Source organism: Bradyrhizobium nitroreducens (assembly GCF_002776695.1).
Taxonomy (GTDB): domain Bacteria; phylum Pseudomonadota; class Alphaproteobacteria; order Rhizobiales; family Xanthobacteraceae; genus Bradyrhizobium; species Bradyrhizobium nitroreducens.
This window is the reverse complement of sequence record NZ_LFJC01000003.1, coordinates 1,433,154-1,484,673: the sequence shown is the minus strand read 5'-3', so window position 1 is coordinate 1,484,673 and position 51,520 is coordinate 1,433,154. Positions and strand designations below refer to the sequence as shown.

The following is a 51,520-nucleotide window of genomic DNA, read 5'->3' as shown; positions in this document are numbered from 1 at the left end:
TTAGTTCGATCGAGCGCTTCTGCGCTTACAGTTTGCCCGCCAAGGCCTAAAATGCCACGAACTTTTGGTTCAGGACACTAGATCAGCTTCCGCTGCGCCAAATTCTTCATCAGCGCGCCGATGCCGAAGGTCCAGGGCTCGCACTCGTCGCTGGTGCGCATGCGGTTGACGAGCTTGCCGAGTTGCGGCGCTGCGATCGTGACGATGTCGTCGCGCTTGTGGGTGAAGCCCTGCCCTGGAGCATCGCGATCCTTGACGGGTGCGAACATGGTGCCGAGGAAGAGGACAAAACCGTCGGGGTATTGATGGATCTTGCCGATGGTCTGCGCGACGAGATCGGTCGGATCGCGGCTGATCTTGCTGATCGAGGAATGGCCGTCGAGGACAAAGCCGTCGGTGCCCTTTACGTTCAGGCTGATGTCCAGCCTGCGCGCATCGTCGAGCGTGAAGGTGTCGTCGAACAGACGCAGCAACGGGCCGATCGCGCAGGACGCGTTGTTGTCCTTGGCCTTCGACAGCAGCAGCGCCGAGCGGCCCTCGAAGTCGCGCAGATTCACGTCGTTGCCGAGCGCGCCGCCGACGATCCTGCCGCGGCTGGAGACGAACAGCACCAGCTCCGGCTCCGGGTTGTTCCAGGTCGATTTCGGATGCAGGCCCGCATCCATGCCGGTGCCGACCGACGACATGGTCGGCGCCTTGGTGAAGACCTCGGCATCGGGGCCGATGCCGACTTCGAGATACTGACTCCAGGCGTTCTGGTCGATCAGCACCTGCTTCAGATGCATGGCCTGGTCCGAGCCCGGCTTGAGCTTTGACAGATCGTCGCCGATCAGCCGCGTCACTTCTTTCCGGATCGCTTCGGCGGAGGCCGGATTGCCTTTGGCGCGCTCCTCGATCACGCGCTCCAGCATCGAGATCGCAAAGGTGACGCCGGCGGCCTTCAGGGTCTGGAGATCGACCGGTGCAAGCAGCCACGGCTTCTTGGGGTCGCGTCCGTCGGGAGCGGTGTTGGCCACGATCGCTTCGAGATCGCCGATGCGCTCGCCCGCGGTCGCGGCCAGCGCCTTGGCCGGATTGTCTTCCTCGCACAGCGCGCTGACGGTCGGAAACTGCGCCGTGACGTCAAACACGCCATCACCGCGCACGGCGACCACGGCCGGACCATTGACCTGCGGCAGCCAGACGCGTCCGACCAGGGTCCCCTTCGTTCCATCCTCGGGGAGAAGGTCCTTCACCGTCAAAGTCGTCATGGTCGCGTCCTCGCTGCTTTTGAGGACCGGCCGCGTTCATAGGCGACCGATCCCATTGGCGAAGACCAATAAACGTCTGGCGGGGGAAGTCCAGAGCGGCAGGATGCCCCGCTGCTATGCCCCTGCCCGCGCCTTTCGCGCCGCGATCTGCTGCAGCGCCCAACGCGCATTCTTGCGCACATCGGGATCAGGATCATCGGCAATGACGGCCAGGAACGCCTCGCCATCGGGATGGGCGATCTCGCCGAGTGCCGCAGCGGCCTCCTTCCGCAGGTTCGCCTGATCATGATTGACACAATTGCCGATCGGGCGCACCGCGCGCTCGATCTTCATCCGGCCGAGGCTTCGGATCGCCTTCAGTCGCACCTGCCAGAACTCGTCCGCGAGACACGTGACCAGTGGGTCGGCGGCCAGCGAACCATTGACGTTGAGTCCGAGCGTTTCCGCCGCCATCTCGCGGACCATCCAGTCGGCATCCTTCAATGCTCGCGTGATCGTTTCGGCCGCCGGCTTCAGCTGCGAGAAGGCCAGCGCGCTAACGGCGGCGCGGCGGACGTGCGCGTCGGGGTCGTTGATCAGCGCAGTCAGCGCGGGGATGGATTCCTCCAGCTTGAGGAAGCCGATCACGCCGATCGCCTGCACGCGCACGGCGGCGTCCGAGTCCTGCAGCGCTTCCAGCGCGGGCTTCAGCGTATCCTTGCAACGCAGCTCCTTCAGTGCCCGCAGCGCGCCCATGCGAACGAAAGCGTGGGCATGCCTCACCAGCGGCAGGATGATCTCAGCGCAGGCGGGATCCTTGAACTCGGCCATGCTGTCGGCCGCCGCCGCTGCGACGATCCTCTCGGGATCGACCAGCAGCTTCACCAGCGCGCTCGCGGCCTCCGGCCCGTCGAACTCGCCGAGCGCCATCGCGACTTGCTGGCGCACGCCGGCATCGGGATCGGCGACCATATTGGCGAGGTGCGCGACAGCGGCCGGGTCGCCGGAATGACCGAGCGCAATGATGGCGACGCGGCGCTCCGCAGGATCGGCGGCCTGAAGACGCTCGTCGGCGTCGTCGAGATCGTCGTAGGATTCGAACGGGCTCGACATGCTCACCTCAACAGATAGGGAATGTTGACGGTGACGGCGCCGGTCGGGCAATCGGCTTCGCAGGGCATGCAGTACCAGCACTCGTCATAGGCCATGTAGGCCTTGTTGGTCATGTCGCTGATGCGCAGGACGTCGAGCGGACAGACGTCGACGCAGACGGTGCAGCCCTTGTCGGCGATGCATTTGGCGTCGTCGACCACCACCGGAACCGACGTCTGGTATGAAGCGAGAGGCATTTGCTGTCTCCTGTTGTTCTGTTGCGGTGGATCAGGCGGTGGCGCGGATGCGCTGCTTGTCGTAGAGGTCCTTCTCGTCGTCGGCGATCGGCACGACGTAAGGCTCGACGGCGCGCTTCTCGCTGGTCATCTTGCCGTTCTGCTTCGACAGCAGCGTGTGGCAGAACCAGTTCTCGTTGTCCTTCTCCGGGAAGTCGGTACGCCAGTGATAGAGACCCCAACGGCTCTCCTCGCGATAGAGCGAGGCGTGCGCGGCCATGTCGGCGCAATCCATGATCGACTGCACTTCGAGGGCGCGGAGCAGCTCGTGCGCGTTGCGTGCGATCATGCGCTCCTGCATGTCCTCGCGCGCTTCGGCGAGACGACGCATGCCGAGCTCGTATTTGCGCGTGACCTTCGGCGGCTGCAGATAGTCGTTGACCAGGCGCCGGGTCTTGTACTCGATCTGGTTCGGCGGAATGCCGTCCTCGCGCTTGGTCGGCGCCATCACGCGGTCGCGCTCCATCGCGACATCGGCGGCGTCGAACTTCGCAAAATCATGGCTGTCGGCGAACTCCATCGCGTCGATGCCGGCGACCGCGCCGTTGGTGAAGGCGCCGAGCATGTAATTGTGCGGCACGCTCGCCATGTCGCCGGCAGCGTAGAGGCCGGGCACGGTGGTACGGGCGTTGTCGTCGACGAACACGCCGGAGGCGCTGTGGCCGGAGCAGAAGCCGATCTCGGAAATGTGCATCTCGATGGACTCGCTGCGGTAGTCGACGCCGCGACCCTGCTGGAACAGGCCGCGCGTCGGACGCTCGACCTTGTGCAGCGTGGACTCGATCTCCGAGATGGTGTCGGGGTGGAGGTGCTTGAGCTGAAGGAATACAGGGCCCTTGCCCGACAGCAACTCGTTGTAGAACTCCAGCATCATCTGGCCGGACCAGTAGTCGCATTCGATGAAGCGCGAGCCCTCGTTGTTGGCGGTGTAGGCGCCGAAGGGACCGGCGACATAGGCACAGGCCGGGCCGTTGTAGTCCTTGATCAACGGGTTGATCTGGAAGCATTCGAGGTTCGCGAGCGCGGCACCGGCGTGATAGGCCATGGCGTAGCCGTCGCCGGAATTGGCGGCGTTCTCGTAGGTGCCGAACATGTAGCCGGAGGTCGGCAGGCCGAGGCGACCGGCGGCACCCATGCAGAGGATCACGGCCTTGGCCTTGATCACCAGCATCTCGGCCGTGCGGGTGTTGACCGACACTGCCCCGGCGATACGGCCGTCGGCGGACTTCAAGAGCCGCGTCGCCATGTAGCGGTTCGAGATCAGGATGCGGGCACGGCGGAGCTGGCGATAGAGCGCCTTCTTCACGGTTTCGCCATTCGGCATCGGCAGCACGTACGTGCCGATGTGGTGCACCTTCTTGACGGCGTAGTCGCCGTTCTCGTTCTTCAGGAAGCGGATGCCGAAGCTGTCGAGCTCCTCGATGATGCCAAAGCAATTCTGCGCATATTTATAGACCGCCTTCTGGTCGACGATGCCGTCGTTGGCGATGGTGATTTCCTTGGTGTACTGCTCCGGCGTCGCATAGCCGGGGATGACGGCGTTGTTCAAGCCGTCCATGCCCATCGAAATCGCGCCGGAGCGCTTGACGTTGGCCTTTTCGAGCAGGACGACGTTGGCCTTCGGGTTCTTCAGCTTCGCTTTCAGCGCCGCCATCGGGCCGGCCGTGCCGCCGCCGATCACCAGCACATCGCAGGAAACCTCCGAAAGTCCGTCGACGATCTGATCTAGTGACATCACTTGCTCCTGGTTCGCCGATCTTCGGCGCCTTTGCATCAGACTTGTTCAGGGGGCGCCGCGGCGATAGCAATTAGTTGTCGCCGGACAGCGATTTGCGCCTCAGCGCTCGACAAAGGCCTTTTCGATGACGAAATGGCCAGGCTGGCTATGGTTGCCCTCGACAAAGCCGCGTGCAGAGAACATGGCGGGGAGTTCCTCGAGCATTGCCGGGCTGCCGCACAGCATGATGCGGTCGTTCCTGACATCGAGGCCGGGTTGCCCGATGTCGTCGAACAGCTGGTTCGAAGCGATCAGGTCGGTGATGCGGCCCCGGTTCCGGAACGGCTCGCGAGTGACGGTCGGGTAGTAGACCAGCTTGTCGCGGATCAGCGGGCCGAAGAACTCGTGATCGCGCAGGCCCTCGACGACGTGCTCACCATAGGCCAGTTCCGAAACCTGGCGGCAGCCGTGAGCCAGCACGATGGTCTCGTAATTCTCGTAGACGTCAGGGTCCTTGATCAGGCTGGCGAATGGAGCAAGGCCCGTCCCGGTCGAGAGCAGCAGCAGGCGTTTTCCCGGAATGAGGTTACCGGTGATCAGCGTGCCCGTGGCCTTGCGGCCGACCAGGATGATGTCGCCCTCCCTGATCTTCTGCAGGCGCGAGGTCAGCGGACCGTCCTGCACCTTGATCGAGAAGAACTCGAGCGCCTCCTCGTGATTGGCGCTGGCCATGCTGTAGGCTCGCATCAACGGTTTACCCTCGACCTCCAGCCCGATCATGGCAAACTGGCCGTTCTGGAAACGAAAGCCGGGATCGCGCGTCGCGGTGAAGCTGAACAGGGATTCGGTCCAGTGCCGGACCGACAAAACCGTTTCCTTCTGAAATGCGCTCATCATCTCTCCTTGTCGATGCGGCCAAGGTCACGGAGAGCGCGGACTCCGGCAATTCGGAAGTGAGATTCCCGGTCGATTAGTTTCACATTTCGCGGACGGTGATCGAAGGCGAGGCACGCGGTCAGGCCCGCGCCGGCAATTAGTTGCTATTCGCGCAAGCCTGCGCCGACATAGAGAGAAGTCGGAGGTTCCGCATGACCATGACTCTGGTGGCCCCGACCGTGTCCGAGTACGAAGCGAGCGATGATCTCGCGACGTTGCTCGTCCGCACCGCGCAGGACGACGCGCTGAGCGTGCCCGCCGAAAAACTTCGCCTCTCCTGCAAATGTGCTCACTGCACCCGCGCCCGCTTCGACGGCCGCTTCCCGGAGACATTTCCGGGGATTGCGATCACCGAGATCGGCGATCTCGGCTACGGGCTGAACATCGCGTTCTCGGACGGGCATAACAGGGGGATCTATCCGAAGACCTATTTGCTGAGTTTGGCGGGGCGCTAAGGCCCGACCGTTGTCCTTGCTCCACTGCCATTCCCCGCGAAGGCGGGGAATCCAGTACGCTGCGGCCTCTCCGTAACCCATTGCTGCCCCTGGAATACTGGATCGCCCGCCTTCGCGGGCGATGACAACGGAGTAAATCTGGCACGGACATTGCTCCTCTTTAGAACGGTTTGAACGTTCCGGAGGCAGATGATGTTGCAGGCGGCGAATGTGGTTCGCGGGGCCGTTCCCGCGGCAGTCCGGCCTGCGGGCAGCTCCTCGCTGCTGCTCACCGAGAACCAGCAATGGATCGGCGGTCCGCCACCGCTGATGGACAAGCTCTCGCCGCGCGAGCGGGAGTTGGTGCTGAAGCAGGGCCGGCGAAAGGTGCTCAATCGCGGCCAGACGCTGTTCAGCCAGGGCGGCAAGCATGACGGCATCTGGTTGATCGAGAGCGGGCGCATCCGGGTGTTCTACACCTCGCCGCTCGGGCGCGAGATCACGCTCGCCTATTGGCATGTCGGTAATTTCGTCGGCGGTCCCGAAGTGTTCGAAGGCACCGTGCATCAATGGTCCGGCGTCGCATCCAGCAATTGCAGCGTGGTGCACCTGCCCGGCAAGGAGCTGCGGTCCCTTGCCGCGGAGATCCCGAACCTTGCGATCGGCCTCATCGAAGGCCTCACCTTCAAGGGCAAATGCTATTCGGCGCTGGCGCAGATGCTGGGAACGCGCTCGATCACCCAGCGCCTTGCGCACCTGTTGCTGCATCTCGTCGAACTCTACGGCGTCGACGACGCCGACGGCACCGTGATCGCCGCGGCTTTCACCCATGCCGATATCGCCCACATGGTCGGCGCCACCAGACAATGGGTCACGATCAGCCTCAAGCGCATGCAGGAGAAGGGAATCGTTTTGACCAAGCGCTCGCAGATCGTGGTCTGCCGCACCGACGTGCTGGAGGAGATGCGCGGCCACGGATCCGATTAGAGGAATTTGCGGCCAAGGCCGATGCACAGGCAAGCGGCTTTATAGTGCAGGACTGCTCAAGGAGTATGCAATCACCTTTTCCCGGCAACTAATCGACTGCCGTCGTCATTCCGGATTTGCCGTGTCCCCTCCCTCACCCAATCATGGCGACCACAGCACATCCAACCGAATGAGGATGAGAATGGTCCGCCATCTTCCCACGCTCTCGATCGCGATGTCGGTGACGTCGCTGGCGCTCCTCGTCACGCAGCCGGCCACCGCGGAAACCGTCACGCTCGGCATCGGAACGCAGGACACCACGACCAACACGGTGACCGCCGGCGTCGTGATCCGACAGCTTCATCTCCTGGAGAAGTATCTGCCGAAGGACGGCAAATACGCGAACATCAAGTTCGAGCTGGAGTGGCAGAACTTCACCTCCGGTCCGCCCGTCACCAATGCGATGATGGCGAACAAGCTGCAGATCGGCATGATGGGCGACTATCCGCTGATCGTGAACGGCTTCACCTTCGAGAGCAATCCGGAGAGCAAGAGCCGGCTGATGGGCATCGCCGCCTACAGCCTCTCCGGCTCGGGCAACGGCCTCGTCGTCCACAAGGATTCGTCCTATTACGACCTCGCCGATCTCAAGGGTAAGCTCGTCAGCGTGCCCTTCGGCTCCGCCGCGCACGGCATGGTGCTGAAGGCGATGCAGGATCGCGGCTATGCGTCGGATTTTTTCCAGCTGGTCAGCCAGAGCCCAGAGGTCGGCTCGACCAATCTCCAGGAGAAGAAGATCGACGCGCACGCCGACTTCGTCCCCTTCGCCGAGCTGCTGCCGTTCCGCGGCTTCGCGCGAAAGATCTTCGACGGCGTCGAGACCAATCTGCCGACCTTCCACGGCATCGTCGTCCGCACCGATTTCGCAGAGAAATATCCGGAGGTCGTCGTCGCCTATTTCAAGGCACTGATCGCCGCCAACCAGTGGCTGCGCGACGACCCCAAGCTTGCCGCGGAAAAGATCCAGGAATGGACCGGCATCAACAAGGAAGTCGTCTACATCTTCCTGGGGCCCAGCGGCAACATGACGACTGACCCGACAGTCAAGCCGGCGCTGATCGATGCGGCCACGACCGACGTCAAGGTGCTGCAAAATCTCGGCCGCATGAAGGAATTCGATCCGAAGAAATGGGTCGACGACAGCTACATCCGCAAGGCCTACGCCGAGATGAAGCTCGACTACGACGCGCAGCTCGCGAGCACCAAGAACTACGAGATCTCGGGCGAGGACGCCTTCTGCAAGAAGCCGATCGCAGATCCCCGCAAGGCCGGCGAGGTCTGGGTCGATGATGCCGGCATCATGCCTTTCTCGTCCGCGGCTTGCACCCTCGGCGCCTATGCCGACTACAAGGCCAAGGGCAAGAAGATCAACGTCGCTTATGTCTTCGACACCACGCGCGGCATCAAGCTGTTCGCCGACCAGGCCTTCTTCGCGGTCGGCAATGGCGACGTCGCGCCGTTCCTGCTGAAGAAGGACGCCGAAGCCTATGCCGCCAAGATCAGCGGCAAGGTGCTCGGCTTCGACGACGCGGTGAAGGCCGCCGTCGGCGGAGGCAAGACGTGAGCAGTCCCGCCCTCGCAAGACATCCCGAGGACAGCATGCCGGCAACAGCACTTGCAGAGGCGGGCTCCGCGCCCGCCGTCGTCACCCCGCCCACGGCGCCGCCTTCCTTCGGCACGCTCGCGCTGCGCTGGTATCGACTCAACCGGGCCGGCCTGCGCGCGACCGCGATCGGCGTGATCTCGCTGCTCGCCTTCCTGCTGGTCTGGCACCTGCTCACCACCTATCGCGTGGTGTTCTTGGTCCGCTTCACCAACGTGCCCTCGCCGCTCGCGGTCTATGCCAGCTTCAGCAAGGCGATCCACGATCCCAAATTCCTGATGCACATCCTCTTGAGCTGCCGGCGCATCTTCATCGGCTTCTCGCTCGCCGCTATTGTCGGCGTGCCGCTCGGCCTGATCATGGGCCGCTTCAAGCTGGTGCACGAGATCATCTTCCCGGTCGCGGAAGTGCTGCGGCCGATCCCGGCGATCGCCTGGGTGCCGATGGCGATCATGTTGTGGCCGACCAACGAGCAGAGCATCGTCTTCATCACCTTTCTGGGCTCGTTCTTCCCGATCCTGGTCAACACGCTGCACGGAATGTCGCTGGTCGATCCCGTGCTGGTGCGGGCGGCGCAATGTCTCGGCGCGCGCGAGCGCTCGATCTTCCGCGAGGTGTACTTCCCGGCCTCGCTGCCGCACATCTTCACCGGGCTCACGGTCGGCATGGGCGTCGCATGGGTGTCGCTGATCGCTGCCGAGATGATCTCGGGCCAGTACGGCATCGGCTACTTCACCTGGGAGGCCTATTCGCTGGTCCAATATGCCGACATCGCGCTCGGCATGATCGCGATCGGCGTGCTCGGGCTCGGATCGAGCGTCCTGATCAGGGGCGCGGGACGTTTGGTGATGCCGTGGAGCGCAAAATGAGTGAGGTCTCGGTCAACACGCCGAAAGGCCATGTCGAGGTCAAGAACTTCTCCCTCGCCTACGAGACCATCGAGGGCGCGGTGCAGGCCGTCACCGACACCCAGATCCATGTGAAGCCCGGCGAGTTCGTCTCGATCGTGGGCCCGTCCGGCTGCGGAAAGTCGACGCTGCTCAATGCGGTCGCCGGCTTTCTCAAGCCCACGACCGGCATCGTCACCGTCGACGGCGAACGTGTGAATGGTCCCAGCGCCGAACGCGGCATGGTGTTCCAGCAATATTCGCTGTTTCCCTGGAAGACGGTGCGCGAGAACGTCGAGTTCGGCCTGAAGATGCGCGGCATGCCGCGCTCCCAGCGCGAGCGTGCCGCGCGCACGCTGCTCGGGCTCGCAGGTCTGGAGGCCTTCGAAAAGCACTATCCGGAAAGGCTCTCCGGCGGCATGAAGCAGCGCGTCGGCATCGTCCGCGCGCTCGCCACGGGGCCGAAGGTGCTGCTGCTGGACGAGCCGTTCGGCGCGCTGGACGCGCAGACGCGCGTCATCATGCAGCAGATCCTCACCAACATGTGGCAGCGGCTGAAGATCTCGGTGCTGTTCGTCACCCACGACATCGACGAGGCGATCTTCCTCTCCGACCGCGTCTATTGCATGACCGCGCGTCCCGGCTCGATCAAGGCTGAGATCCCAATCCCGCTGGAGCGGCCGCGGCAGCAGTCGATGATGATGTCGTCGGAATTCCTGGCACTCCGCCGCGGGCTGATGTCCCTGATCCGCGAGGAGAGTTTGAAAGCGATGGGCGGCGAGATCAGCGACATGGGCCTGCAGGGTCTGAACATAGAGCTGCACGGCCATTCGCTGGCGGATGTGATCTAGAGCTTCGGTTCTGATTGAATCAGAACCGAAGCTCTAGATTCTTGTTTTGACGCGTTTTCTTCACGCGAACCGGTGTCCACTTCGCTCGAAAACGCTCTAGCCGCTCGCTTGACGGCACTGTCCCTGTGTCAGCGCCGCACGATCGAGCCGGCGCGGCCGATCAGGCGGGCGAGCTGGCGGAAGCGGCTGCCGACGCGATCGGCGACGAGGTCGCCGAGCCGGTGCTCGAACACCAGCATCAGCTTGCGGCCCTGGCTGCGGAAATGCGTGGCCGTCAAAACGCCCGGGCGTGCCGCCGAGATCAGATGCGCGACGCGGAACGCAGCGCCCAAGAGGCGCGCGCGTTCGAGCTGCGCCGGCGTCAGCAGCTCCTGCATGGTGGTCGGCGGCTGGTTTTCCTCGCTCAGCCCCGCATAGCGATAGAACACCGACAGGCCGACGAAGGCGCGCTCGGTGTGGGTAATCGCACCGAAATTGCCGTTGACGACGAGGCTCAGCGTCTGCTCGCCGCGGTGATCGGGATGCACGCGCCAACCGATGTCGGACAGCAGGCAGGCAGTGTGACGCAGCCGGCGGTCCTCCTCGGTCTCGCGAAGCTTGACCACGCGGGCCAGTCGGTCGGTCCAGGCGATCAGCTCGCGGGCGTGCTTGGCCGAACGCGACAGCAGCTGGTTGAGCTCCTCGGCGGCGCAGATCAATCCGTCCTTGTTGCGCTCGGTCTCCGACAGCTTCTCGTGCAGCAGGCCCTCGCGCACGCCGAAGGTCGAGAACACGATGGTCTTCGGCTTCGCCACGCGGATGATGTGCTCGAGCACGAGCGCCGCATAGGTGAGGAGGGGGCGGCGCGCGTCCGCAACGCTCTCGATGTCGGCGAGCATGTTGGCGGCCGCAAGGCGCCTCAGCCTGCGGGAAAAGTCGAGCGCTTCGGCCGCGGACAGCGAATAGCCGTGCATCACCTGGAGCGGATAACCGCTCTGGATGATGTGGATGCGGGCGAGCGCGCGCCAGGTGCCGCCGACCGCGTAGAAGGTGCGGCCGCTACCCGCCTTGAGCTGCGGCACCTCGTCGAGCTCCTCGCGCACGATGCGGTCGGCGCGCTTGAGCGATTTGTGCGCGAGATCCTGCAGCGCGAGGCCGCCGAGCGGCAGCGTCACGCCGCTGCGCACGCTGTTCCTGCGCACGTCGATCAATTCGAGCGAGCCGCCGCCGAGGTCGCCGACGATACCGTCGGGGTGGTGGATGCCGGAGATCACGCCGAGCGCCGACAGCCGCGCTTCGCGCGGGCCCGAGAGGATCTCGATCTTCACGGCGCAGATGCGCTCGGCCTTGGCGATGAAATCGGGGCCGTTGGAGGCATCACGGCAGGCCGCGGTCGCGATCGCGAACACGCGCCCGACCTGCATCACCCGGCACAATGCGCGAAAGCGCTTGAGCGAGGTCAGCGCCTTGTCGACGGCATCGGGCGCGAGCAGGCCCGTGCTCTGCACCTCGCGTCCGAGGCCGCACAGCGTCTTCTCGTTGAAGATCGGAATGAGGCTCCGCGTCAGTCCCTCGTAGACGACGAGACGGACGGAGTTGGAACCGATGTCGATGACCGCGACGCTCGAGCCGCGCTTGCGCGGCCGCTTCACGTCGGAAATCCCCGATCAGGATTGATGGCGTTCGTTCCGGCGCGTGAGACGACGCGGCGAGGATTCCTTGAGCGACTTTCCACGGCCAGACAGACTCGGATTTGTCATGAAGTAGTTGTGCACGTTGAAAGGCTCCTCGCCCTTCGCGGCCTTCATACGCGTTGAGGACCCGTCCGGCAACAATTGCCAGCTCTGCTCATTGTCCTTCAGGTTCGCGACCATGATCTGCTCGAGAACCTGCTGATGCACCGTGGGATTTTGCAGCGGACACAGCACCTCGACGCGGCGGTCGAGGTTGCGCGGCATCATGTCGGCGGAGGAGATATACACAGCCGCCTTGGCGCTCGGCAGGCCTTGGCCCATGCCGAAGCAGTAGATTCGGCCATGTTCCAGGAAGCGCCCGATGATCGACTTGACGCGGATGTTCTCGGACAGGCCGGGAATGCCGGGGCGCAGGCAGCAGATACCGCGCACCACGAGCTCGACCTGCACGCCGGCCTGGGAGGCCTCGTAGAGCGCGTCGATGATGTCGGGGTCGACAAGCGCATTCATCTTCATCCAGACCGCGCCGTGCCGGCCGTGCCGCGCATGCGCGGTCTCGCCCTGGATGTGCTCGATGATGCGCTTGCGCAGGGTCAGCGGCGACACCGCCATCTTTTCCAGATCACTCGGCGCCGCGTAGCCGGTGATGAAATTGAACACCCGCGCGGCGTCGCGGCCGATGGTCGGATCGGAGGTGAAGTAGGAGAGGTCGGTGTAGATGCGCGCGGTGACCGGGTGATAGTTGCCGGTGCCGGTATGAACATAGGTGGTGAGGCTGCCACCCTCGCGGCGCACCACCATCGAGAGCTTGGCGTGCGTTTTCAACTCGAGAAAGCCGTAGACGACCTGCACGCCGGCGCGTTCGAGATCGCGCGCCCAGCGGATGTTGGCCTCCTCGTCGAACCGCGCCTTCAGCTCGATCAGCGCCGTGACGGATTTTCCGGCCTCGGCCGCCTCGGCGAGCGTGCGCACGATCGGCGAGTTGTTGGAGGTGCGGTAGAGCGTCTGCTTGATCGCGACGACATCAGGGTCGCGTGCGGCCTGCTGCAGGAACTGCACCACGACGTCGAAGGATTCGTAGGGGTGATGGACGACGAGGTCCTTCTGCCGGATCGCGGCGAAGATGTCGCCGCCGTGCTCGCGGACGCGTTCGGGATGGCGCGGCACATAAGGGGTGAATTCGAGGTCGGGCCGGTCGAGGCGGGTGAGCTGCGAGAGCTCGTTCATCGCCTGCACGCCATCGACCAGGAAGACCTCGTCATCGGCGGCCGAGAGCGCGTGCTGCACGAAGCTGCGCAGCTGCTCCGGCATCTTGGCGTCGATCTCGAGCCGGATCACCGACCCGCGGCGGCGGCGCTTGAGCGCCGTCTCGAACAGGCGGACGAGGTCTTCCGCCTCTTCCTCGATTTCGAGCTCGGAGTCGCGGATGATCCTGAAGGCGCCCTGGCCGTGCAGATTGTAGCCGGGGAACAGGCGATTGATGAACAGGGAGGTCGCCTGTTCCAGCGAGATCAGCCGAACGATCTTGCCGTCGGCGGGCAGTCGGATGAAGCGGTCGATCTTGCCGGGCATGCGGATCAGCGCGTTCATCTGCCTGCCGTCGGCGGCCCGCGTGAGCTGGAGCGCGATGGTGAAGCCGAGGCTCGGGATGAACGGGAAGGGGTGGGCCGGGTCGATCGCCAGCGGCGTCAGCAGCGGGAACACGTTGTTGAGGAAGTAGTCCTCGATCCAGGTCCGCTCCGCCTTGGTGACGTCCTTGCCGTCGACCAGCACGATGCCGACATCGGCCAGCGCGCCGCGCAGGTCGCGCCAGATCGCCTGCTGGTCCGAGGCGAGCTGCGAGACGGTGCGGTTGATCAGCGCCAGCTGTTCGGACGGTGTCAGGCCATCGGGGGCGCGCTCGGCAATGCCCTCGCGCACCTGGGCCTTGATGCCGGCGACGCGGACCATGAAGAACTCATCGAGGTTATTCGCCGAAATCGACAGGAATCGTACCCGCTCCAGCACGGGATGGTTGGGATTGACCGCTTCCTCCAGGACGCGGCGGTTGAAATGCAGCCAGGAGAGTTCCCGATTAATGAAGCGCTCGGGGCTCGACGCGATCGCCGGCACACCCTCAGCTTCCGGGGCTTTTTCTTTAGTTTCAATAGCTTGCGCAGAGTCCATCAGAAGTCGGTCCATCCTGTCTCGCCTTACGCTTGCGACCTACGCGCAAAACCCGCGGGAGCATGTGTTAGAGCGATGACGTTTCGATGACATTGATGTTCCGCCGCTTCGCTGCGTCAAGCCGGCTTCGCGCCGACCTGGGGGGCGGTCGGAGCGGATCAGGCGTCCCGGAGCAGCTCGGCGGCCAGCGCCCGGGTGACGGGGCGGCCGAGCCGCAGGGCCTCGGTGTCGAGCAGCTCCACGGCGTGGCGGGCGGCGGCCGAGGACCGCTCCAGGCGGGTGGCGAGGTAGCTGACCACGCTCTCGTCCACGGCGAGCTGGCGGTCGGCGCAGAATTTGACGATCAGGCCGCGGAACAGCTGGTCGTCGGGGGGCAGCAGCGCGACCACCGGCACGGCGCGCAGGCGCGAGCGGAGGTCACGGAGCTCGATCTCCAGCGCGGCCGGCACCTCGCGTCCGGTGAAGAGCACGTAGGCGCCGTCCTCGCGGGCGAGGTTCATCAGGTGGAAGAGGGCACGCTCGTCAAAATACCTTGCCCTGATATCCTCGACCACCAGCGCGCCGGTAGCGAGCGCCCCCGGAACGCCGGCGGCGGTCAGGACGTTGGCCGCGGTCGAGCGGGCGCCTGATATCTCGGCCCAGATCGCGGCGAGGTGGCTCTTGCCGCTGCCTTCCGGTCCGGCCAGCCACATGATCCGGTTCGGCCATTCCGGCCAGCTGTCGATCAGGGCGAGACCGGCCGCGTTGGCGGGGCCCTCGAGGAAATTGTCCCGGCTGAGGCTTTCCGCATGCGGAAGCGCAAACGCCAATTGTCGGGGATGGACGCGGCCTGCCACGCTCGTCTTGCTCCATGCCGGCGCGCCGGCCCGTTTGAAGAGAATTCGACTTGATCGAGGGAGAGTTGGCCTTTTGCGGGGCCGCGCTCCCTCTCATTTGGCCTCGATCGTACTCATGTGCCGCAGCCACTCGACGAGATAGAGCGACACCGAGGAGAGCGTGAAGACCGTGACGAGGCCCATCAGGATGATATCATAAGGGGCCGGCTTGAAGCCGAAGGCAAGCGCCGCCAGCACCAGGGCCGCGAACGCCACTTGTGCCACCGTGTTGAGCTTGGACACTTTCGACGGCTTCATCTCGACGGGCCGGTCGAACAGCCAGGACACGATCACGGCGGCGACGATCATGAGGTCGCGCGAGACCACCAGGATCACGATCCAGCGCGGGATCGCGCCCCAGATGCCCAGCGCCATGTAGATCGAGACCAGCAGGGCCTTGTCCGCGAGGGGGTCGAGCAGGGCGCCGAGCTCGCTCGTCATGTTGAAGCGCTTGGCCAGGAAGCCGTCCACGGCATCGCTGATACCGGCGATCAGGAAGACGGCGAACGCGACCTCCATTTGGCTCGACACGATGGCCCAGACGATGATCGGGACCAGCATGATGCGGCCCAGGGTAATGATGTTCGGAATACTCACGAAAGCGCTTCCCGGCACCCGGTCTGACCTCGAATCCGGCCCCTCGGGAGGCTGAACCGGTTGATATCTACATAGTATAGGGAGGAGCGCCATGCGAGCCATTGCGCGTCCCCGGAATTCGACGTAACCAGCCGCAAACCCACTGGAAATCGGGCATGACCGACCGCAAAAACGGCCTCACTTACGCCGATTCAGGCGTCGATATCGACGCGGGCAACCGCCTGGTCGATCTGATCAAGCCGATGGTGCGCGCCACCGCGCGGCCCGGCGCCGACGCCGAGATCGGCGGCTTCGGCGGCCTGTTCGACCTCAAGGCGGCCGGTTTCAAGGACCCGGTCCTGGTGGCTGCGACCGACGGGGTCGGCACCAAGGTCAAGATCGCGATCGAGACCGGGCTGCATGGCGGGATCGGCATCGACCTCGTCGCCATGAGCGTCAACGACCTCGTGGTGCAGGGCGCCGAGCCGCTGTTCTTCCTGGACTATTTCGCCTGCGGCAAGCTCGACCCCGAGGCCACGGCCTCGATCGTTGCCGGCGTCGCGGAAGGCTGCGGCGAATCCGGCTGCGCCCTGATCGGCGGCGAGACCGCCGAGATGCCCGGCCTGTACAAGGACGGCGATTACGACCTCGGCGGCTTTGCCGTCGGCGCCGCCGAACGCGGTACGCTATTGCCGCGCAAGGACATCGCCGCGGGCGATGCCGTGATCGGCCTCGCCTCGTCGGGCGTGCATTCCAACGGCTTCTCGCTGGTGCGCAAGATCGTGGAACAATCCGGCCTCGGCTTCGAGGCGCCGGCGCCGTTCGCGCCGGTGATGACGCTCGGCGGCGCGCTGCTGACGCCGACGAAGCTCTATGTCAAATCCTGCCTGCGCGCGATCCGCGAGACCGGTGCGGTGAAGGGCCTTGCCCACATCACCGGCGGCGGCTTCACCGACAACATTCCGCGCGTGCTGCCAAAGAACCTCGGCGTCGGCATCGACCTCGCGCGCCTGCCGGTGCTGCCGGTCTTCAAATGGCTGGCGGCGCAGGCCGGCATCGCCGAGCTCGAGATGCTCAGGACCTTCAACTGCGGCATCGGCATGATCGTGATCGTCGAGCCTGACAAGGTCGAGCAGGTCGTGCAGGTCTTCACCGAGGCCGGCGAGACGGTGGCGCAGCTCGGCACCGTGATCCCGGCCGAGGGCGAGCACCGCGTCGTCTATAACGGCCATCTCGACATGGCACTGTGATGGCTGGCGCCGTGACGAAGCGCCGCGTCGCCATCCTGATCTCCGGCCGAGGCTCCAACATGGCCGCGCTGATCAGGGCGGCCAGCGCGCCGGATTTCCCGGCGGAGATTTCGCTCGTCATCTCGAACAAGGCCGATGCGCTCGGTCTCGAACGAGCCAAAGCGGGCGGCGTGAAGACGCTGGTGATCGAGAGCAAGCCCTTCGGCAAGGACCGCGCCGGCTTCGAAAAGGTGCTGCAGGCGACCCTCGATGAGCACGGCATCGAGCTGATCTGTCTCGGCGGTTTCATGCGCCTGTTTACGGCCGAGTTCACACAAGCCTGGTACGGGCGGATGCTCAACATCCACCCGTCGCTGCTGCCGTCTTTCCCCGGCCTCGACCCGCACGGCCAGGCCTTGCGTGCCGGCGTCAAGCTGTCCGGCGCGACGGTGCATTTCGTGATCCCCGAGACCGATGCCGGTCCGATCGTCATGCAGGGCGCGGTTCCCGTCAGCGATCACGACACCGGCGATACGCTGTCGGAGCGCATCCTCGAAGTCGAGCACCGCATCTATCCCGAGGCGCTGCGGCTGCTTGCGACCGGCAAGGTCCGGATCGAGGGCGACGTCTGCAGGACGGACGGCAGCGGGCCGTCGGAGAATTTTCTGGTTGCGCCGGTGGTGCGCTGAAGCGCGTTTGCGGTTCAGCGCACCAAACAAAATCCCCCGGCAGAGCCGGGGGCAACGTCACGATCTCTCGCGTGTCAACCTTGAGAGAAATCAGGAGACCTTGAGGTTCTCCGCGGATGATTTGCCGCGGTTCTCCACGAGGTCGAATTCAACCACCTGGTTCTCGTTGAGGGTCGAAAGTCCTGCACGCTCGACGGCGGAGATGTGGACGAACACGTCCTTGTCGCTGCCGTTCGGCTTGATGAACCCATAGCCCTTGGTCGGGTTGAACCATTTGACGGTGCCCTTTTGCGGCATCGCTCGTCTCCTCCACTAGATATAAAAACGACGCGGCCGCTTTTTCGCGTGCCACGCCACAAACGGGCTTCCGAAGTCTGTTCGAGTCTTGAGGCTCAATGTCGCGAAACGCACAGTCGAGCGGCCAATTCCGATTGTGGCCAATATTGCAACATGAAATTCGCCCGTTAGCAAGCTGCGCTTGAATTTCAAGACCGAGGCGGATGCGTTCGTCTGCAATTTGCGACCTGTGGCCGTGGAACCACAATTGAGGGCAATCACCCCTGTCTCGGCGCTCCAACCGATTGACGCTCCGTGGCAGTTCAGCACAAATCGCCGCAGGGCGGCGCGCCCATGTTGTATTTTTGCGTGTCGCCCTTTTGCTTCGGGATTAGTCGTCATGCGCTGCAGCTCGCAGCCCTCCAGGACACGGCAGATGATCGGGTTCGATCGCGTTCGCGGGATCGCGGCGTCGGTCGCGATCGCGCTGGTGCTGGTCGTGACGATGTCGGCGGCGACGCCCGGCTTCGCCCAGACCCCGACACCGGCCGCGTCGCCGACGCCCACGCCGTCACCGACGCCGGTGTCGACGTCAATCGCCTATGATCGCTCGGCCGGCAACAGCGCGCTCGATCTTGGTTCGAACTTCCTGGAGCGGCTGGGCAACCAGGCATCGAACGGTTTCAACCGGACGACCCGGACCAATCCCGGCGGCGGCGGCGCGTCGGCCAGCACCGAAGATCCGCGCTACCGCACCTGGTTCGAGGGCTACGGCATGTCCGTCCGCACCGACCCGCAAGGGGACTTCGTCGGCGACCGGCGCAAGACGGTGGGCGGCGTCGCCGGCTTCGGCGCGCGCGTGGCGCCCGGCGTCAATCTCGGCTTCTCGGTCGACCAGAGCCACACCGACGTCGACGTGCCGCTGGCGCTGCAGTCGGCAACGCTCGACCTGACGCAGATCGGCTTCAACGGCTCGATCGACAAGGGCCCCTGGACCTGGGCGTTCGCCGTGGTGCACGGTTTCGGCAAGGTTCGTTCGAGCCGCGACACCGGCCTTGGCCTTGCGACCGCGGGCTATCGTGCCGCGGTCGACGGCGCGCTGACCGAGATCAGCTATTACTGGACCAAGGATCAGATGCGCATCGTGCCCAAGGGCGCGCTGGAATATGTCCGCGCCACCAGCGCGGCGTTCCAGGAGGCCGGCGGGCTCGATCCGCTCAACGTCGGCTCGACGGCGCTCTCGCGCGCCCGCATCATGATCGGGGCCGAGATCGGCCGTTACTTCATCATCGATCAGAAGATCCTGGACCTGTCGGCCTACGGCAAGTTCGTCGACAATTTCCACCAGGATTTGGGATCCGTTCAGGTCAGCCTCGGCGCCCAGAACATCGTGGTCCCCGGCATCGGCGAGAGCCGCTACGGCATGGATGCCGGCGCGTCGGCCTCGCTCAGCCTGACCAGCGTGGCGCGACTCTACGTCAATTACGACGGCAAGTTCCGCAACGAGCTGACGTCGCACCAGGGCACGGTCGGCTTCGAATACAAATGGTGAGCTGACGCTCGCCTGTGTTCAGGTCGGCGTCGCCGCGACATATCCCGTCAATCCAAATCCCTCTCGCGCCGCCGTCATCATCGGCACCAGCGCGTTCGGATGGATGAACTCGTCGCGGAAGCAGGGATAGGTCTTGGGATCGAAGATCTTCTTCAGCCAGTCGACCACGATCTTGTGGCGCTCGGAGGCGCGGAACTCTTTGTGGTAGGTGAGCCAGAGATCGGCATGGTGGCTGACACCGAGATCGACGGCGATCAGCGGCGCGCCGAGCGCGATCGAGACGGTCGGCAGGAAGCCGATGCCGGCGCCGCGCTCGACGGCGTAGAGCACGCCGACCGAGGAATTGGTCTTGATCCCGACGATGCCCTCGAGCGATTTCAGTCCGAGCACGCGAGCATAGGCGCTGTCGTCGACCTGCGGTGCGCTCTGCTTGATGATGCGATGGTTCTTCAGTTCAGCGAGCGTCGTCGGCACGCCGTAGAGGCTTTCGTACTCCTTGGAGACGAAGGGATAGATGTGGAGGCGGCCGAGCTTGGTGACGATCAGGTCGGGATTGGTAGGAGGCTCGAGCTGGATCGCGATGTCCGATTCGAGCCGCGCGACGTCGGCCTGCTCCATCGCGCAACGCAGATCGACGGTGATCCTGCGGTAGGTCTTCTGGAAGTCGATCAGTCGCGGCAGGATCCAGAAATTGCCGGGGCCCTCCGTCACCGCGACGCGCACGGTGCCCGAGGTGTCGTTCGACGATCGCGAGGCGCGGCGGAAGATGTTGAAGGCATGACGCTCCATATGCGCAACGTCCGCGATCATCGCGGTGCCTTCGTCGCTGAGCGTGAGCCCGCTCTGGTCGCGCAGGAACAGCTTGCAGCCGATGCTTTCCTCCAACCGGTCGATCCGGCGCATCAGCGTGGTGGAGGTGAGCCCGAGCTCCTCGGCGGCATTGCGAAAACTTTTATATTTTGCGCACGCTAAAAATAGTTTCAAATCGTCCCAGGACGCGTCCAGGGCTTCTTCACGGTGCTGCGTCATCGCAGCACCCCGGTGCAATAACTGCTGCATACTCCTGATCCCCAGCCGCTAAGCTCGTCGGCGTAGCGGGGCACGAAAGCCTCGAACGATAGAGGCGTGACATGGGTATGGAAAGAGGCTCGTTTGCCGCAAGGCATGATTTCGATGCCTTGCCGCTGAGTCCGGATGTCGAAGTCCACTGCGCGCAATTTTCCGAAATTGCCGCGCTGGCAGCGATGGCGCACCGCCTGGTGCCGGGCGTGAGGATCGGGGCGGCCGAGCTTGCGCGATATTTCGCGTTCGATCCGCAGAGCATCCTGACGTTCAGCCGGAAGGGCGACCTGGTCGGCGGCATGGCCTTCCTGTTTCTCAATGATCGCGGGCACGACGCGTTGCTGCTCGACGAGATCTGCCTCACTGCGCCCGAGACGCGCTATCTCGCTTCCGCGAAGGAAGACGTCGCGGCGATCTACATCTGGGCGATTGCCGCGACGGGGCGCGGGATCGCCGGTCTCGGCAAGGCTGCAGCGCATCTGCGACAGCTAAGGTTTCGCGGCGCAGATTGCTATGCGCAGCCGTCAACTGTGGCCGGACGCGACATCATGAAGGCGACCGGCTTCGTCCCGGTCCCGAGCTTCCAGCCCGATCTCTGGCGCTACGAGCGGCCCTGGCATCGGCAAACGATGCACATGCCGGGCGCGATCATCCAAGCAAGGAGTTTTGCAGATGCACGGTACTAGAATTCCTCTCGCCAAGCCCTGTTCCCGCGCCATCACCGTTCGTCTGGCGCGCGATCCCAGCGATCTCATGCTGGTCACCGCCATTCGTTCCGCGGTCTATCTCGCCGAGCAGGATTGCCCGTTCGAGGAGGAGTTCGACGGCAACGACATGGTCGCAGCGCACTTCATCGGCTTCGTCGGCAACGAGCCCGCAGGCTGCCTGCGGGTGCGCTTCTTCGGCGATTTCGCCAAGGTGGAGCGGCTCGCGGTGCGCCACCAGTACCGGCGCTCGCGCGTCTCGTTCAAGCTGGTGCAGGCGAGCGTCGATTACGTGAAGCGCAAGGGATTCCGCAAGATCTACGGTCAGGCACAGGATCGGCTGGTCGATTTCTGGGCCCATTTCGGCGCCAAGCCGCTCGGTCACAATCGTAAGATCACCTTCTCGGACTTCTCCTACACGGAAATGCTGCTGGAGATCGAGCCGGGTCCAGACGCGATCACGCTGGACAGCGATCCCTATGTGATCATCCGGCCCGAGGGCGATTGGGATCGGCCGGGCGTGCTCGACGCCTCGGCGGGGCGGTCCGTGACCTCACCGCTGCGAGACCTCGCGCTCGCCAGTCGTTGAAATTGGTGCAGCTCGACGCAAGACAATGCTGGCTTCCATCCAAGATGATCCGCCGATCCTGATCTGCGCGGATCTGCAGGTCGAGTATCTGACCCCCGGGCGTCGCCACGTCATCCTCGATGGCGACGCTGCAACCGCACGCTGCCTGGAACTGCTGACGCTGTGGCGCGGCAATCTCTGGCCGGTGATGCACCTGAAGCGCATCGCACAGGCCGCCTGGTTCAATCCGGCATCCAGGCTGACCGATTGGATCGCGGAGGCCAAGCCGCGGCCGGGCGAGATGACGTTCGAGCATCCGCTGCCGTCCGCCTACAGCTCGTCGCGGTTTGTGGACTACATGTCCAATATCCGCACTGTGCGCTGTATTCTCGTCGGTTTTTCCCTGGACGAGACCATTCTGGCGACCGCTGTCGACGGGTTTCACCGCAGCCATCGCTACCAGGTGGTCGCTGACGCCGTGGCTTGCCGGCAACCCGGCACGGCTGATGCCGCCGCCTACAAGCATGCGGTAGTGAATGTCGTTGCGAATTTTGCTACAATTCTCCCCAGCGCCGAACTGATCAGAACCAGCGGCGCCGTTGCGGTGTAGGCCACCGCGACCGGCGGATGGGGTGCAAGATTGTCACGGGGAGACGAGCTCAAGGAGCTGGCGAGCGACCTGTCGCATGCCGCCGAAAAGGCGCGCAGGCTCGGCCTGCCGACGACGGTCTATCTGCTCTCGATGGCGCTGGTCGAGGTGAGGGAAGCCGCTGCCCGTGCCGACGACGGGCACGACGATGACGCGGCGTAAGAGCTGCCCAGTCCCGATATGCGGCTTTGTGCAACGCTGCTGAGCGCTTGCTGCCGACGAATAGGCGTTGCAAGCTTCGCGCTGCCGCAATAGCCAGGGAGCTTGATCATCGAGTGATGACGCGGGCTCTGCCTGCGACGTGACGCTTTCAAGGATCTTCGCAAATGTCCATGCTGCCCAATTCGCAAGAGGCCCGGGATGTGGCCTATCAGCTCCATCCCTACACCAATGCACGCACGCATCAGCAGGCCGGTCCTCTGGTGATCGAACGTGGCGAGGGTCCTTACGTCTTCGACGCGTCGGGCAAGCGCTATTTCGAGGCGATGGCGGGCTTGTGGAGCGTCGGGCTCGGCTTCAACGAGAAGCGGCTGGTCGAGGCCGCGCACAAGCAGATGCAGGCGCTGCCGTTCTATCACACCTTCTCGGCCAAATCGCACGGGCCCTCGATCGACCTCGCCGAGAAGCTGGTCGCGCTCGCGCCCGTGCCGATGAGCAAGGTGTTCTTCACCAATTCCGGCTCGGAAGCCAACGACACCGTGCTGAAGTTGATCGCCTATCGCTCCAACGCGCTCGGCCAGCCGCAGCGCAAGAAGGTGATCAGCCGGATGCGCGCCTATCACGGCGTCACCATTGCCTCGGCCAGCCTTACGGGCCTGCCGAACAACCACCGCTCGTTCGACCTGCCGCTGCCGAACATCCTGCACACCGGATCGCCGCACTTCTACAAGGACGGCGCCCCCGGCGAGAGCGAGGAGGCGTTCGCGTCGCGCCGGGCCGAGGAGCTCGACGCGCTGATCCAGAAGGAGGGGCCGGATACGATCGCGGCCTTCTTCGGCGAGCCGGTGATGGGCGCAGGCGGCGTCATCGTGCCGCCGGCGACCTATTGGGACAAGATCCAGGCGGTCTTGAAGAAGTACGACATCCTCTTGGTGGCCGACGAGGTGATCTGCGGCTTCGGTCGCACCGGCAAGATGTTCGGCTGCGAGACCTACGGCATCAAGCCTGACGTGCTCGTGGTCTCCAAGCAGATCACCTCGAGCTATTTTCCGTTCTCGGCGATCATCATGAACGATCGCATGTTCGAGCCGATCGCGGACGAGAGCAACAAGATCGGCGTGCTCGGCCACGGCTTCACCGCGGGCGGGCATCCGGTCGGCTCGGCGGTTGCGCTGGAGAACCTCAAGATCATCGAGGAGCGCGGGCTGGTCGCGCATGCCGCCGAGCTCGGCGGCTACATGCAGGGCCGCTTGCGCGAGCTCGCCAGCCATCCGCTGGTTGGCGAGGTCCGTGGTGTCGGCATGATCGCGGCGATCGAGCTCGTGCTCGACAAGGGCCGCAAGACAGCGGCCGCGACGCCCGGCGCGGTCGGCGGCATCGCCAGCCGCATGCTCCAGGAGCGCGGCGTGATCTCGCGCAACATGCTGGATGCCATCGCCATCTGCCCGCCGCTGATCGTCACCAAGGCGCAGATCGACGATATGGTCGCCGCGATCGCGGGCGTACTGAACGACATGAAGGCGGAAGTGGCGAAGCTGACGCCGGCGTAATCGTTGGGCGGAACTCTATCACCGTCACCCTGAGGTGGCCGCTTCTTCAGCGGCCCTCGAAGGGTGCCGGCCTGGCTCTCTCGGAGCGGCGGCAGCGGGGCCGTGCATCCTTCGAGGCTCCCCGTGCGGTGCGTTGCACCGCGCGGCTCGTGCCTCAGGATGACGGTCTCATAGTTGTTGCGCGTTGGCAGCTAAGGCCTACTCCCGCTGAACCCCGATCACGCGGCCCTTCTCGACCGCCAGCGCCAGCTCGCCGCGCTTGAGCTTCAGGGCGGCATCGCCGAACAGCTCGCGGCGCCAGCCGCGCAAGGCGGGGACGTCGGCCTCGTCGTCGGCTGCGATCTCTTCGAGATCGTCGACCGTCGCGATCACCTTGCTGGCGACCGCATGCTTTTCGGCGGTCATGCGCAGCAACACCTTCAACAGCTCGACAATGGCGGCGCCATTGTTGTTGTTGCGCGGCTTCTCCAGCTTCGGCAGCGTGGCAGGATCGCGCGCCAGTCCGCGCGCGACCGCAGCCACGATGTCCGCGCCCCATTTGGATTTCTCGAAGCCCTTCGGCACCGAGCGCAGGTTTGCGAGCTTCTCCAGCGTGTTCGGCGCATGGGTGGCGATGTCGCTGACGGCCTCGTCGCGCAGCACCCGGCCGCGCGGCACGTCGCGGCTCTGCGCTTCCTGCTCGCGCCAGGCGGCGACCTCCATGAGGACGGCGAGGTCCTTGGGCTTGCGCACGCGCGTCTTCAGCCGCTCCCAGGCGCGCTCGGGGTGGAAGTCGTAGGTGCGCGGCGAGGTCAGGACCTCCATCTCGATGGAGACCCATTCGCTGCGGCGGCGCTTCTTGAGGTCGGCATCGAGCGCTGCGAACACGTCGCGCAAATGCGTGACGTCGGACACCGCGTAATGCATCTGCTCCTTGGTCAGCGGCCGGCGCGACCAGTCGGTGAAGCGGTGGGTCTTGTCCGGACGGTGGCCGGTGACCTTCTCGACCAAGGCGTCGTAGGCGATGCTGTCGCCGTAGCCGAGCACCATCGCAGCGACCTGGGTATCGAACACCGGATGCGGGATGATGTTGGCCTGATGCCAGATGATCTCGATGTCCTGGCGGGCGGCGTGGAACACCTTCAGCACGCTCTCGTTCGCCATCAGCTCGAAGAACGGCTTGAGGTCGATGCCTGCGGCCAGGGTGTCGATGACCACGGCTTCGTCGGCGCTGGCCATCTGCACCACGCACAGCAGCGGGTAGTAGGTGGTCTCGCGCAGGAACTCGGTATCGACGGTAATGACGGGGTGCTTGGCCAGTCGGCTGCAGGCAGCCGCGAGGTCAGCGGTGGTGGTAATTAAATCCATGAACGGCCCATGACACTTGATATCAGCCGTTCTGCCGAAAGTGCTGTGATGTCAAGGGGCTCGATGCGAATTCGAGCCTTGCATTTGGACCGGAATCGCTTTTTCCGACGAAATTCCTATTCGTAGCGGACCCGATGGGAGGATTTGCGGGCGCAGGGCAGCGCCACCACGACCACACACATGGCGACCAGCGCCAGCCCCAGGAACTCGAAAACCAACAGATCCACGGCGAAACCTCCAGAAACATTGATAGATTTGTCGGGGGTCCGTTGAGGGTCTGTTAATTGCAATGGTTACCGGCGGCAGGCACGGCCGCATGGTGGACGGGGGGTTAATGGGATCGGGGCGCCCCAAACGATTTCGGCGCCCCGCTTGGCGGAGCGCCGAATGATGTTCGTGATGAGCAGCCGGCCTTACGGCAGCTTCAGCGACGTCTCCGCGTTGTACGGCTTGAGCGTCTCGTCGGCGGCTTTCTGCGCGGCGGCGAGGGCCTCCTTCGGCTGCTTCTTGCCGTTGAGGACCAGCATCACCTCGTCCTCGAGGTTCTTGCGGACGGGGACGGTCTTGTAGGTCGCGAACCACGGCTTGGCGACGTCGAGCTGCTCGACGGCGGTCTTGGCGTCCGGGTTCTTGTTGAGGAAGTCGACCATGTCGGGCGTCTTGTAGGCGGCCATGTTGGGCGCGAAATAGCCGGTGGCGCGGCTCCACCAGCCGCTCTTCTCGGGCGAGGTCATCCACTTGATCAGCGTCCAGGCGGCCTTCTGCTTCTCGGCTTCGAGACCGGCCGGCATGATCAGCGAGGCGCCGCCGATCGGCACGGCGTTGCGGACGTTGTGCGGGATGAAGGCGACCTTGTAGTTGAACTTGGCGTTGTCGCGCACATAGGTGAGCGAGCCCGTCGACAGCATCATCATCGCGGCATTGCCTGAGATGAAGGAGGTGCTGACGGCAGGTCCGGGCGTCGCGCCGGGGGTATGCACCTTGTGCTTATAGATGAGGTCGTTCCACCAGGTCAGTGCGCCGAGCATCGAGGGCGTGTCGTAATATACTTCGCCGCCGAACTCCTCGTTGTAGTAGCGCCCACCATTGCTCATGGTGAGCGTTTCCATCATCCAGCCGCAATAGTCGTAGGCGCAGGGGATCGCGATGCCCCATTGGGTCACCTTGTCACCCTCGCGCTTGGTGAGCTTCTTGGCCCAGTCGGTGAGCTCGGCCCAGGTCTGCGGCGGCTTCTCCGGATCAAGGCCCGCCTCCTTGGCCTTGTCGGCGTTGATGTAGAGCAGCGGCGTCGAATTGTGGAACGGCACGCCGTAGACCGAGCGGTTGATCACCGCGTTGCCCTGCAGCGCGGGGAAGAACTGGCCGAGGAACTGCTCCTTGGTGGTGCCGTCGGCCTTGATCAGGGCATCGAGATTGGTGAGCTCGTTCTCGATCTGCATGTCGAGCAGGAAGTTGGCGGACATGATCACGGCGGACGGCGGCTTGCCGGCCTTGATCGCGGCCCGCGTCTTGATCAGCGTGTCGTCATAGGAGCCGGTGTAGACGGCGGTCGCCTTGATATCAGGGTGGCCTTCGTTGAACTCCTTGATCAGGGTGCCCATGTCGCGCGCGAGCTTGCCGTCGACGGGGACGGGGAAGAACAGATCGATCTCGGTCGGGCCTTCGCCGGCGAGCGCCGGGAAGGCGAGGGCGCTGGCGAACGAGCCAGCCATGGCTAGGCCGAGCATGAGCCTGCGGGAAAACAGCATCGGAAAATCTCCTATTTGATGCCTGAGGTGACGAAAGAGCTGATGAAGCGTTTCTGGAAGATCAGGAAGGTGACGAGCAGCGGCGCGATCACCATCAGCGTGCCGGCGGCGATGGTGCCCCAGGCCTGGGTGCCTTCGGCGGTCTTGGTGAACACCGAGAGGCCGACCGTGAGCGGCCGCTTGTCCGGCGAATTGATCACCATCAGCGGCCACAGGAAGTCGTTCCAGTGGCTGGTCACGGAGATGATGGCGAAGGCCGAGAAGCTCGGCATCGACAGCGGCACGTAGATGTGGCGGATGCGCTGGAGCAGGCTGGCGCCGTCGATCAGAGCCGCGTCCTCCAGCTCGGTCGGAATCGCCTCGAAGGCCTGGCGCATCAGGAAGGTGCCGAAGGCGGAGGCGAAGAACGGCATCATCACGCCGGTGAGCGTGTCGTAGAGCCCGAGCTGCGCCACCAGCGACAGGTTCGGCACGATCAGCAGGACCGGCACCAGCATCAGCTGCATCAGGAACAGGTAGAAGATCGGCGTCTTGCCGACGAAGTTCAGGCGCGCAAAGGCAAAGCCCGCCAGCGTGATCGTGACGAACTGCACCAAGAGGATGCCGGCGCAGATGAACGTGGTGTTGAGCGTGTAGCGCGGAAAGTCGCCGATCTCCCAGGCATCCCTGACGTTGTCGAGCGTCGGCTTCAGGCTCGGCATCAGCTCGGCCATGGCGTTGATGCCGTCGGAGGCCGGACGCAACGTCGCCACGATCATCCACAGGAACGGAATGAGCCAGACGATCGCGAGCAGAACGGTCAGCAGGATGCCGAGCTTTGGCGTGATCTCGCCCCTTGTGGCGAGCGGGGCATCCCTGAACAGGCGGTCGAACAGTTTCATGGCCCGCCCTCGCGGTTCGCCATCGTGCGGAAGGAGAGCGCGGTGAGACCCATCAGCGCGGCGAGCGTCAGCAGCGTCGCGGCCGAGGCCTTGCCGACGTCGTAATGCTCGACCGCCTGCTGGTAGATGTAGAACAGCACGAGGTTGGTCGAGTTGGACGGCCCGCCCTGGGTCATGACGAAGACGTGGTCGACCTGCGTCACCGCGTTGAGCGTGGCGATCACGATGACGAACAGGAAGGTGGGCTTGAGCTCGGGCAGGATGATGTGGCGCAGGCGCCGATACGGCCCGGCGCCGTCGAGATGGGCGGCCTCCATCACGTCCTCGGGCACGGCCTGGAGGCCGGCCAGGAAGAACAGCATGTAATAGCCGGCGTTCTTCCAGATCGTGATGATCATGATCGCGTAAAGCGCAACATCGGGGTCGCCGAGCCAGTTCGGCAGCACTGGCAGCAGGCGGCCGATGTAGTAGTCGAGCAGGCCGACATTGGGCAGGAAGATGAACATGAACAGCGCGGAGGCCGCGACCATCGGGATCAGCACCGGCAGGAACAGCGCGGCGCGCAGCGCACTGCTGACGGCGTTGGTGCGCGCCAGCGCCAGCGCGAACAAGAGCGCCAGCCCAATGCTCGGGATGGCGGTACCGACGGCGTAGACGAGATTGTTGACGACGGCGCCGGTGAAGGCGGGGTCGGCCAGCACCGCGCTGATATTGTCGAGGCCGACGAAGCGGACGGGCGCCTTCGGCGTGGCGCGCTGGTAAAGCGCATCGACGAGCACGCGTCCCATCGCGCCGTAGGTGAACAGCGCGAGGAAGACCAGCGAGGGCAGCAACAGCAGATAGGCAGGCAGCGAAGCTTTGAAGCGGTTCGAGAACCGCTTCAGGACGTCCATGCGCGGTGCCGCCGAGGTCGCGACCGGGAGAGCCGCGGGTTCAGCGAGGCTCATCTCACCGCGCCGCGAACTTGAGCGCATAGTCGCGGCCGTCCATTCCCGCCGGTGGCTCGAAGGGGAAGCGCAGACTCTCGTCGAGGAAGTCGTGGCTGTGCACGACGAGGTTCTCGTCGTCGATCAGCACCACGCCATAAGCGGGCGGCTCGTGGCTGGCCAGATGCGGTGCGCCAGCGTCGAGCTCGAACCAGACCTGATGGTTGGTGCCGCGCAGGGTCGAGAACGGGATCTTGCCGTAGCTGCCGAAGATCGGCCGGTGCACATGGCCGAAGAAGAGGTGGCGGATGCGCGCGCGATAGGGCGCAATCACCTCGGCAAATTCGGCGCTCTGCTTCAACCCGATCTCGTCCATCGCGTGCACGCCCACAGGGAAGGGTGGGTGATGCATGAACACGACGAATTGCTGGTCGGCCGGCGCGGTGGCGAGCGTGCTCGTGAGCCAGTCGAAGCGTTTGGCGCACATCTCGCCGGCGTGGCTGGTCTCGTCCAGCGTGTCGAGGAAGACGAACAGGCCGTGCGCAGTGGTGCGCGTGCCCTGCACGAAGCCGTTGGCATCGCGCGGCGCGGCCTTCAGCGCGTCGAGGCAGATCACGCGTTTGTCGTGATTGCCGACCATGGCGATGTAAGGGATCTTCAGCGCGGACATCGCGTCGGCGAAATTGGCGTAGGATTCAGCCTCGCCCCAATGGGTGAGGTCGCCGGTCACGACCGCAAAAGCCGCATCGGACTGATGCTTGTTGATGTCGGCAATCGCCGCATCCAGCCGGGCGCGCGGGTCGAGGCCATAGAGCGTCGAGCCGGGATTCGCCAGATGCGTGTCGGTGAGATGGATGAATTTGAAGGGCATGGCGCTTGTCAGGGATGTTGGAGAACGGACGTCTCCGGCAAGACGACCCTGACAGGCGGTTAGAGCGCGTGTGTTTCAGTTTGATGACAGCGGTTCCGGCCGACGGGACGTGTCCACATGGCCCGCGGGATAGGAATGGATCGCGCAAGGCGCAATCCGTGCTGTGCATCAATTAGAGATGGTGGGGCGCGGTCGAATCCGCCTCACGTCCCGCAGAACGTCTGCAACACGCGCTGGTCCGGCAGCGGCGGATCAGCATAGGCCGCATACTCCGGCTGGTCTTCGTATGGCTTTGCCAGCACCTTCACCAATTCCTCGAACGGCGCGTAGTCGTCGTCGTTCACCGCGGCCTGGATTACGGCTTCGACGCGGTGGTTGCGCGGGATGAACGTGGGATTGACGGCGTGCATGGCCGCCTGCCGTTCGGCAGGGGCTTGCTGTTCCAGCGCGATGCGGGCGCGCCAGCGGCCGGCCCATTCGTCGAAGGCTGCGGGCTCCATGAATTGCGCGCGGACGTCGGTTGCGTCGTCAGCGACTGCATCGCCGAGCTTGCGGAAGGTGAGCGTGAAGTCTGCCTGGTTCTTGGCCATGGCATCGAGCAGGTCCTGGATCAGCGCCTCGTCGCCATCACGCATCGTGAACAGGCCGACCTTCCTGCGCAGGCCGGCCTGATAGGCGTCGCTGAACAGGTCGGAGAAGGCGCCGAGAATGTCCTGGGCTTCCGCGACTGCCTTCTCCTGCTCGTCCGAGAACAGCGGCAGCAGGCATTCGGCGAGGCGCGTCAGATTCCACAGCGCGATGCGCGGCTGGTTGGCATAGGCGTAGCGGCCCATCTCGTCGATCGACGAAAACACCTGCGCGGGGTTGTAGGCGTCCATGAAGGCGCAGGGGCCGTAGTCGATGGTCTCGCCCGAGATCGACGAGTTGTCGGTGTTCATCACGCCATGGATGAAGCCGACCAGCAGCCAGCGCGCGACGAGCTTTGCCTGGCGTGCGACGACGCCTGCGAGCAGGGCGTGATAGGGCCGCTCGGCCTGCACCAGGTCCGGATAGTGTCTCATGATGACGTGATCGGCGAGCCGGCGGATCGCGTCGGTGTCGCGGCGGGCGGCAAAGAACTGGAAGGTGCCGACGCGGATATGGCTCGAGGCGACGCGCGTCAGCACTGCGCCGGGCAGCGCGGTCTCGCGGATGACATGCTCGCCGGTGACGACGGCGGCGAGCGAGCGCGTGGTCGGGATGCCGAGCGCGAACATGGCTTCGCTGACGATGTACTCGCGCAAAACGGGGCCGAGCGCGGCGCGGCCGTCGCCGCGGCGGGAGAACGGGGTGGGGCCCGAGCCCTTGAGCTGGATGTCGCGGCGGACGCCGTCCTTGTCGATGACCTCGCCGAGCAGGATGGCGCGGCCATCGCCGAGCTGGGACACGAAATGGCCGAACTGGTGGCCGGCATAGGCCATGGCGATGGGGTCGGCGCCGGCGGGAACCGTTTTCCCGGCCAGGATCTCGGCACCTTCAGGCGTGTCCAGCAGGTCCGGATCGAGCCCGAGCTGGACCGCCAGCGGCCGGTTCAGCTTGATCAGCCGGGGGGCGGCGACCGGGGTCGGCGCGACGCGGGCGAAGAAGCTGTCCGGCAGCGCCGAATAGGAGTTCTGGAAGGGGAAATGCACCGTCATGGCCTCAAGATAGGGCTGGAACGCCCGATGGCAAAGGCTCGGCCCCCGATATGCCAAAAATGGGCGCGTCCGGCCCCAAACAGGCCGTTCCCTTGGTTGCCGCCTCGGGTCTCGTCGGGTAAACCCTGCCGCAATCTCGGACCGGCCGTTACAGGCGGTTCGATTCGCTTCCTCCGACATTGATTTTGGGACGACCATGCATCGCTACCGGTCACATACATGCGGCGCGCTCCGCGAGAGCAACATCGGCGAGACCATCCGCCTCTCGGGCTGGGTCCATCGCGTGCGCGACCATGGCGGGGTGCTGTTTATCGACCTGCGCGACCATTACGGCCTGACCCAGTGTGTGGTCGATCCGGACTCGCCGGCATTCTCGCTGGCCGAGAAGCTGCGCTCGGAATTCGTGGTCAAGATGGACGGCAAGGTCCGCCGCCGCCCCGAAGGCACCGACAATGACGATCTGCCGACCGGCAAGGTCGAGGTCTATGTCAGCGAGATCGAGGTGCTGGGCCCGGCCGGCGACCTGCCGCTGCCGGTGTTCGGCGACCAGGAATACCCTGAGGACATCAGGCTCAAATATCGCTTCCTGGATCTACGGCGCGAAAAACTGCACCAGAACATCATGACGCGCGTCGAGATCATCAAGTCGATGCGCCGGCGCATGGAGGGGCAGGGCTTCTTCGAGTTCAACACCCCGATCCTGACCGCGTCCTCGCCGGAAGGCGCGCGCGACTTCCTGGTGCCCTCGCGCATCCATCCCGGCAAGTTCTACGCGCTCCCGCAGGCGCCGCAGCAGTACAAGCAGCTGCTGATGATGTCGGGCTTCGACCGATACTTCCAGATCGCGCCCTGCTTCCGCGACGAGGACCCGCGCGCCGACCGGCTGCCGGGCGAGTTCTACCAGCTCGACGTCGAGATGAGCTTTGTCACGCAGGAAGATGTCTTTGCGGCGATGGAGCCCGTCATCACCGGTGTGTTCGAGGAGTTTGCCAAGGGCAAGCCGGTGAGCAAGAACTGGCGCCGCATCCCGTTCGCAGAGGCGCTGCGGAAGTACGGCAGCGACAAGCCGGATTTGCGCAACCCGATCGAGATGCAGGACGTCTCCGAGCATTTCCGCGGCTCCGGCTTCAAGGTGTTCGCGCGCATGCTCGAAGACCCCAAGAACCAGGTCTGGGCGATCCCGGCGCCGGGCGGCGGCTCACGCGCGTTCTGCGACCGCATGAACTCGTGGGCGCAGGGTGAGGGCCAGCCCGGCCTCGGCTACATCATGTGGCGCGAGGGCGGCGAGGGTGCGGGTCCGCTCGCCAACAACATCGGGCCCGAGCGCACCGCTGCGATCCGCGCCCAGATCGGCACCAAGGAAGGCGATGCCGCCTTCTTCGTCGCCGGCGACCCCGACAAGTTCTGGAAGTTCTCTGGCCTTGCCCGCAACAAGGTCGGCGAGGAGTTGAATCTCACCGACAAGGAGCGGTTCGAGCTCGCCTGGATCGTCGACTTCCCGATGTACGAGTACAACGAGGACGACAAGAAGGTCGACTTCTCGCACAACCCGTTCTCGATGCCGCAGGGCGGCCTCGAGGCGCTGAAGGGCCAGGACCCGCTGACCATCAAGGCGTTCCAGTACGACATCACCTGCAACGGCTACGAGATCGCCTCGGGTGGCATCCGCAACCACGTGCCGGAAGCGATGGTGAAGGCGTTCGAGATCGCAGGCTATGGCGAGCAGGAAGTGGTCGACCGCTTCGGCGGCATGTATCGCGCCTTCCAGTACGGCGCTCCGCCGCATGGTGGCATGGCCGCGGGCGTCGACCGCATCGTGATGCTGCTCTGCGGCACCACTAACCTGCGCGAGATCTCGCTGTTCCCGATGAACCAGCAGGCCATGGACCTGCTGATGGGTGCGCCGTCGGAAGCCACCACAAAACAGCTCCGTGAGCTGCATGTGCGGGTGAACCTGCCGCAGAAGTGAGGGGCTCGTGCCCCGGACGCAGCGCAGCGCTTCTTCAGCGGTGCGCTGCAGAGCCGGGGGCCATGTCGCGGTGAACCGTAGGCATTCTGGATCCCGGCTCTGCGTCGCGCCGCTTGCGCGCTGCGCCGCGTCCGGGACACGAGACTCTGCCTACAACCCCGTCGACGCCTCGATCCTGAACTGCGCCAGCGCGACGATCGGCTCGCTGTTCAGGGCATCCATGAGCTGAAGCAGCGGCAGCTTGCCGAGCGGGGTCAGCTTGATCGTGAGCGTTTGCCCTGACGTCGCGACGAAGCCGGCGAGCGCATCGACCGCAGTCCTGGCATCGAGATTGGAAGCGGCGATCCTCTCGCCTTGCGCCCGGATCATCTCGACGATGGCACCGCGCGCGGCGTCGCGGCTGACATTCTGCATCCGCGAAAACTGCGCCACGACGAGATCGACGACGCCGCTGTCGCGCAGCGAGAGCTCGAACGCACCGGTCTCGACCTGCGCCGCCTGACCCATTGCCTGCGCCGGATCGGCGGTGAACAGGCCGCGCGGCACGTTGGCGAGCGCGAGGCGGGCCTGTGCCGTGGCGAGGTTGCCGAGATCAATCGTGGCCGGCGCGAGCGCAAATGCGCCTGACGATTCCGTCCATGCCGCGCCGAGATCGAGGTCGATCGCGAGCTTGTCCACGCCCGCCATGATCAGCGGCTGCTGCGCTGGATTGGCGGGATCGGTCGGCGTGACCATTTTCACAACCAGATTGGCCTTGCTCGGGATCGATCCGACCAGCTGGCCCCAGTTCAGGCTGATCGTGTCGATGGTGACGAGCTGGCGCGTGTTCTTGTAGGGCGCCACCACACCCTTGATTTCGGCGCCTTCGAGCACGCGGAACAGGCCGAGCATCTGATCGGGCGAGGGCGGCTGACCGGGCGTTCGGAGGCTCGCCGCCCAGCGCATCAGTTTCGCCGCGCTGAAGGACTTCAGAGCGAAGCTCTCCATCTTGATCTGCCCCTGCGGCAGCGGCATGACGAGGCCTTCCAGCGCGATTCTGTCCTGGTCGTATTTGACGGCGTTGAGCCGTCCCGTTCCTTGCGGCGTCTCGACCGTCTGCTTGCCGATTTCGACCTTGCCGATCTGAAAGCCCTCGAAGAAGTCGGACACCTTCGCCATGATGTCGCGCGACTGCGCCTGCGTGGGGGTCGAGCCGTCAGCCGGCACCAGCGCGATGATCTCGGCCGGGCGGAATTTCGAGGGCCGGATCGCAATGTCGTCGAAGGTGAAGCCGTCGACCTGCACGCGCACGCCCGGTGCCGTCGTCACCACATATGAATTGGCGGAGACGCGCCGATAGACCTTGTGGAAACTGTCGTCGGTCGATCCTTGCTGTTCGAGCGCGGCCCTCACGGCGGTTGCGTCGAAATCGTAGGCGGCAAGTCCGGACAGCTCGCCGGTCATTCTCGCGGGCTTGCCCGGCTGCGCCAGGTCGAGCGAATAGGCGACGCGGTCCGTCTTCGCCGTCTCGATCTTGCCGCGGTTGACGTTCTGGACCGACAGGCCCGAATAGACATAATCGCCGCTGCCGGGATTGCCGCTGCCCGCATCGACGTTGACGGCGACGGTCGGCACCACGATCGACGACGCCGAGACGGTGGCGTATTGCGTGAGCATGAAGCGGTACATGTCGACGATCGAGCCGGACAGCGACGTGCCGTCCGCGCGGGTCGGGCCCGAAAAATCGCGGGCGCTGATCTGCGGGATCTTGTAGTTCGCCTTCAGCTTCGACGGTTCGGTATACGCGAAGGCGACCTCGACCCCGGACACTTCAATGCTGTCGGCCGAGAAACGGGCGTCATCCGGCTGGCGCAGGCCGACGGCCGTGACCTTTGCGATCTTGACGTTGGCGAGCCGCGGCTGGCTCGGCTCGACATTGATGTCCTCGATCGTCAGCGTCCGGCTCGCCAGTTCGAACGTGATCTTGCCGTGGCTCGCCTTGCCGCCGCCGGAGCGCACCTGTTCGAAAGCCGCCTCGACGTCGGCGGTGGCCCGGTGCTGGACATAGAGATTGAAGCCGAACCATCCGCCCGCGCCGAGCACGAGGAGTGCGACCAGGCCGACCATGATCCGCTTCATTCTCAGCTCCAGTTGCTGATTTTGCACCGCGCAACCTGCCATATTCGCAAAACGCCGCGCGGTCCAGGTAAAGCTATGGTTTTCAAATATTTGACCGCGCGCCCTGTTGATGGGGGCGCAATCCGATGTTGCCACCGGGGCGCCCGGCGTGCTTCATCCCGTTTCCATGACCCGGAAATTCGGTCCGCTTGGACAGCTCCTTTCGGATCGTGCATTTTGAGGCCGGTAACGCGAGGCGAAACACCGCATGTCGTCCTATTCTGATGATCTCCACCAGGCGGCGCTCGCCTACCATCGTCTGCCGCGCCCTGGAAAGCTCGAGATCCAGGCAAGCAAGCCGCTTGCCAACCAGCGCGACCTTGCGCTGGCCTATTCGCCGGGCGTTGCCGCGGCCTGCACCGAGATCGCGAAGAACCCGGCCGAAGCCGCCACGCTGACCACCCGCGCCAATCTGGTCGCCGTGGTCTCCAACGGCACCGCCGTGCTCGGCCTCGGCAATATCGGCCCGCTGGCCTCCAAGCCGGTGATGGAGGGCAAGGCGGTCCTGTTCAAGAAATTCGCCGGCATCGACGTGTTCGATATCGAGATCGCCGCCGACACCATCGAGCGCGTGGTCGAGACCGTGGCGGCGCTCGAGCCGACCTTCGGCGGCATCAATCTGGAGGACATCCGCGGACCCGAATGTTTCGAGATCGAGGCGCAGCTGAAGGAGCGCATGAAGATCCCGGTCTTCCATGACGATCAGCACGGCACCGCCATCATCGTTGCCGCCGCTGTCACCAACGCCCTGCGACTCAACGGAAAGAAGCTCTCCGACGTCAAGATCGTGGCGTCGGGGGCGGGGGCTGCCGCGATCGCGACGCTCAATCTGCTGGTGTCGATGGGCGCGCAGCGCAAGAACATCTGGGTCTGCGACATCGACGGCCTCGTGCATGAGGGCCGCAACACCACGATGGACCGCTGGAAGGCAGTCTACGCGCAGAAGACCGACAAGCGCACGCTTGGCGACGTCATCGGCGGCGCCGACATCTTCATCGGCCTCTCGGCGCCGGGCGTGCTCAAGCCCGAGATGGCCAAGGCGATGGCCGACAAGCCGTTGATCATGGCACTCGCCAACCCGACCCCGGAGATCATGCCGGAGGAGGCGCGAAAAGTGCGTCCCGACGCGATGATCTGCACCGGCCGCTCCGACTATCCGAACCAGGTCAACAACGTCCTCTGCTTCCCCTTCATCTTCCGCGGCGCGCTCGACGTCGGCGCCAGCGCCATCAATGAGGAGATGAAGCACGCCGCCGTCGAGGCGATCGCCCAACTCGCGCGCGAGGCGCCGTCGGATGCGGTGGCGCAGGGTTTCGACACCGGCGAGACGCAGGGCTTTGGCCCGGGCTCGCTGATCCCGAGTCCGTTTGACCCGCGTTTGATCCTGCGGATCGCGCCGGCGGTGGCGAAGGCGGCGATGGAGTCCGGCGTCGCAACGCGGCCCATCACCAATTTCGACGAATACACCGCGCTGCTCGAACGCTTCGCCTTCCGCTCCGGCCTCGTCATGAAGCCGATGTTCGCCAAGGCCAAGACCCAGCCGGTGCGCGTGATCTACGCCGAAGGCGAGGACGAGCGCGTGCTGCGCGCCACGCAGGTGGTACTGGAGGAGAATTTGGCGCGACCGATCCTGGTCGGCCGTCCCTCTGTGGTCGAGGCGCGCATCAAGCGCTTCGGTCTGTCGATCCGCGCCGGCAAGGATTTCGATCTCGTCAATCCCGAGGACGATCCGCGCTACCGCTCCTACGTGCAGTCCTATGTCGAGGTCGCCGGCCGCCGCGGCGTGACGCCGGACGCGGCGCGCACGGTGGTGCGCACCAACAACACGGTGATCGCCGCGCTCGCGGTGACGCGCGGTGAGGCGGATGCCATGCTCTGCGGCGTCGAGGGCCGCTACATGAGCCATCTGCGCCATGTCCGCGAGATCGTCGGCTTCTCGCCCGGGATCAGCGACTACGCGGCGCTGGCGCTGCTGATCACCAGCAAGGGCGCCTTCTTCATCGCCGACACGCAAGTTCGCCCCAATCCGGGCGCGGAGGAGCTCGCCGAGATCGCATCGCTCGCTGCCGTTCACGTCCAGCGTTTCAACATCAAGCCGAAGATCGCCTTCGTCTCGCATTCGGACTTCGGCAGCTACGACACCGATTCCTCGCGCAAGATGCGGCTGGCGACCCAGCTGTTGAAGGACAAGCATCCGGAGATCGAGGCCGACGGCGAGATGCAGGGCGACACGGCGCTCTCCGCTGCCGCGCGAAAAATGGTGTTGCCGCATTCCAAGCTGGAGGGCGAGGCCAACATCCTGATCATGCCGACGCTGGACACTGCCAACGTCGCCTATCAGATGATCAAGTCGCTGGCGGACGCGCTGCCTGTCGGCCCGATCCTGATCGGCCCGGCGCGCACCGCCCACATCCTCACGCCCTCGGTGACGGCGCGCGGCATCCTCAACATGACGGCGGTCGCAGTCGTCGAAGCGCAGGAGCGCGCGGCCCGGCAGCAGCCGCCGCTGTTTACGTAAGGGCGGCATCGGTGCTTGACCTCGCCCCGCTTGCGGGGAGGGGGCGAATTCGAGCGCAGCAACTCGTCTATTTCGACACTTTGCGTCGGGTCGGAGTCACCGTGCTGGCGGGAGCGGCCTCCGAGATCGAGAACGTCAGCCACGTGTTCCAGCCCGACGGCCGGTTCGCCGCGTCGAACTCGCCGTATCCTTTCAGGCCAAGAAATGCCTGATTGCTGCCGATCGGGAAAATATATCCGACCTGCGGACCGACAGCGAAAACCCGCGAACGGAAGCCGCCGAGAACGGCGGGCTGCCCGGAATCGTCGGTAATCTGCTGATAGGCGTAGCCAACGAAGCCGACGAAGACCTGCTTGGACAGGAACTGCGACACGCCCCAATCCAGATGAAAATCGATACCGCTCTGGTATTGGGTGTCGGGATTCTTGAAATTATAGGTAAAGCCGCCGACGCCCGAGAGCTCCGTGCCCGTCGCCGGGTTCAGATAAGTGTAGCCGCCGCCGAAATCGATGGCCCCATGGCCGATGCCGACATTGGCCAGCCGGTTGGGATTGTAGTCGCCGACGGGAATGTCGCCAGCAGCGTAGGCCATATAGTTGTGAACGCCGTTATTCCATTTCAGCTTAAAGGTCGGATAAAGATCGCCGTAGGAGACGAGCGCGTCTTCGAGAAATCCATTGCGCGTGGTGACGATCGGTCCGGCAGCTGCCGTCAACGTGCCGGCAAGGCTTGCCGAATTTCTACCGTAGACGCTCGCCAGCGTGGCCGACAATTGGCCACCGAGCACGGGCGTCGCAAACGTATAGGTCGGCGCGATGAACATCAGATCGGCCTGGCCACTCAAGGCCAGATTGAGATTGATGTTGACGGTCGGGGACAACCTCCCGACCTGAAATTCCCGTGCCGCAGCAGCCGCCCCCGACGCATTCACGCTTGTATGGTAGTAGATGGCGGCGATCGACCAGCCCGGTGTGGCGGGAGTGGCGGCGAGGCTCCCGTACAATCCCGGCAGCCAGAACGAAATTCCACTCTCGTCGGCACGGGCGATCTGCGAGGAAAGCAACGCAACGGCGGAGGTCGCGAGAACGGCGCTTAGCCGCGGGAATCCGGATCTGTGTGCCGATCTATCGCGTTGCATTGGTCGCCCCCCACGCTCGATCATGATGCCAGTTGATTCCCCAAGGCTTCCCGGCACAACACAAAGAGTGACCGACGGCGTCGATCCATTCCGCCTGAAGCTTTCATGTCACAATCGGCGGCGCGCAATTTCGATGTCGCGCGCCGACCGCTTCTTCAATCGGAAAGGCCCTTCTTCAATACCGCCGCTTTGCGGGCTTGTGCGGCGTCATCGCGATCGGCTCGCTTCATTTCTTTCTGCTCGATGGTCACGGCCTCGATCTTTCCAGTGAACTTGAACGGCACCTTGTAGGCCTCCGTGACCGGGGTGCCTTCGTCGGCACCGACATCGGCGCCTTCATCCGCGGAGAAGATGCAGCATTGGGTCTTGTCGATGCGGCCGGTCGCGATTGGTTTTCCATTGAACAGGATCGTACCGACGCCGCCCTTGCCGATGCCGCCGCCGTCATAGGCGAACTCGAAGCGCAGCGTGCCTTTACCCGCCGGCAGGGCCTGCTTGGCAGCCACCGTATAGCGCTGCAGCCCGAGGAAATTGTAGGTGTAGGTCGGCTTGCCGTCCTTGAGGTAAAGACTCCAGCCCCCGAACCGGCCGGCCTGGGCGATGATCACGCCATTGGCGCCACCCTTTGGGATGTCCAGATCGGCGGTAATGCTGTGCGACTGGTTCTTCAGACTGATGAAGACGTTCTCCGACATGCCGATCATTCCCTGGTGAACGGTCAGCGAGGTTCGGCCGGCCATCAGGTCGGGCCGGCCGACCATCGAGGCGATGACGCGCTCCTCCATCCGATCGTCAAGCGGCAGCACCTGGTACTTGACCGCTTCCTTGAGAAAGAGGCCCTGCATCTCCTTGAGCTTGTCGGGGTTCTTCGCGGCGAGATCGTTGGTCAGGCTGAAGTCTGACCGGGTGTCGTAGAGTTCCCAGACATCCTGTTCGAGCGGTCGTCGCGGCTTGCGTTCCCAGGCAGCCCTGTGAACCGTACCGGCGAGCCAGCCGTCGTTATAGATGGCACGATTGCCGAATATCTCGAAGTATTGGGTAAGATGCGTGCTCGGAGCCTTCGGATCGGCAAAACTATAGAGCATGCTCACGCCTTCGATCGGGGTCTGTGGCGTGCCGTCGACGCTCTTTGGCTCGGGCAGACCGGCTGCTTCAAGAATGGTCGGTGCAATGTCGATGACGTGGTGCCACTGCGAGCGCACCTCGCCCTTGGCCGCAATTCCCTTGGGCCAATGAATGACCATCCCGTTGCGAGTGCCGCCGTAGCTGGACGCAACTTGTTTGGTCCACGTAAAGGGCGTGTCGCCAGCGACCGCCCATCCGGCCGCGTAGTGACCATAGGTCGAAGGGCCGCCGAGTTCGTCGTAATGCTTGAGGATGTCCCGGACGCTTTCGCTGACACCATTGAAATAGGTCATCTCGCTGAACAGCCCGTTCATGCCGCCTTCGGCACTCGCACCGTTGTCGCCGACGACATAGAAGATCAGCGTATTATCGAGTTGACCGGTTGCCTTGACAGCGTCGACCAGCCGACCGATCTCCGTGTCGGCGTACTCGCCAAATCCGGCGAAGACCTCCATCTGCCGCGCGAACAGCTTCTTCTCGTCCGCGTTCAGCGTAGCCCAATCCTTGATTGCCTCGGGCTTCGGGGCCAGCCTTGTGCCGGCGGGTACCACGCCAAGCTTGATCTGTCGCGCCAGCGTTTCCTCGCGCAACGCATCCCAGCCTTGGTCGAACTTGCCCTTGTATTTGGCGATCCATTCCTTCGGGACTTGATGCGGCGCATGCGTCGCGCCCGGTGCGAAGTAGATGAAGAACGGCTTATCCGGGGTCAGCGATTTCTGGTAGCCCACCCAGTCGATCGCCTGGTTGGTCATGTCCGTCATCAGATGATAGTTCGGATCCGTCGACGGCTCGACCTGGGTCATTCCGTCATAGAGCAACGGCGCCCACTGGTTGGTCTCGCCTCCGAGGAAGCCGTAGAATTTGTCGAATCCAGAGCGGGTCGGCCAACGGTCGGTCGGTCCGGACGGGCTCACCTCCCATGCTGCGGTTTCGTGCGATTTGCCGAACGCCGCCGTGCTGTAACCATTGAGTCGCAGCATCTTGGCGAGCGGGGCGACGCTGTCGGGACGCTGCCCGGTCTGTCCGGGAAAAGCAGTCGCGGTTTCCGTGATCGAGCCCATGTTGTTCATGTGATGATTGCGGCCCGATAACAGCGCGGCGCGCGTCGGCGAACAAAGCGCCGTCGTGTGAAACTCGTTGTAGCGCAGTCCCGCATTGGCAAGGCTCTCCACCGTCGGCATGTGGATAGGCCCGCCGAACGCGCTCGACTGGCCGAAGCCCATATCGTCGATCAATACGATAAGCACGTTAGGGGCCCTGGCTGGAGCCTTGACCTCGAACCGCGCCGGAGGCGTTGCGTTGCGAGCGTCGAGCACCGTGCTGTGCGGATATTGAGGTTCGGGAATCGGCAAGTTCGAGCGATCAGTCGGAAGCACGACGCTCGCCGGCGCCGGCTGCTGGGCATTCGCCGGCTCCGCGAGCGCCCCGGCCGAAACGACGCACGTCAAGCTCAGTATGAAGAATGTTCGATGCAAATTCATGGTGAAATGCTCCCCGCATGAAACGTGCGCATCGTACAGCATTGCAGCCGTTGCAGGATTGGGGTTTGATTCACATCAACGCGGCAAGGAGTACAGGAATCATTTGCATCAGCATCACTGACGTGTTCGCAGAGTGGACCGCCCGCAATTGCGAGCGATCTTGTCAGCGCTCGGCGTCCAACTGCGATTGAGCTGCATCAAGACGCAGCTCGACTTAAGGGACCACCTTGGCCATTCCGAAACGAGGGAGGCCAATATGAAGTCCTCAATTGCGTTAGCTGCTGTTCTGGCAACCGCTGGATTCTTGGCCGCGAGCACCGAAAAGGCCGCTGCGGTCGTATACTGTCAATATGTCGAGTATCCCGTCGGCTGCATCGTCAGGCCCGGCGTCGTGCTGCGGCCGCGGCCGGTTGCACGAGCCGTAGTTGCCCCCGGCGTCGGTGCACCGGGCGTTGGAGTGCGGGCCGGAACGCCGATGAATCGTGGCGGTCCCGTGAACCGCGTCGGCAGGCGTTGAGGGCCCCAAGACTCCGATATCAATCATCAGGGCTGTTGGGAGAAAGACGTCATGAAGATTGCACTGCTGTCTTTGGCGATGCTTGGAGGTCAATTGGTGACCCCCGTAAGCGATCGCGTACCGAAGCTCAATGTCGAGGCCACCTGTAAGGCGACCGTCGCAACCGACAAGGCGATGGGCCTGGATCTGGCCCAGTCCTACGACGATTGCATGCGCGATGAGGATGCAGCGCAACAGCAACTGGCTTCCGTTTGGCTGGCCAATTCCGATCAGATCAGAAATCAGTGCGTAGGCGAAGCGACCGCGGGCGGAAGCGATAGTTACGTCGACCTGCTGACGTGCATGCAAATGACAGACCTCGCCAAATCGCTCGCCCCCGCGACCGCTCTCAGAGGCGCCAGCAAGAACCGGAATAAGAAATGAGGCTGCAGGACGCGACGCCGCGCTGGCCGAGACACTTTTGATCCGAGATTTGCTCCTTGACTTGATGATAAGGCGGCCGATCATACGTGCGGCGATCCCGATGCAGGGTGCTCGATCGCCACTTGGCGAGCGTTGAGGGGGCTGTCGTTGGCAGGCAAACGACGGAAATCCCGCACCAAAGCTGGATCACGGAAAATGGCTGCCGGTGGCGCCTCGCTGGCCGGGGCTGCACGAGCTGCCGGCGGCACGTCAGAAGCCATCCTCTCGTCGAAGCGCCATCTCTGGATTGTGACCGTCGGCGCAGTTGCAGCCATCCTCGGTCTAGGTCTCGCTTTCCTCCTTCCCGGCATCAGTGGGCCAACGTCGGAAGCGCCAGCCACATCCGTCGCAACCTATGTCGGCAGCCAAGCCTGCGCCGGCTGCCACCAGGCCGAAGCCAAACTGTGGGACATGTCGCAGCACAAGGCCGCGATGGCGCATGCGACGGACAAGACCGTGCTCGGCGATTTCAACGACAAGAGCCTCGACCATTTCGGCGTGCATTCGCGCTTTTTCCGCGATGACGGAAGATTCATGATCGAGACCGACGGCTCCGACGGCGAGCTGGCCACGTTCGAGGTGAAATACACCTTCGGCGTCGAGCCGCTGCAGCAATACCTGGTCGAATTTCCAGATGGGCGAATTCAGGCCTTGTCACTCGCCTGGGATAGCCGACCGCAAGGGAAGGGCGGCCAACGCTGGTTTCATCTCCATCCCGATGAAGCGATCAAGCACGACGACGTCCTGCATTGGACCAAGCTGAACCAGAACTGGAATTTCATGTGCGCGGAGTGCCACTCGACCGGTCTGCGCAAGCACTACGACGCCGCGACGGATCGCTTCGCGACCACATGGGCGGACATCAGCGTCGGCTGCGAGGCCTGTCATGGACAGGGCTCCACTCACGCAGCCTGGGCGCGGAGCCAGCAGAGCTGGTGGCCGTTTGGCAAGCGTGAGGATTCGAGCAAGGGATTGCTGGTTCGGTTCGACGAACGGCTGAGCGCCACTTGGCCGATCGATCCGCAAAGCGGAAATGCGAAGCGTTCGGCCGCGCCGGCCACGCTGCGAAAGGAGGTCGAGACATGCGGGTTATGCCACGCGCGCCGCGCCGGCTTCAGCGAGGATTGGGTACCAGGTCAGTCGCTGTCCCAGACGCATGTCGTCGAGGCGCTGACGCGGACCACCTATCATGTCGATGGCCAGATCCGCGATGGGGAGGAACCCTATAACTATACGCCGTTCAAGCAGAGCAAGATGTTTGCCGCCGGCGTCACCTGCAGCGATTGTCACGAGCCGCACAGCGCAAAGCTCCGAGTCTCCGGCGAGGGCGTCTGCCTGCAATGCCATGCGTCCGAAAAATATGCTGATGCGAAGCATCGCCATCACGTCAACGTCGATCGGGCGCCGACCTGCATGTCGTGCCACATGCCGTCGCGCACCTATATGGTGATCGACCCACGTCACGATCACGCCTTCCGCGTTCCGCGACCCGATCTTTCGATCAAGCTGGAAACTCCGAACGCATGCAACGACTGCCATAGCGACAAGCCGGCCCAATGGGCCGCCGCCGCGGTCGAACAATGGTTCGGGCCCGACCGGAAGGGTTTCCAGACCTATGGGCCGGCCTTCCGTGCAGCGCACAGCGACCAGGCCGACGCCGCCGCGCTGCTTAGCGTCTTGGCGGCAGACAAGATCGCACCGGCCGTGGCGCGCGCGAGTGCACTCGACGAACTCGCCTCCCGCATCTCTCCTGCGAATCTTGCGACCGCCCGGGAAGGCTTGGCCGATCCCGATCCCATGGTGCGGATCGGAGCTCTGGACATGCTGGAATCCGTGCCCACCAGCCAGATTTGGCCGCTGGCCTCGCCGCTGCTCGTCGATCCCGTGCGTGGGGTGCGGATCAGGGCGGCCTCGCTGCTCGCACCCGTTCCGACTGCAAGCCAGCCGGCACGCGATCGCGCCCACTTTGATAAGGCGGCAGGGGAATTTGTCGCGGCGCAGCGTGCCAACGCCGAACGCCCCGAGGCTCGCACCGCCCTTGGAAATTTCCTCGCCCTGCGCGGCCAGACCGGGGATGCGGAGATCGAGTACAAGTCAGCCCTCAGGATCAGCCCGCAATATGCGACGGCCGCGGTCAATCTGGCTGACCTCTATCGCCAGACCGGTCGCGACGGCGACGGAGAAGCTGTTCTCCGCCGAGCGATTGCAACTTCACCCGCCGACGCGGCCGCGCATCATGCGCTCGGCCTGACCTTGACCCGGCTGAAGCGGCCGGACCAGGCGCTCGCCGAGTTGCGCAGAGCAGCCGAACTGGAGCCGGGTCGCCCGCGCTACGCCTATGTCTACGCCGTGGCGCTGCATTCCGGCGGGCGGGCCGACGAGGCAATGAAGGTTCTGAACGAGGCTCTGAAAAGTCATCGCAACAACAGGGACGTGCTGTCGGCCCTGGTTTCATTCAGCCGCGCGGCCGGCGATGCAAAGGCGGCGCTGGGCTACGCCGAAATGCTCGCGGTCATCACGCCGGAGGATCGGACTCTGGCGGCGTTAATCGGGGAGATCAGGCGCCAGATCGACAGTCCGAACTAGGATGAGGCGCTCCAGGGGATATCTCCGCGAATCGACATGGCGACAGCCATTCGTGGAGACAGCGACTCGCCGTCTCGCCGCTGCCGGCGAGCCCTCCTCCCACAAGGGGAGGGAGGTTCGTGTGCCTTGTCCCGTTGATTTGCTTGCACGTCGTAATTTACACGTTTGTAAACCTCAGGCGGACTCTTCATAATCCCGTCAGCGTCCCGCCCTTAAGCTTTGCCAAGAGGCCGATCATGCCAGCGTTCGTGACTTTCGGGCGGATCCTGTTCGCCGTGCTGTTCATCTACACGGGCGCGACCAAGCTCTTTGCCATCCAGGCGACGGCCGATTTCATTGCCACCAAGGTCGTGGTGCCCGACGTTGTCGCGCCCTACGCCAAGCAGATCGAGACGGCGACTGCCATGACCACGCCGCAACTGCTGGCGATCGCGGTCGGCGGGCTCGAGATCATCGCAGGCCTGATGATCGCACTGAATTTCGGCGCGCGGTTCTTTGCGATGCTGATGATCATCTACGTCGCGGTGGCGACCGTGCTGTTCGATGATTTCTGGAATCAGGCACCGCCCGACAATGCGAAAATGGTGGTCGACGCGCTGAAGAACCTCTCGATCATCGGCGCGTTGTTCATGCTGATGGGATACGGCCGCACCACGCGTCCGGCGGAAGCGGCCTACGGGGATGTGTAGCGATCAATCCGGACGCGGGAGGCGGGTTGGTGCGCGCTGCTTGCGTCTTGCCGACGCGCGGCAGACGCCGACCGCCGGCGCTGCGGTGGCCGGCGACGCGCCGGTTTATGCACAACGAAACGGCAGGATACGTAGCGGTATCGAAATGCCGGTACTGTGCATGGGGTTGTTTTCGCGTTTTTAGGTGGAGCCCCCGGCCGGGCGCCACGGCGTCACGGTCACCCCATGCGCCGCGTCGAGCAGATAGGGCGCATCCGGCTTCATCCCGTGCGACGACAGCACCTCGTGCGGCGTCTGTTCGGGCACGCCGACGAAACAGCCTTCGCCGCCGGGCAGGCGCACATGCGGCGCTTCCGACAGCCAGAACGTATCGTAGCGGTCCATGAAGATCTCGAACACGGCGGGGCCGCCGATGATGGCGACCATGCCGGAGGCGACGTCGGCAAAGGCGCAGGCCTGCTCGAAGCTCGCATGTTCCGGATTCCACAGCGTAGCGTTCGGCATCTCCGGATCGACGGTGAGCGCCTTGATCTTGCGGGTCAGGATCAGCCGCTTGCGCTTCGGCGAGTTCGGCTGCTGCTCATGCGAATTGCGGCCGTGCACGATCAGCGCCGCGCGATCGAGCGCCTGCTCGAAGAACAGCTTGTCGCCCTCGAACTTCAGGCTGTCCGGCATGACATGGCCGGCGTCGGCGAGCATGCCGTCCGCCGAGACGATGACGTAACCTTCGATACGGAAAGACAATTGCCGTCTATTCGGAAACGGTCGTCACCACGGAATTCACCGGGCGCTGGCTCACCGTCGGCAGCTTGGCGTCCTTGAGCAATTCTTGGTCGTATTCGGGCAGCGACGAGGCCGGGAATTTGGCGCGCATCGCCACCACCTTGTAGCCCCCGGCCTTGAGGCGCTTGAGCAGTTCGGGCAGGGCTTCAGCAGTGTGCTTCTGGAAGTCGTGCATCAGGATGATGCCCTTGCCCTTGCTGTCGAGCTTCTTCATCACGGTTTCGACCACCTTCTCGGGTTTCGAGGCCTTGAAGTCGAAGGAGTCGATGTCGCAGGAGAAGATCGCGGTGTTGCGGTTGCCGAGATAGGTGACCATTTCCGGCGGATGCTGCAGCGCCGGGAAGCGGAAGAACGGTGAGGGCGAGATGCCGCCGAGCGCCCACTTCACTGCGGAGAGGCCCTTCTCGATCTCTTCCTTGCGCTGTGCCTCGGTGAGCTTCTTGTTGTTGAGGTTGGCGTGCGACCAGGTGTGGGTGCCCACGGTATGGCCGGCGGCGTAGACCTGCTTGAGGATCTCCGGCTCGTAGGTCGCGTGCTTGCCGATCGAGAAGAAGATGCCGGTGGTGCATTCGTCGGCGAGCGCCTTCAGCACCGCGGGCGTGTTCTTCGGCCAGGGGCCGTCGTCGAAGGTCAGCACGACCTCCTTGTCGCGCAGGAAGTCGAGCTCCTTGAAATGCTCGAAACCGAACCCGGGACCGCCCGTGGTGTCGATCTCGACGGTGCGGGCGACGCCGAGCGCGCCTTGCGTAGTGCAGGCCGCGCGCGCCGGTTGCGGCGCCTGCTTGGGCGGGGGCGGGTTGACGAAGCCTGCGGGCGCGGCGGCTGCCGCGGGAGCGGCTGCAGGAGCTGCAGCCGGCGTTGCTGCGGCCGGCGTCGCCGCCGGTGCGGCTTGCGTCGCAGCTGCGGGCTTCGCCGGGGTCTGCGACCATGCTGCGCCGGTCATCGCAACCGACATCGCGCTTGCCAAAATCAGTCCTGCCGCCACACGCATGGTGTTGTCCTCGAGATTGATCCCGTTGTTCCGCCGTGGCTTTTCGCCTCCGGCAAAACCATCCTGCCCCAAACGATCCTAGCCTAGATGGTGGGCCCTCGCCATTGCAACGGCTGTTTGGCGCCCCGCCACAATTGTGCCCAACCGCGTTGAGCCCCGAGCATCAGCTGTCGGCCAGCGCCTTGGCGATGGCCGTCTTGACCCGTGTGTCGGCCGGCTCGATCGCGGATGGAAAGACCTCGGCGATATAGCCGTCGCGGCCGATCAGGTATTTGTGGAAGTTCCAGCGCGGAACTTCGCGGGGGCGAGCCTCGGCCGCCCATTTGTAGAAAGGATGCGCCTTCGCGCCGACCACGACCGCCTTGGCCGTGATCGGAAAGGTAACACCATATTGGTGGTGCGCCGTCTGCGTGATCTCGCTGGTGCCGCCGGGCTCCTGACCGCCGAAATCATTCGAGGGTACGCCGATCACGGTGAGCCCGCGTTCGCGAAACTCGTTCCAGATCTCCTGCAGGCCGGCATATTGCGGCGTGTAGCCACAGAGCGAGGCGGTGTTGACTACCAGCAGCGGCTTGCCGGTGAACGCGGCCAGACGGATGTCGTCACCGGACAAGGCGGGGAAGGAGAAGGCATAGGCCGGGATCCGGCTCATGCCATTCTCGGCCAACGCACGCGTTGCCGGCGCCAGCGTGCCGGCCAGCATCGCGGTGAGCACGGACCTGCGATTCATCATGACGCGTCCCCCGAAATGATCCAAGGGGCATGTTACTCCGCGGCTGCGAGGCGCCTCGTCAACACCGCGTTATCGGGCGCCGGTCAAGCGGCTAGTACAGGCGGACGATGAAGTCGGTGCCTTCGCCGGTCTCGCCCTGGTTGATGCCCTGGTCGGAGATGATGATGGAGCCGCCCGATGTCAGCATCTCGTTGATCTTCGCCATGGTGTCGGCGGGGATCGAGATGCGGTCGAGGGCTTCGGCCGGACTGTCGGGCGTGACCACGGGCTTGGTAGTCGCGGGCTTGGCGGCCACAGGGATCACGGCAACGCCACCCTTGCGGCGCGTAAGGCGGCTGTCGTCCTCGCGTGCTGCGGAGCGGGCGGAGACGGGCAGCGACACCACCGACCAACGCAGGGCGTTGGTATCGGTCTTGTCGAGCTCGGCGGTGAAGATATGCGTGCCGAGCGGCCGGTCGCTCGTGGCGATCGTGATCGGGACCTCGAACAGCGGCGCAAAATTCTGCCGCACGTAGAGCTTGGAATCCTTGCGGCTGATGAAGACGGCGATCTGGCCGGCCCGCTTGGGTGTGTCCGGCTTTGCGGCCGGCGCCGGTTCGGCGACGCGGCTCTCGTCTTTCTTCGGCTCGGGCGAGGCGGCGACCGCAGGTGCCCGTGCATCGGGTGTCTTCGCGGACTCCGCGGCTTCCGCCTTGACCGGTTCAGACTTGGTCGGCTCGGATTTGGCCGGCTCGGATTTGACGGCCTCGACCTTGTCGGCGGGCTTGTCCTCGTTCGCCGGCTTGACGGCTTCGTCCGATTGGGGCTTGGCCGCATCGGATGCCTCGGCCGTCTTGGCCTTGTCGGCTGGAGCTGCGGCTTCCTCGTGGGCGGCCGCATTGCCCGTGGTCACGTCGGACATCACGGTGTGACCGACGGAGGTGCGCAGCTCGAGCACGCCGTCGGCGCTGGCGGTCTTCGTTTCGACCGGCTTGGCGTCGGCGGCTTTGGTGTCCGCGGCGCCCTTGTCGGCCTTGTCGCCGACATTGGTCTGCGGCTCAAGGCTGACGGCGGGCTGCGGCGGCACGCGCGACGAGGCGAGCAGGGGATGGGAGAAGCTGTGCGGCGTCATCTCACCGGGCGCGACGATGACGCGCGCGCCCATCTTGGTCCAATTCCACATCTTCATCGCGAACGACATCGGCATGCGGATGCAGCCGTGCGAGGCCGGATAGCCCGGGAGCACGCCGGCATGCATGGCGACGCCGGACCAGGTGATCCGCTGCATATACGGCATCGGCGCGCCGCTATAGATGTTGGAGTGGTGGAATTTGTGCTTCTGGATGACGCTGAACACACCCATCGGCGTCGAATGGCCCTTCATGCCCGTCGACACCGGCGATTCCGCGAACACACCGTTGCTGTCGTAGACGGTGACTTTCTGCCGTTCGATCGAGACGACGATGACCAGCGGCCCCTGCGGCTTGGTGCCTGCTTCCTTCTCGGCGACGACCTCTTTCTTGCCGGTCGCGCTGCGCTTCTGCGGCTTCTGGCGCGGTATCTCGGGATGCCGGTCCTGCCGGGCGTAGTAGGATCCGTCAGAATAATCCGTCCAATAATAGAATGCTGCGTCTGCCTGGCTGGTCGCGCCAATCGCACCCGCCGCCGTCAAAATGGCGACCTGCCAAAGCCGCGCCGGCTTGGCAGCAAAACCCGACCCGTTCACGCTGTTCATCCTCGAATCCATAATCCAAATCAGACGTTAGTCTCGCAGAGGGGATACGCGTTCACCAGCAGGGCGGTTCTGCCGTCAGCTACTTTTGTCCAACTCGTAGCAAAAAAGCCTCACGGAGCGGTAAACGGCGGCCGCGCCTGCCTGCCGTCGTCTTCCTGAGCGGTGGGGCGATGCCTACATTGTGGGGACTTGTTATCGGAGAACTTCATGTCATCTCGTTTCCTCGGTCTTTCCGGCATCCGCTTGAAAGGCTTTGCTTTCTTCCTCTTGGCTCTGGCCCTGCCGACGGCGTGCGCTCAGGCTGCCGACGAGCCCGATCTGATCTTCCGCCGTTCCACCGTGTTCAAATGGATGAGCCCGAACGACAAGCTCGCGACCTATGGTCTTGATGACCCCGAGGTCGAGGGCGTCGCCTGTCATTTCACGGTGCCGGAGAAGGGCGGCTTCAAGGGCTGGCTGGGTCTTGCCGAGGAGGTCTCGGACATCTCACTGGCCTGCCGCCAGGTCGGGCCGATCAAGTTCAAGAACAAGATGGAGCAGGGCGACGACATGTTCCGCCGGCGCCGCTCGCTGTTCTTCAAGAAAATGCAGATCGTGCGCGGCTGTGACGCCAAGCGCAACGTGCTGGTCTACATGGTCTATTCAGACAGGCTGATCGAGGGCTCGCCGAAGAACTCGACCTCGACCGTGCCGATCATGCCGTGGGGACCAGCGGATGCGAACGTCCAGAAGTGCGGTGAATTCTTCACGCAGTGACCCGTTTGCGCGTCACTCGGTGACAACAGCGCGGCTGGCCTGCGGTTTGACAAGATGCGAGCCGGTCAGCCGCACGAATGCCTGTGGCGCGGCCTCGAAGCCGCGACCGGACTGCAGCGACATCGCGCCGGCCGAGGCGACGTGGTGCGGTCGTTGAACTCTGCGGTCCGTCCGTTGGTCCGTCTCGCGCGGCGTTGCGCGATCCTGCGTCGTCATGGCCATCCCTCAACTGAATGCGTCCGGTGATTCCGGCGTCTCGGATTCGATGGCTTGGGTCGCAGCCGCAGCGCCCCCGGTTCGACAGGACCCAGCCATCGTTCGTCACTCTCTTGAGCAGAAAAACGTAAAATGCGTGTGAAGCACGCAAGGCGGGACCGTGACGGCGGCGGCGCGCGATACGGTCGCGCCGCCGAACCGGAACCGGGCAGGCCGCCGCGAGCGCCGGCGAGACCGGATTGAAATGTTTGGCAGTTTTCGAGAATTGTGTCGTCGCCTCGGACCGGACGAAACAATTCTCACGCAAGATGAAACCATTTTGCGCTTCTGGCGCATCACGCGCGAAACCGCCCATGGTTATCAGTTCCACAACGACGACGGCGCCTCGCCGGCCACGGAATTCGGAGACAAGACCATGCGCGCGCTCAGCTTCATCC

The 51,520-nt window shown here is 64.3% G+C and carries 47 protein-coding genes (1 of these 47 running past the window's edge); 21 read left to right on the top strand and 26 right to left on the bottom strand.

The features are described 5' to 3' along the window. Window positions 1-77: 77 nt before the first annotated feature. The 5 genes from TSA1_RS07495 to TSA1_RS07475 all read right to left on the bottom strand — a co-directional run bounded on the left by TSA1_RS07495 (window position 78) and on the right by TSA1_RS07475 (window position 5,228). A complete protein-coding gene (locus TSA1_RS07495; protein ID WP_100175791.1) occupies window positions 78-1,250 on the bottom strand; it encodes a fumarylacetoacetate hydrolase family protein in 1,173 nt (390 codons plus the stop codon). A 114-nt stretch (window positions 1,251-1,364) separates the two neighbouring features. Then, window positions 1,365-2,342 (bottom strand): HEAT repeat domain-containing protein, encoded by a 978-nt coding sequence (locus TSA1_RS07490; RefSeq protein ID WP_174718801.1) that lies wholly within the window; start codon window positions 2,340-2,342, stop codon window positions 1,365-1,367. Between the two features lie 2 nt (window positions 2,343-2,344). Further along, on the bottom strand, window positions 2,345-2,578 hold the full coding sequence (locus tag TSA1_RS07485) for a 4Fe-4S dicluster domain-containing protein (protein WP_007593252.1): 234 nt from the start codon (window positions 2,576-2,578) through the stop codon (window positions 2,345-2,347). Between the two features lie 31 nt (window positions 2,579-2,609). After that, window positions 2,610-4,352: a fumarate reductase/succinate dehydrogenase flavoprotein subunit gene (locus TSA1_RS07480; protein ID WP_174718800.1), complete on the bottom strand. Its 1,743-nt coding sequence runs from the start codon at window positions 4,350-4,352 to the stop codon at window positions 2,610-2,612. Between the two features lie 102 nt (window positions 4,353-4,454). Next, window positions 4,455-5,228, bottom strand: a complete 774-nt coding sequence (locus tag TSA1_RS07475; protein ID WP_100181019.1) for a ferredoxin--NADP reductase — start codon at window positions 5,226-5,228, stop codon at window positions 4,455-4,457. Between the two features lie 200 nt (window positions 5,229-5,428). Between TSA1_RS07475 and TSA1_RS07470 the strand changes: the two genes are divergently transcribed. The 5 genes from TSA1_RS07470 to TSA1_RS07450 all read left to right on the top strand — a co-directional run bounded on the left by TSA1_RS07470 (window position 5,429) and on the right by TSA1_RS07450 (window position 10,071). Next, the gene (locus TSA1_RS07470; protein ID WP_174719286.1) at window positions 5,429-5,725 is read left to right on the top strand and encodes a gamma-butyrobetaine hydroxylase-like domain-containing protein; all 297 of its coding nucleotides are present in this window, start codon (window positions 5,429-5,431) and stop codon (window positions 5,723-5,725) included. 189 nt (window positions 5,726-5,914) lie between these two features. Beyond that, window positions 5,915-6,691 carry a Crp/Fnr family transcriptional regulator gene (locus TSA1_RS07465; RefSeq protein ID WP_100175787.1) on the top strand — a complete coding sequence of 259 codons (777 nt, stop codon included), beginning with the start codon at window positions 5,915-5,917 and terminating at the stop codon, window positions 6,689-6,691. Between the two features lie 181 nt (window positions 6,692-6,872). Then, window positions 6,873-8,294 (top strand): ABC transporter substrate-binding protein, encoded by a 1,422-nt coding sequence (locus TSA1_RS07460; protein WP_174718799.1) that lies wholly within the window; start codon window positions 6,873-6,875, stop codon window positions 8,292-8,294. Then, on the top strand, window positions 8,291-9,202 hold the full coding sequence (locus TSA1_RS07455) for an ABC transporter permease (protein WP_100175785.1): 912 nt from the start codon (window positions 8,291-8,293) through the stop codon (window positions 9,200-9,202). Before TSA1_RS07460 ends, TSA1_RS07455 begins: the two co-directional genes overlap by 4 nt. After that, window positions 9,199-10,071: an ABC transporter ATP-binding protein gene (locus TSA1_RS07450; RefSeq protein WP_100175784.1), complete on the top strand. Its 873-nt coding sequence runs from the start codon at window positions 9,199-9,201 to the stop codon at window positions 10,069-10,071. The genes TSA1_RS07455 and TSA1_RS07450 overlap by 4 nt, the downstream gene beginning before the upstream one ends. A 128-nt stretch (window positions 10,072-10,199) precedes the next feature. On the opposite strand, the gene ppx is transcribed toward TSA1_RS07450, so the two are convergent. The 4 genes from ppx to TSA1_RS07425 form a co-directional block, all read right to left on the bottom strand. Beyond that, on the bottom strand, window positions 10,200-11,702 hold the full coding sequence (gene ppx, locus TSA1_RS07440) for an exopolyphosphatase (protein WP_100175783.1): 1,503 nt from the start codon (window positions 11,700-11,702) through the stop codon (window positions 10,200-10,202). A 15-nt stretch (window positions 11,703-11,717) separates the two neighbouring features. Beyond that, window positions 11,718-13,910 (bottom strand): RNA degradosome polyphosphate kinase, encoded by a 2,193-nt coding sequence (locus TSA1_RS07435; RefSeq protein WP_174719284.1) that lies wholly within the window; start codon window positions 13,908-13,910, stop codon window positions 11,718-11,720. 158 nt (window positions 13,911-14,068) lie between these two features. Then, window positions 14,069-14,746 (bottom strand): P-loop NTPase family protein, encoded by a 678-nt coding sequence (locus TSA1_RS07430; RefSeq protein WP_100175782.1) that lies wholly within the window; start codon window positions 14,744-14,746, stop codon window positions 14,069-14,071. A gap of 93 nt (window positions 14,747-14,839) precedes the next feature. After that, window positions 14,840-15,382 (bottom strand): CDP-alcohol phosphatidyltransferase family protein, encoded by a 543-nt coding sequence (locus tag TSA1_RS07425; RefSeq protein WP_100181018.1) that lies wholly within the window; start codon window positions 15,380-15,382, stop codon window positions 14,840-14,842. A 155-nt stretch (window positions 15,383-15,537) separates the two neighbouring features. Between TSA1_RS07425 and purM the strand changes: the two genes are divergently transcribed. Both purM and purN read left to right on the top strand, forming a co-directional pair. Then, window positions 15,538-16,611 carry a phosphoribosylformylglycinamidine cyclo-ligase gene (gene purM, locus TSA1_RS07420; protein ID WP_100175781.1) on the top strand — a complete coding sequence of 358 codons (1,074 nt, stop codon included), beginning with the start codon at window positions 15,538-15,540 and terminating at the stop codon, window positions 16,609-16,611. Next, the gene (purN, locus tag TSA1_RS07415) at window positions 16,611-17,279 is read left to right on the top strand and encodes a phosphoribosylglycinamide formyltransferase (RefSeq protein WP_174718798.1); all 669 of its coding nucleotides are present in this window, start codon (window positions 16,611-16,613) and stop codon (window positions 17,277-17,279) included. Before purM ends, purN begins: the two co-directional genes overlap by 1 nt. 90 nt (window positions 17,280-17,369) lie before the next feature. On the opposite strand, the gene TSA1_RS07410 is transcribed toward purN, so the two are convergent. Beyond that, entirely contained in the window at window positions 17,370-17,576 is a 207-nt protein-coding gene (locus tag TSA1_RS07410; protein ID WP_027576280.1) for a cold-shock protein, read from the bottom strand. Between the two features lie 15 nt (window positions 17,577-17,591). Beyond that, a complete protein-coding gene (locus TSA1_RS07405) occupies window positions 17,592-17,957 on the bottom strand; it encodes a hypothetical protein (RefSeq protein WP_174718797.1) in 366 nt (121 codons plus the stop codon). Between TSA1_RS07405 and TSA1_RS07400 the strand changes: the two genes are divergently transcribed. Then, window positions 17,956-19,107, top strand: a complete 1,152-nt coding sequence (locus tag TSA1_RS07400) for an autotransporter outer membrane beta-barrel domain-containing protein (RefSeq protein ID WP_100175780.1) — start codon at window positions 17,956-17,958, stop codon at window positions 19,105-19,107. The genes TSA1_RS07405 and TSA1_RS07400 overlap by 2 nt on opposite strands. An 18-nt stretch (window positions 19,108-19,125) precedes the next feature. On the opposite strand, the gene TSA1_RS07395 is transcribed toward TSA1_RS07400, so the two are convergent. Continuing rightward, entirely contained in the window at window positions 19,126-20,166 is a 1,041-nt protein-coding gene (locus tag TSA1_RS07395; RefSeq protein WP_100175779.1) for a LysR family transcriptional regulator, read from the bottom strand. A 71-nt stretch (window positions 20,167-20,237) separates the two neighbouring features. Between TSA1_RS07395 and TSA1_RS07390 the strand changes: the two genes are divergently transcribed. The 5 genes from TSA1_RS07390 to TSA1_RS07375 all read left to right on the top strand — a co-directional run bounded on the left by TSA1_RS07390 (window position 20,238) and on the right by TSA1_RS07375 (window position 23,799). Next, complete coding sequence (locus TSA1_RS07390; protein ID WP_174718796.1) at window positions 20,238-20,855, top strand: hypothetical protein; 618 nt, start codon at window positions 20,238-20,240, stop codon at window positions 20,853-20,855. Beyond that, window positions 20,842-21,462, top strand: a complete 621-nt coding sequence (locus TSA1_RS07385) for a GNAT family N-acetyltransferase (protein ID WP_100175777.1) — start codon at window positions 20,842-20,844, stop codon at window positions 21,460-21,462. Before TSA1_RS07390 ends, TSA1_RS07385 begins: the two co-directional genes overlap by 14 nt. Window positions 21,463-21,487: 25 nt before the next feature. Next, on the top strand, window positions 21,488-22,051 hold the full coding sequence (locus TSA1_RS07380; RefSeq protein ID WP_100175776.1) for an isochorismatase family protein: 564 nt from the start codon (window positions 21,488-21,490) through the stop codon (window positions 22,049-22,051). 30 nt (window positions 22,052-22,081) lie between these two features. Then, entirely contained in the window at window positions 22,082-22,252 is a 171-nt protein-coding gene (locus TSA1_RS39575; protein ID WP_174718795.1) for a hypothetical protein, read from the top strand. A gap of 164 nt (window positions 22,253-22,416) precedes the next feature. Continuing rightward, window positions 22,417-23,799 (top strand): aspartate aminotransferase family protein, encoded by a 1,383-nt coding sequence (locus TSA1_RS07375; RefSeq protein WP_100175775.1) that lies wholly within the window; start codon window positions 22,417-22,419, stop codon window positions 23,797-23,799. 198 nt (window positions 23,800-23,997) lie between these two features. Here the strand turns inward: TSA1_RS07375 and rnd are convergent, their stop codons facing one another. From rnd to TSA1_RS07345, 6 genes are all read right to left on the bottom strand, one after another. Then, entirely contained in the window at window positions 23,998-25,146 is a 1,149-nt protein-coding gene (rnd, locus tag TSA1_RS07370; protein ID WP_100175774.1) for a ribonuclease D, read from the bottom strand. A 413-nt stretch (window positions 25,147-25,559) separates the two neighbouring features. After that, window positions 25,560-26,894 carry an ABC transporter substrate-binding protein gene (locus TSA1_RS07365; RefSeq protein ID WP_100175773.1) on the bottom strand — a complete coding sequence of 445 codons (1,335 nt, stop codon included), beginning with the start codon at window positions 26,892-26,894 and terminating at the stop codon, window positions 25,560-25,562. Window positions 26,895-26,905: 11 nt separating this feature from the next. Further along, entirely contained in the window at window positions 26,906-27,775 is an 870-nt protein-coding gene (locus tag TSA1_RS07360) for a carbohydrate ABC transporter permease (protein ID WP_100175772.1), read from the bottom strand. Next, entirely contained in the window at window positions 27,772-28,722 is a 951-nt protein-coding gene (locus TSA1_RS07355; RefSeq protein ID WP_174718794.1) for a carbohydrate ABC transporter permease, read from the bottom strand. Before TSA1_RS07355 ends, TSA1_RS07360 begins: the two co-directional genes overlap by 4 nt. A gap of 1 nt (window position 28,723) precedes the next feature. Then, entirely contained in the window at window positions 28,724-29,572 is an 849-nt protein-coding gene (locus tag TSA1_RS07350) for a phosphodiesterase (RefSeq protein ID WP_100175770.1), read from the bottom strand. Window positions 29,573-29,775: 203 nt separating this feature from the next. Continuing rightward, window positions 29,776-31,248: a protein adenylyltransferase SelO gene (locus tag TSA1_RS07345; protein ID WP_100175769.1), complete on the bottom strand. Its 1,473-nt coding sequence runs from the start codon at window positions 31,246-31,248 to the stop codon at window positions 29,776-29,778. A gap of 196 nt (window positions 31,249-31,444) precedes the next feature. On the opposite strand from TSA1_RS07345, the gene aspS reads away from it, so the two are divergent. Beyond that, window positions 31,445-33,217 (top strand): aspartate--tRNA ligase, encoded by a 1,773-nt coding sequence (gene aspS, locus TSA1_RS07340; protein WP_100175768.1) that lies wholly within the window; start codon window positions 31,445-31,447, stop codon window positions 33,215-33,217. Window positions 33,218-33,367: 150 nt separating this feature from the next. Here aspS and TSA1_RS07335 read toward each other — a convergent pair whose 3' ends face one another. Continuing rightward, window positions 33,368-35,335 (bottom strand): hypothetical protein, encoded by a 1,968-nt coding sequence (locus TSA1_RS07335; protein WP_100175767.1) that lies wholly within the window; start codon window positions 35,333-35,335, stop codon window positions 33,368-33,370. Window positions 35,336-35,582: 247 nt separating this feature from the next. Between TSA1_RS07335 and TSA1_RS07330 the strand changes: the two genes are divergently transcribed. Beyond that, window positions 35,583-37,892 (top strand): NADP-dependent malic enzyme, encoded by a 2,310-nt coding sequence (locus tag TSA1_RS07330; protein ID WP_100175766.1) that lies wholly within the window; start codon window positions 35,583-35,585, stop codon window positions 37,890-37,892. 67 nt (window positions 37,893-37,959) lie between these two features. Here the strand turns inward: TSA1_RS07330 and TSA1_RS07325 are convergent, their stop codons facing one another. Both TSA1_RS07325 and TSA1_RS07320 read right to left on the bottom strand, forming a co-directional pair. Further along, a complete protein-coding gene (locus tag TSA1_RS07325) occupies window positions 37,960-39,030 on the bottom strand; it encodes a SphA family protein (protein ID WP_100175765.1) in 1,071 nt (356 codons plus the stop codon). Window positions 39,031-39,185: 155 nt separating this feature from the next. After that, on the bottom strand, window positions 39,186-41,402 hold the full coding sequence (locus TSA1_RS07320; protein ID WP_245448142.1) for an arylsulfatase: 2,217 nt from the start codon (window positions 41,400-41,402) through the stop codon (window positions 39,186-39,188). A gap of 490 nt (window positions 41,403-41,892) precedes the next feature. Here TSA1_RS07320 and TSA1_RS40585 point away from each other — a divergent pair, with 490 nt between their 5' ends. The 4 genes from TSA1_RS40585 (at window position 41,893) to TSA1_RS07300 (ending at window position 45,890) form a co-directional block, all read left to right on the top strand. Continuing rightward, window positions 41,893-42,153 (top strand): hypothetical protein, encoded by a 261-nt coding sequence (locus TSA1_RS40585; protein WP_100181016.1) that lies wholly within the window; start codon window positions 41,893-41,895, stop codon window positions 42,151-42,153. 51 nt (window positions 42,154-42,204) lie between these two features. Next, window positions 42,205-42,576 carry a hypothetical protein gene (locus tag TSA1_RS07310; RefSeq protein ID WP_100175763.1) on the top strand — a complete coding sequence of 124 codons (372 nt, stop codon included), beginning with the start codon at window positions 42,205-42,207 and terminating at the stop codon, window positions 42,574-42,576. A 195-nt stretch (window positions 42,577-42,771) separates the two neighbouring features. Then, a complete protein-coding gene (locus TSA1_RS07305; protein WP_100175762.1) occupies window positions 42,772-45,201 on the top strand; it encodes a tetratricopeptide repeat protein in 2,430 nt (809 codons plus the stop codon). Between the two features lie 236 nt (window positions 45,202-45,437). Next, window positions 45,438-45,890 carry a DoxX family protein gene (locus TSA1_RS07300; RefSeq protein ID WP_100175761.1) on the top strand — a complete coding sequence of 151 codons (453 nt, stop codon included), beginning with the start codon at window positions 45,438-45,440 and terminating at the stop codon, window positions 45,888-45,890. 180 nt (window positions 45,891-46,070) lie between these two features. Here TSA1_RS07300 and TSA1_RS07295 read toward each other — a convergent pair whose 3' ends face one another. The 4 genes from TSA1_RS07295 to TSA1_RS07280 all read right to left on the bottom strand — a co-directional run bounded on the left by TSA1_RS07295 (window position 46,071) and on the right by TSA1_RS07280 (window position 50,111). Continuing rightward, window positions 46,071-46,634: a dihydrofolate reductase family protein gene (locus TSA1_RS07295; RefSeq protein WP_174718793.1), complete on the bottom strand. Its 564-nt coding sequence runs from the start codon at window positions 46,632-46,634 to the stop codon at window positions 46,071-46,073. A 7-nt stretch (window positions 46,635-46,641) separates the two neighbouring features. After that, on the bottom strand, window positions 46,642-47,664 hold the full coding sequence (locus TSA1_RS07290) for a polysaccharide deacetylase family protein (protein ID WP_100181014.1): 1,023 nt from the start codon (window positions 47,662-47,664) through the stop codon (window positions 46,642-46,644). A gap of 163 nt (window positions 47,665-47,827) precedes the next feature. Beyond that, window positions 47,828-48,397, bottom strand: a complete 570-nt coding sequence (locus tag TSA1_RS07285; protein ID WP_100175760.1) for a glutathione peroxidase — start codon at window positions 48,395-48,397, stop codon at window positions 47,828-47,830. Window positions 48,398-48,488: 91 nt separating this feature from the next. Then, complete coding sequence (locus TSA1_RS07280) at window positions 48,489-50,111, bottom strand: L,D-transpeptidase (protein WP_174718792.1); 1,623 nt, start codon at window positions 50,109-50,111, stop codon at window positions 48,489-48,491. 207 nt (window positions 50,112-50,318) lie between these two features. Here TSA1_RS07280 and TSA1_RS07275 point away from each other — a divergent pair, with 207 nt between their 5' ends. After that, entirely contained in the window at window positions 50,319-50,867 is a 549-nt protein-coding gene (locus tag TSA1_RS07275) for a CreA family protein (protein WP_100175758.1), read from the top strand. Between the two features lie 12 nt (window positions 50,868-50,879). On the opposite strand, the gene TSA1_RS07270 is transcribed toward TSA1_RS07275, so the two are convergent. After that, a complete protein-coding gene (locus TSA1_RS07270) occupies window positions 50,880-51,083 on the bottom strand; it encodes a hypothetical protein (protein WP_174718791.1) in 204 nt (67 codons plus the stop codon). 160 nt (window positions 51,084-51,243) lie between these two features. Here TSA1_RS07270 and TSA1_RS38780 point away from each other — a divergent pair, with 160 nt between their 5' ends. Beyond that, on the top strand, window positions 51,244-51,520 hold the 5' portion of the coding sequence (locus tag TSA1_RS38780; protein WP_145984279.1) for a hypothetical protein. The gene runs 143 nt beyond the window's last position; the window shows 277 of its 420 coding nt (coding positions 1-277); it begins with the start codon at window positions 51,244-51,246; its stop codon lies beyond the right edge, outside the window.

What these genes read in the sequence shown, in the direction of transcription:
- TSA1_RS07495 (WP_100175791.1), bottom strand. Translation starts at nt 1,250, where the DNA reads ATGACGACTTTGACGGTGAAGGACCTTCTCCCCGAGGATGGAACGAAG.
- TSA1_RS07490 (WP_174718801.1), bottom strand. Translation starts at nt 2,342, where the DNA reads ATGTCGAGCCCGTTCGAATCCTACGACGATCTCGACGACGCCGACGAG.
- TSA1_RS07485 (WP_007593252.1), bottom strand. Translation starts at nt 2,578, where the DNA reads ATGCCTCTCGCTTCATACCAGACGTCGGTTCCGGTGGTGGTCGACGAC.
- TSA1_RS07480 (WP_174718800.1), bottom strand. Translation starts at nt 4,352, where the DNA reads ATGTCACTAGATCAGATCGTCGACGGACTTTCGGAGGTTTCCTGCGAT.
- TSA1_RS07475 (WP_100181019.1), bottom strand. Translation starts at nt 5,228, where the DNA reads ATGAGCGCATTTCAGAAGGAAACGGTTTTGTCGGTCCGGCACTGGACC.
- TSA1_RS07470 (WP_174719286.1), top strand. Translation starts at nt 5,429, where the DNA reads ATGACTCTGGTGGCCCCGACCGTGTCCGAGTACGAAGCGAGCGATGAT.
- TSA1_RS07465 (WP_100175787.1), top strand. Translation starts at nt 5,915, where the DNA reads ATGATGTTGCAGGCGGCGAATGTGGTTCGCGGGGCCGTTCCCGCGGCA.
- TSA1_RS07460 (WP_174718799.1), top strand. Translation starts at nt 6,873, where the DNA reads ATGGTCCGCCATCTTCCCACGCTCTCGATCGCGATGTCGGTGACGTCG.
- TSA1_RS07450 (WP_100175784.1), top strand. Translation starts at nt 9,199, where the DNA reads ATGAGTGAGGTCTCGGTCAACACGCCGAAAGGCCATGTCGAGGTCAAG.
- TSA1_RS07435 (WP_174719284.1), bottom strand. Translation starts at nt 13,910, where the DNA reads ATGGACTCTGCGCAAGCTATTGAAACTAAAGAAAAAGCCCCGGAAGCT.
- purM (WP_100175781.1), top strand. Translation starts at nt 15,538, where the DNA reads ATGACCGACCGCAAAAACGGCCTCACTTACGCCGATTCAGGCGTCGAT.
- purN (WP_174718798.1), top strand. Translation starts at nt 16,611, where the DNA reads ATGGCTGGCGCCGTGACGAAGCGCCGCGTCGCCATCCTGATCTCCGGC.
- TSA1_RS07410 (WP_027576280.1), bottom strand. Translation starts at nt 17,576, where the DNA reads ATGCCGCAAAAGGGCACCGTCAAATGGTTCAACCCGACCAAGGGCTAT.
- TSA1_RS07400 (WP_100175780.1), top strand. Translation starts at nt 17,956, where the DNA reads ATGCGCTGCAGCTCGCAGCCCTCCAGGACACGGCAGATGATCGGGTTC.
- TSA1_RS07405 (WP_174718797.1), bottom strand. Translation starts at nt 17,957, where the DNA reads ATGACGACTAATCCCGAAGCAAAAGGGCGACACGCAAAAATACAACAT.
- TSA1_RS07395 (WP_100175779.1), bottom strand. Translation starts at nt 20,166, where the DNA reads ATGCAGCAGTTATTGCACCGGGGTGCTGCGATGACGCAGCACCGTGAA.
- TSA1_RS07390 (WP_174718796.1), top strand. Translation starts at nt 20,238, where the DNA reads ATGGGTATGGAAAGAGGCTCGTTTGCCGCAAGGCATGATTTCGATGCC.
- TSA1_RS07385 (WP_100175777.1), top strand. Translation starts at nt 20,842, where the DNA reads ATGCACGGTACTAGAATTCCTCTCGCCAAGCCCTGTTCCCGCGCCATC.
- TSA1_RS07380 (WP_100175776.1), top strand. Translation starts at nt 21,488, where the DNA reads ATGCTGGCTTCCATCCAAGATGATCCGCCGATCCTGATCTGCGCGGAT.
- TSA1_RS07375 (WP_100175775.1), top strand. Translation starts at nt 22,417, where the DNA reads ATGTCCATGCTGCCCAATTCGCAAGAGGCCCGGGATGTGGCCTATCAG.
- rnd (WP_100175774.1), bottom strand. Translation starts at nt 25,146, where the DNA reads ATGGATTTAATTACCACCACCGCTGACCTCGCGGCTGCCTGCAGCCGA.
- TSA1_RS07365 (WP_100175773.1), bottom strand. Translation starts at nt 26,894, where the DNA reads ATGCTGTTTTCCCGCAGGCTCATGCTCGGCCTAGCCATGGCTGGCTCG.
- TSA1_RS07360 (WP_100175772.1), bottom strand. Translation starts at nt 27,775, where the DNA reads ATGAAACTGTTCGACCGCCTGTTCAGGGATGCCCCGCTCGCCACAAGG.
- TSA1_RS07355 (WP_174718794.1), bottom strand. Translation starts at nt 28,722, where the DNA reads ATGAGCCTCGCTGAACCCGCGGCTCTCCCGGTCGCGACCTCGGCGGCA.
- TSA1_RS07350 (WP_100175770.1), bottom strand. Translation starts at nt 29,572, where the DNA reads ATGCCCTTCAAATTCATCCATCTCACCGACACGCATCTGGCGAATCCC.
- TSA1_RS07345 (WP_100175769.1), bottom strand. Translation starts at nt 31,248, where the DNA reads ATGACGGTGCATTTCCCCTTCCAGAACTCCTATTCGGCGCTGCCGGAC.
- aspS (WP_100175768.1), top strand. Translation starts at nt 31,445, where the DNA reads ATGCATCGCTACCGGTCACATACATGCGGCGCGCTCCGCGAGAGCAAC.
- TSA1_RS07335 (WP_100175767.1), bottom strand. Translation starts at nt 35,335, where the DNA reads ATGAAGCGGATCATGGTCGGCCTGGTCGCACTCCTCGTGCTCGGCGCG.
- TSA1_RS07330 (WP_100175766.1), top strand. Translation starts at nt 35,583, where the DNA reads ATGTCGTCCTATTCTGATGATCTCCACCAGGCGGCGCTCGCCTACCAT.
- TSA1_RS07325 (WP_100175765.1), bottom strand. Translation starts at nt 39,030, where the DNA reads ATGCAACGCGATAGATCGGCACACAGATCCGGATTCCCGCGGCTAAGC.
- TSA1_RS40585 (WP_100181016.1), top strand. Translation starts at nt 41,893, where the DNA reads ATGAAGTCCTCAATTGCGTTAGCTGCTGTTCTGGCAACCGCTGGATTC.
- TSA1_RS07310 (WP_100175763.1), top strand. Translation starts at nt 42,205, where the DNA reads ATGAAGATTGCACTGCTGTCTTTGGCGATGCTTGGAGGTCAATTGGTG.
- TSA1_RS07305 (WP_100175762.1), top strand. Translation starts at nt 42,772, where the DNA reads ATGGCTGCCGGTGGCGCCTCGCTGGCCGGGGCTGCACGAGCTGCCGGC.
- TSA1_RS07300 (WP_100175761.1), top strand. Translation starts at nt 45,438, where the DNA reads ATGCCAGCGTTCGTGACTTTCGGGCGGATCCTGTTCGCCGTGCTGTTC.
- TSA1_RS07290 (WP_100181014.1), bottom strand. Translation starts at nt 47,664, where the DNA reads ATGCGTGTGGCGGCAGGACTGATTTTGGCAAGCGCGATGTCGGTTGCG.
- TSA1_RS07285 (WP_100175760.1), bottom strand. Translation starts at nt 48,397, where the DNA reads ATGATGAATCGCAGGTCCGTGCTCACCGCGATGCTGGCCGGCACGCTG.
- TSA1_RS07280 (WP_174718792.1), bottom strand. Translation starts at nt 50,111, where the DNA reads ATGAACAGCGTGAACGGGTCGGGTTTTGCTGCCAAGCCGGCGCGGCTT.
- TSA1_RS07275 (WP_100175758.1), top strand. Translation starts at nt 50,319, where the DNA reads ATGTCATCTCGTTTCCTCGGTCTTTCCGGCATCCGCTTGAAAGGCTTT.
- TSA1_RS07270 (WP_174718791.1), bottom strand. Translation starts at nt 51,083, where the DNA reads ATGACGACGCAGGATCGCGCAACGCCGCGCGAGACGGACCAACGGACG.